This is a genomic window from Cupriavidus sp. 2SB (genome assembly GCF_005503625.1).
Classification (GTDB): Bacteria; Pseudomonadota; Gammaproteobacteria; order Burkholderiales; family Burkholderiaceae; genus Cupriavidus.
The window spans coordinates 1-57,671 of record NZ_SCMX01000032.1; the positions used below are offsets into that span (position 1 = coordinate 1).

Below are 57,671 nucleotides of genomic sequence, written 5' to 3' on the forward strand. Positions count from 1 at the left end.
GTAAACGAGATATAAAAATGGGGTTTTCCGACTTCCGCGCTGGTTTGCCTATGCCTTGGCCCTACAACCAACCCGCCCGATGCAACTTGCTCCAGAGGAATCCACACGCCGTCGCCGTGACCCCGATCACCACCGGATACGCGTAATGCCATTTCAACTCCGGCATGAACGTGAAGTTCATCCCGTATAGAGAGAACACCACGGTCGGCACGGCCAGGATGGCGCCCCACCCGGCCAGGCGCTTGACCACCTCGTTCTGGGTCACGGTCACCAGCGCCAGGTTGACCTGCACGGCGGTGGTCAGCATTTCGCGGACCACGTCGAGCGAGCGGACGATGCGGCTGCAGTGGTCCTCGATATCGCGGAAGTAGGCACGCAGTTCCTTCGGCACCAGGGCCTCGTGCAGGCGGATCAGTTGCCCGCAGATATCCTCCACCGGATACACCGCGTTGCGCAGCCGCAGTACCTGGTGCTTGACGTGATAGAGGCGCGCGATGGCGGCGCGGTCGAATTCGTCGCGGAAGATGCCCTGTTCCAGCGCCTCGAACGTGTCTTCGAGCTTGGTGACGATGGGCAGGTAGTGATCGACCACGAAGTCCATCAGCGCGTACAGCACATAGCCCGGACCGTTGGCCAGGCCGTGCGGATCCTGCTCGCAGCGCTCCCGCACCGGAGCATAGGTGGAACTGGCGCCGTGCCGCACCGAGACCACGTAGTTGGGGCCGACGAACAGGTGCGTCTCGCCCACCACCACTTCCTCGCCCGCGAGCTGCGCCGTATTGAGCACCACGAACACGGAATCTCCATAGCTCTCCAGCTTGGGCCGCTGGTGGGCGTCCAGCGCATCCTCCACGGCCAGGTCGTGCAGGCCGAACGCCTGCTGCACGCGCCGCAACAGGGTCAGGTCGGGTTCGTGCAGGCCGAGCCAAACGAAGGTCCCCGGCTCCGCGAGCACGGTTTCGATGGCATCGAACTCCACCGGGCCGACCTTCTTGCCGTTCCGATAGGCTGCGCAGTTGACGATGGCGCCCATATGCACTCCGCTGTGAGGGTGCGACATGCTAGCAATTCCACGCGCGCGGTGCAGCGCGTACCACGTCGCGCCGCCATATGGTCCGCATCGTCCACCCCTGAGCATTCACGGGTCGATACACCAAGATTTGTTACAGTTCGCCGGAATTCCGACGTTAGAATGACCCATTTCCACGGTCCACCGACTATGTCTCAGAAGAAATCGCCACGCTTCGAGCTGCGCAGTGGCAATGTCGACGCCCTCCTTCTCGCACTGCATAGCGCCGATACGGACGCGCTGCGGGACGACCTCCTCTCCCGCTTCGAATCGACCCCCGATTTCTTCTCCGATGACGTCGTGGCGCTGGATTTGCGCCGCCTGGAAGGCGATGACGCCGTGGCGCTGGACCGCGTGATCGAGACCCTTTCCACCCTCAACGCTCGCGCCATCGGCGTGGTGGCACGCGCCGCCCAGCGTGACTGGGCCGGTGGTTTCGGCCTGCCGCTGCTGGACAGCCAGAGCCGGCGCGGTGGCCGCGACGAGGCGGCGAAGGCCGACGTGGAAGCCGCATCCCACGCTGCGGATCACTCAGGGCAAACCCTTGGCAACGCGCCGGATGCTGACGCCGGCGTCTCTGCAGACACCGCAAATGGCACCCAGGCGGCCATTGCCGAGATCATGGCAGCGGCCACCGCTGCAGCCGGCCCGCGCAACATTCCCACCCTGATGATCGACAAGCCGCTGCGCTCGGGCCAGCAGGTCTATTCACAGGGCGATGTGGTGATCCTGGACCTGGTCAGCTACGGCGCCGAGGTAATCGCGGAAGGCAACATCCATATTTACGCCCCGTTGCGCGGCCGTGCGCTGGCGGGGGTCAAGGGCAATCCGGATGCGCGCATCTTCTGCACGTGCCTGGAACCCGAACTGATTTCCATCGCCGGCATTTACCGGACCGCGGAGCAGGCGCTCCCGGCCGACGTGCTCGGTAAATCGGCCCAGGTTCGCCTGGCAAACGAAAAACTGATCCTCGAACCGCTGCGGATGAAATAAGCAGCGCGTATCGGGGAACGAATTCCACTCAAACCGGACCATAGAGCCATGGCAAAAATCATCGTAGTGACCTCCGGCAAGGGGGGCGTTGGCAAGACCACCACCAGCGCAAGCTTCGCCGCCGGCCTGGCCCTGCGCGGCCACAAGACTGCCGTGATCGATTTCGATGTGGGCCTGCGCAACCTCGACCTCATCATGGGTTGCGAGCGCCGCGTGGTTTATGACCTGATCAACGTCGTGCAGGGAGAAGCCAACCTGCACCAGGCGCTGATCAAGGACAAGAAGTGCGAGAACCTGTTTATCCTGCCGGCCTCGCAGACGCGCGACAAGGAAGCGCTGTCGCGCGAGGGCGTGGAAAAGGTCATCAACGACCTGAAGGCAATGGATTTCGAATATATCGTCTGCGATTCGCCGGCCGGTATCGAGACCGGCGCGCTGATGGCCATGTATTTTGCCGACGAAGCGCTGATCGTGACGAATCCCGAGGTGTCGTCCGTGCGCGATTCGGACCGTATCCTGGGTATCCTGGCGTCCAAGACCAAGCGCGCCAGCGAAGGCGAACCGATCCGCGAACACCTGCTGATCACGCGTTACAACCCGAAGCGCGTGCACGGCGGCGAGATGCTGTCGCTGACCGATATCCAGGAAATCCTGCGTATCAAGCTGATCGGCGTGGTTCCGGAATCGGAAGCCGTGCTGCACGCATCGAACCAGGGCACGCCGGCCATCCATCTGGAAGGCACCGACGTGGCGGACGCCTACGGCGACGTGGTGGACCGCTTCCTGGGCAAGGACAAGCCGCTGCGTTTCACTGACTATCAAAAACCGGGGCTGCTCTCGCGCATCTTCGGCAACAAGTAAGGAGGACTCATCCACATGTCGATCCTGTCCTTCCTGTTAGGGGAAAAGAAGAAGTCCGCTTCGGTTGCCAAGGAGCGGCTGCAGATCATTCTCGCCCATGAACGCACCGGCCATTCCGCGCCGGCCGACTACCTGCCGGCACTCCAGCGCGAGCTGGTGGCCGTGATCTCCAAATACGTGAAGATCAGCGATCAGGACCTGCGCGTCAGTCTCGAACGCCAGGACAACCTGGAAGTGCTCGAAGTAAAGATCGAGATTCCCCAGGCCTGATTCAAGCGGTTACCCTGAACCGCTGAATCGCTGAATCGCTGAGCCCTTAAAATCCCGGCCCATTATCACGGGCCATTTAACGGGATTTAAGGGATAACCCTCCCCTCTCTCGCGGGGGATATTGCACCGCACGCAGCCGTCCCGTGAGACGGCTGCATGACTTTGTGCAATCGCTATTCCCTCGCCGCTTTCCAACCGCGCTGCACCAGCGTGGCGCGTGCTGCCGTGCACCAACTCCAGAGGTTTATGACAATTTGTAGCGGCAAACCAACGGATTTGCACCAAATGTCTCCTGTAGATCAAGCTTGAGTTCGGATTTATGTCGGAATCAGCCGTGTTTTGATAAATTTTCGCGGCGTTAAGAGCAAACGTCATTCAAATGGGCGCGCCGTGATCCGGTGTAGTCCAACCACAAGACAGAAAAGGAGCACCATGAAGAAATCGCTATTGGCCCTCGCACTGGGTTCGCTGTTTGCCGGCAGCGCCTTCGCACAATCGTCCGTCACGCTGTACGGTATTGTCGACCAGAGCGTCCGCTACACCACGAACTCGGATGCTGCCAATCACAGCCAGGTTCAACTGACCAACGGCGCCGTGACCAACAGCCGCTGGGGCCTGAAGGGCAGCGAAGCCCTCGGCAACAACCTGAAGGCCATCTTCCAACTGGAAAACGGCTTCGATCCGGATACCGGCCGCGCCAACCAGAGCAACCGTCTGTTCGGCCGTCAGGCTTACGTCGGTCTGTCGGGCGACTTTGGCGCCATCAAGCTGGGCCGCCAGTACACGGAAGGGTTTAACTTCTTCGGTGACTACGATCCGCTGACGATCGGCAACTACACCGCCAACGCATGGCCGTTCTTCCTGACCAAGTTCCGTAACGACAACGTCATCAGCTACTCGGGCTCCTTCCAGGGTCTGAGCGTTGGCGCCAGCTACGGCTTTGGCGAAGCACCGGGCAGCTTCACGAAGGGCACGGCCACGACCAATTCGTACTGGGGCGCGCGCGCTTCCTACGAAACCGGTCCGTTCGGCTTCGGTGGCGTGTACCAGGAAGTGCGTGACCAGGCTGGCAACAAGCAGCAAATGTGGGGCGCAGCAGGTAAGGTCGGCTTCGGCGCGGCCAAGCTGTTCGCTGGCTACATTGGCGGCAAGGACCGCACCGGCTCGCTGGACACGACCGACTGGCTGAACGCACGTGCGTACACCGGCGGCGGCACGCAGAACGCCCAGGCCAACCCGCGCAAGGACACCATCGGCTACATCGGCCTGACGTACCAGGCCACCCCGGCCCTGGCACTGACCGGCGTGTTCTACGGCGACCACATCAAGAACAAGAACGGCGTGGCCGACAATGGCGGCAACCGTTACACCGGCGTCCTGCTGGCCGAGTACTCGCTGTCGAAGCGTACCCAGGTCTATGGCACGGTGGACTTCAACAAGGTCACCGGCGGCGTGCAGACCGAACTGCCGGGCAAGAACAACCAGACCGGCGTTGCCGCTGGCATCCGCCACATTTTCTGATCGGCATTTCAGATCAGCTGATTTTGGGAAAGGCACCTTCGGGTGCCTTTTTTTATTCCTGCGCCTCCCCTATCCCGTCTTGCGCCGCGCTCTTCCGTCCGATGCCATCGGCTGGCCATGTGCGTCGACGCGCTCCAGCCGGTAGCCGTACGTATAAATGGGTTGTACCCGCACGCCGTGGCATTCCCATAATTCCAGCTTGTTGCGTACGCGCGAGATATGCGTGTCGATCGTGCGCGACATCGGCGGGATATCGCGGCCCCAGATCGCCAGCACCATGTGTTCGCGCGGCACGACGCGGTCCAGGTTACGGAACATCAGTAGCGCCAGTTCGAACTCCTTGGGCGTCAGTGTCACCAGCGCACCATGGCGCGAGACCTGGCGAGCCATGACATCGAAGGTATAGGCCCCGCATGTGAGCGGCGCCTCCTCGTTCACGCGGGCATCGGGATACGCGCGACGCAACAGCGCGGCCATGCGCGCAACAAGCTCCGTGCGCCGGATCGGCTTGACCATGTAGTCGTCGGCGCCAGCCGCCAGCGCCGCCGCCATGTCGTCTTCCTCGCCATGCCTGGCCAGGAACAGGATGGGCAGGCGCGGATCGAGATGCCGCCTGGCCCAGCGCAGTACCTCCATGCCGTCGAGGTCCGCCACCTCCCACTCCAGCAGCAGCAGGTCGAACTCGACCTTGCGCAAGGCCAGCAGCATGCGACGCCCTTCGGCGAACGTGGTGCATTCGTATCCCGCGCTGGCGCAGACATCGCGAATGCGCGCGGCATCCGCGCGATCGCCTTCGAAGGAAGCAATCCTGAAACCGAAACCTGAGGTTGTCATGCGTGGTCGTGCCCCGCCTCCGGGCACCATGAGTGGGCATGACGTCCATTAGATGCAATCCCGCCCCTAAACCATATAAGACGATGCTCATTTTTGCGTCGGGCACAAATGTTTACTTTCTTCCGCAAGGTGGCCGGCCCTACCATGGCCCGCATTACCTAGCCTCTCCGGCAGGACCAACCCAAGCGAGGAAACCGATCTTGAAGATTGCAGCGCTCGAAGATAATCCGGCGCGGGCCATGGTGCTGGAGCGCGCCCTGCATCCGGGCGGGCACAGCGTGGCGCGCTTTCGCTGCGGACAGAGCATGGTCGAGGCGATGCATCGCGAGCCCTACGACATGCTGCTGCTGGACCGCGACGTGGTGGGCACCGACGCCGACAAGCTGCTGGACTGGATTCGCCGCACGCTGGGCCACGGCGTGCCGGTGATGATGCTGGGCGAGAGCGATGCGGAGCATGTGGTGGCGCGCTGCCTCATAGCCGGCGCCGATGCCTATGTGCCGCAGCCCGCGCGGCATGCCGAGCTGCTCGCTCGCATCGAGGCGCTGGGTCGGCGCGCCGCGGTGGCCGGCCTGGGCGCGGCGCCGGTGTTCCGCGATGCCTTTACCGACGTTCCCGATCCGCTGGTCTGCGGCAAGTTCCGGTTTCGGGTAGGTCAGCGCGAGGTCTGGGTGAGGGATGTGCGCGTCACCGTATCGCCCAAGGAATATGCGCTGGCATTACTGCTGTTCCGCCACCTCGGCGCGATTGTCTCGCGGCAGATGATGGCCGAAGCGGTCTGGCACAACCCCGGCATGGACGAGCAGGCGCGCACCATCGACAGCCACTTGTCCCGCGTGCGGACCAAGCTCGGCCTGTGGCCGTTCAACGGCGTGATGCTGCGCAACGTCTACCGGATGGGCAGCCGGCTGGACTACGTCTGAGGGCTGAGTTCGCGCCGGAAAGATCCGGTCTCAGTCGGCCTTGATGCCCGCTTCCTTGACGATGCGCGCGTTCTCGGCGGATTCGGTGCGGATGGCCGCGGAGAATTGCGCCGCCGTGCCGCCCGTGGGCACTTCGCCGCCGCGCAGCAGACGCTCGCGCACCTCGGGCTCGGCCAGTGCCTTGTTCAGTTCGGCATTGAGCCGGTTGACGATGGCGGCCGGCGTCTTTCCCGGTGCGAAGATGCCGAAGGTCGAGGTGAGGTTGGCCTTCGGATAGCCCAGTTCGTCGAAGGTCGGCACGTTCGGCAGTGCTTCCAGCCGCTTGGGCGCGCCCACGGCGACGGCACGCAGGCGGCCGGCCTGCATATGCTGCGTCAGCATCGGGCTGGCGTTCGTGCTCATGACCTCGAACTGTCCGCCGAGCGCGTCGTTCATCTGCTGGCCGGCACCCTTGTAAGGAATCAGCGTGATGTCGGCTTTCGACTTCGCCTTGATCTGCTCCAGCATCACGTGACCCACGGTGCCGAGGCCCGAAGTCGCCCAGCGCACCGAACCCGGCTTGGCCTTGGATTGGGCAATGACATCCTGGAACGTCTTGCCCGTGAAGCTCGGCGTGGCAACGACCAGCACCGGCGAGTACATCACGCTCATCACGGGGGCCACATCGTGCTGCGGATCGTAGTTGACGCGGCCCACGTGCGGATTGAGCGTCAGCGGGCTGGTCGAGGCAAAGCCCAGCGTGTAGCCGTCAGGCGCGGCCTTGGCGACGGCATCGATGCCGATCGAGCCGCCAGCGCCAGCCTTGTTTTCCACCACCACCGACGTGCCCATCTGCAGCGAGAGTTTCTCGCCCAGCGCACGCGCCACGGCGTCGCTGATGCCGCCAGTCGGATAGGCCACGATCATGCGGATCGGCTTGCTCGGGTAGTTGTCGGCGGCCACGGCGGGCGCGCAGACGGTGAAGGTGGCGGAAATTGCAGTGGCAACCAGCGGCAGGAATCGGAGCGCGGCCATGGGCGGTGGGGCGTGGAGAGGTATAGGACGGGCGCCATTCTAGCCGATCGGCTATTGCACCCGAGGCCGGACTATCGCACCAGCGGATGCTCGGGCACCCACGACACGAACAATTCGTTGGCGCGATCGTAGAGACGCCAGGAGGTGCCGCACTCGCGGCAGATGAACGACATCATGCTGAAGGGCACGCCAGCGGCGCTCTGGCTCACCAGCGGGGCGGTATTGCGCAGGGCCAGGCAGGGATGCGGCTCGCGCCGGCGCGAGTCATCGGCCAGGGCAAGGCAGTGGGTGCATGCGGGACGGGAGGACATGGCGGGCGTGGGGAGCGGGGGCACGGCGGACTTCATGCCCGCCATGATGCCGCAAAACCGGGACGGAGGTCGACGCCCTGACAGGCGTGCTCCCCATCCCGTCCCGGCCGGGGCCCGTCAGGCCGCGCGGGCGCGCTCGCGCAGATCCGGCAGGAAGACGGCCAGCAGTCCCAGCAGCGGCAGGTAGGCGCACAGCGCGTAGACGGTCTGGATGCCATGCGCATCGGCCAGGCCGCCCAGCACTGCGGCGCCGATGCCGCCCATGCCGAACGCAAACCCGAAGAACAGGCCCGACACCATGCCGACCTTGCCAGGGATCAGTTCCTGCGCGAACACCAGGATGGCCGAGAACGCAGACGCCAGGATGAAGCCGATGATCACCGTCAGCACCGCCGTCCAGAACAGGTTGGCGTGCGGCAGCATCAGCGTGAACGGCGCCACGCCCAGGATCGACGCCCAGATCACGCGCTTGCGGCCAATGCGGTCACCGATCGGGCCACCCAGGATAGTGCCCAGCGCCACGGCGAACAGGAACAGGAACAGGTAGATCTGCGAGGTCTGGCGCGGCAGCCCGAACTTCTCCATGAGATAGAACGTGTAGTACGTGTTCAGGCTCGCCATGTAGAAGTACTTCGAGAAAATCAGCATCAGCAGCACGGCGATGGCGCGCACCACGGTGGATGTCGGCAGCTTGGCCACCGGCGCCGCCGCCTTCTTCTTTGCGGCACGCTCGGCCAGATGGCGTCCGTACCAGCCGCCAATCTGCCACAGCACGGCGATAGCCAGGATCGCGGCCAGCGAGAACCACGCCACGCTGCCCTGCGTATGCACGATCCACGCAGCCAGCAGCGGCCCCATGGCGCTGCCGCCATTGCCGCCCACCTGGAAAATCGACTGCGCCAGCCCATGCTGGCCGCCCGACGCCATGCGCGCCACGCGCGACGACTCCGGATGGAAGATCGACGATCCCGTACCCACCAGCGCTGCCGCCACCAAGAGCACGCCGTAGGTCGGCGCCACGGACAGCAGCAGCAGACCGCCCAGCGTGAAGCCCATGCCAATCGCCAGCGAATGCGGTTTCGGATGCTTGTCCGTGTACAGGCCGACGATGGGTTGCAGCAGCGACGCGGTGATCTGGTAAGTCAGTGTCAGCAGGCCGATCTGCGTGAAGCTCAGGTTGAAGCCGCCCTTGAGCATCGGATAGATGGCAAGGATCAGCGACTGAATCATGTCGTTGAGGAAGTGCGCGAAACTGATCGCGTACAGCACGCGAAAACGCGTGCCTTCCTCGCGCTGGGCAGCGGCGGCGCTAGGCGCCTGGGGGGCCTGGTTGACGGTTGTGCTCATGGTGCAGGGGGCGCATTGGCCAGTTGTCTCTTCTGGAAAGTGTGATGCTAATTGGCAAACAAGCGCCTGTCCTGCGAGAATGGGGCCGCAACTTTCGCAAAACGGACAGTCAGGAACCGCACGCAACATGCCACGTGATCGTCGCGCATCGCCGCGCGTCCAGCCCCCGGTGCCATGGATCGACCACGGCACACCGGGCAGCCTGCCGCTTCCTGCCGATGCCCCGCGCGATCCCCTTGCCGAAGATCGCGCCGACACCTATTCGGCCAAACCCGCCTACCTCAAGTACGACCGCAGCGAGATGCCGGTCACGGCCATGGCCGCCGACTATGTGCCAGGCCACATCACCCGTCCGCACCAGCATCCGCACGCGCAACTGATCCACGCGATGCACGGCGTGATGGTGGTGTCCACGGCAGAAGGTCAGTGGATCGTGCCGCCCACACGCGGCATGTGGATGCCCGGCGGCACGGTGCACTGGATCCGCATGGTGGGCCGCGTGCAGATGCGTACGGCCTATATCCGCCCCGATGCCGCGCCTGACCTGCCGGCGCGCTGCACGGTGCTTGGTATCTCCCCGCTATTGCGTGAGCTGATTCTCGCGGCCATCGACGTCCCCCCGGAATACGAATCCGATTCGCGCGACGGCCGGCTGATGCGGCTGCTGCTCGATGAGGTCAAGCTCGTGCCCACCCTGCCGCTGCATCTGCCCCGCCCCGGCGACGGCAGCCTGCGCGAAATCTGCGACGAGATTCTGGCCAACCCCGACACGGACCTGACACTGGCGGACTGGGGCACGCGGATCGGCGTGGACCCGAAAACCATCCAGCGGCGCTTTGCCCGCGAGACCGGCATGACGTTCGGCCAGTGGCGGCAGCAAGCCCGTCTGCTGGCCGCGCTGCAGCGGCTGGCCGCAGGAGACAAGGTGGTGGATGTGGCGCTCGACATGGGCTACGAAAGCCCCAGCGCCTTTGCGACGATGTTCCGGCGGCAATTCGGCGTGCCGCCCAGCGCGTTCTTCAAGTAGACAACTACCTGCCCGATCCCGATTACTCCGACAGGTAGCGCTCCACGAGCCGCGTCCAGTAGGCCGCGCCTACTGTCAGGTTCTCGTCGTTGAAGTCGTAGCCCGCGTTGTGCAGCAGCGGCTGGTTTGCGCCATTGCCCATCCGCACGAAGCAGCCGGGACGCTGCTGCAGGAAGTACGCAAAGTCTTCGCTACCCGCGATGCGATGGAAATTGCCGATGACGCGCTCAGGGCCCACCAGTTCTTCGGCCACCTGCTGCGCGAATGCGGTCTCGGCTTCGCTGTTGACCAGCACCGGATAACCGCGCACGTAGTCGATATCGGCCGTGGCGCCGTACCCCTCGGCATGCGCGGTCACCAATTGGCGAATCCGCGACTCCATCGACGCGCGCACCTCGGCGCTGAACGATCGCACGCTGATTTCCATGCGCGCGCTATCGGGGATGACGTTCGGGGCATGGCCCGCATGCAGCGTGCCGATGGTCACCACGGCGGTTTCATTCGGATCGACATTACGCGCGACGATGGATTGCAGCGCCATCACCAGGCTGCCTGCCACCAGGATCGGATCGATCGATTGATGCGGACGCGCCGCGTGGCCGCCCTTCCCGCGAATCGTGACATTGACCGTGTCGCACGCCGCCATGAATGGCCCCGCGCGGAACATGAAGGTACCGGCTTCGACACCTGGATGGTTATGCAGCCCGAAGATGGCGTCACACGGAAAACGCTCGAACAGGCCATCGGCCAGCATGCGCTCCGCGCCGCCACCCGCGCCAATTTCCTCGGCGGGCTGGAAGATCAGGTGGACCGTGCCGTTGAAGTGGCGAGTACGCGCCAACTGTCGCGCCGCGCCAAGCAGGATGGTCGTGTGGCCATCATGGCCGCACGCGTGCATCTTGCCTTCGTGCACGCTGGCGTACGGCAGCCCGGAGCGCTCGTGGATGGGCAGCGCATCCATATCGGCGCGAATGCCGACGCTGCGCCTGCCGCTGCCCGAGCGCAGCGTGGCGACCACACCGGTGCCCCCCACGCCGCGCGTCACGTCGTAGCCCCACCCTTCGAGCTTGCTGGCCACAAGCTCTGCAGTGCGGACTTCGTTGAACGCGAGTTCGGGATGCTGGTGAATGCTGCGACGGATGTCCTGCAACTCATCGCGCGAATCGAGCGTGTCGTGCAGGGAGCAGAACGAACGCGTGGGTGCGTCCTTGGCGATGCGGATCGAGACGGTCTTTAATATCGACTCGATTTCGGGGGCGTGTTCAGACATGGCTTGCTCTTTTTGGCTGACATGTAGAAACAGTATTTCACGCGACCCCGAAGGGTAAAACCCCGATTGCCGATTTCGTGCGAAAGCGCCCCAAATGGCCCCAAAACTGTTGCCCTTAACGGACGCTTTGTTTGCAAACGCGACGCTTTGAAAGACGATGTTTCAGCGGGGAACCCTCAGCACGCCGATTTTCCCCGTTATTTTTCATATGACGATATCTCGCGCAGTCCGCGCAATGGATCACTCGTCAATCAGCGCTGCGCGTAAGCCACCACTGCCTGCCGCTGCTCGCCGAGTCCTTCGATGCCGAGCGTCATCACATCGCCGGCCTTCAGATAACGCGGCGGCTTGAAGCCCATGCCCACCCCAGGCGGCGTGCCGGTGGCGATCAGGTCGCCGGGCTCCAGCGTCATGAAACGGCTCACATAGCTGACCACCGTCGCCACGTCGAAGACCATGGTCGCGGTGCTGCCTTTCTGCATGCGCTCGCCGTTGACGTCCAGCCACATGCCCAGCTTCTGCGGATCGGGCACTTCATCGCGCGTGACCAGCCACGGGCCAGTCGGGCAGAACGTGTCGCAGCCCTTGCCCTTGTCCCAGGTGCCGCCGCGCTCCAACTGGAACTCGCGTTCCGAGACATCGTTGACCACGCAGTAGCCGGCCACATGCTCCAGCGCCTGCGCCTTCGAGACATTGCGCGCCGTGGTGCCGATGACCACGCCAAGCTCCACTTCCCAATCCGTCTTCACCGATTCAAACGGCAGCATCACCGCATCGTCCGGCGCGTTCAGCGAGGTCGTGGCCTTCAGGAACACGATGGGCTCGGCAGGCAACGGCATGCCGGCCTCGGCGGCGTGGTCGGCATAGTTCAGGCCGATGGCGATGATCTTGCCGACGCCGGTCCAGGGCACGCCGTGGCGCTGGCCTTCCAGCACGGGCAGCGTGGCCGGATCGAGCGCCGCCAGCCTGGCCAGCGCGGCCGGCGCCAGCTGATCCGGACCGATACCCTCCACCATGCCCGACAGGTCGCGCACGCGGCCGTCTCGGTCGATCAGGCCAGGGCGCTCGGCACCGGGATTTCCTACGCGGACCAGTTTCATCGTTCTGCTCTCTCGTTTATTGCGGGGGAAATAGGGAGATCAACCGAATCAGCGTGCGCCGAGCAGTTCCTCGATCTTGGCCACGAACTGCTTGTCGTCGGGCTTGACCATGCTGTTGAAGCTGCCCACCACGTTGCCCTTGCGATCGATCAGGTACTTGTAGAAATTCCACTTCGGCGCCGTGCCAGACTCCTTGGCCAGCAGCGCGTACATCGGATTGGCTTCGTTGCCGCGTACGTGGGACTTGCCCAGCATCGGGAACTTGACGCCGTAGGTGTTGTAGCAGAAGTCCGAGATTTCCTTCGAGGAGCCCGGCTCCTGCGAGAAATCGTTCGACGGAAAGCCCAGCACCACCAGGCCACGGTCGCGGTACTTGGCGTACAACTGCTCCAGGCCCTCGTACTGCGGCGTGAATCCGCAGTAGCTCGCCGTGTTCACCACCAATACGACCTTGCCGGCGTACTGGCAAAGGTTCTGCGGCGATTCGTCCTGCAGGCGCGGAAACCGGAAATCCAGCGTAGCCGGACAGCTGCCGCCCTGCGTGGCCGAGACGGTGATCTTTTCCACGCCCTTGCCGGCGGCGCGAGCCGGGCTGGGCAGCAGGCTGGCGATGGCGGCCGCCCCCAACGCGCCCATCAGCGCCAGGCGCTGGAGCCGCTTGATGTTTACGGCTTGGGCCGAGGTTCGCGGACGGGACAGGTGGCGAGGCATCGTTTTCAGGCTCCATCGAAGGGGAATGGAGGCAAGTCTACGCGCTCGGCAAAAAGGCGTCATGGCGCGGAGCGGCAAAGACGCCACATGGACCGTCGTCGGCTCAGGTTGGCATCGGCGGCACCTGATAGTGGCCGGGTTGGAGCAGGTCCAGCCCGCACTGCAACTGGTCTACCCAGTCAATGAAGCGATTGACCATCTCGCGGCCTCGGAACGATGGGCCGTGCTGGGGCACGATCCATTCGATATCCATGGTCCGCGCCATCGCGGCCCACAGCCGGCAGGCGCGGTTGCCGCTCATGTAGCGGCGGTGGAACCCCAGCATCTTCGGGGCATGAGCGTCGAAATCGGTCACCACCATGGCGGCTTCTTCCCCGGATGTCATGGAAGCCCCGAGGTCGCCCGAGAACAGGATCTTGCTGCGCGGATCGTAGAACTGGAAATTGCCTTCGGAATGCAGGAAGTGCGCGGGTACGCAGACCAGATGGCTGTCGCCGATCGGCAGCACCATGCCGGCGTCCGGAATCGCCTGGATACGGCCCGCCGTCTTGCCCTGCTGGCAGAAATGCGGAAGAAAGCGCGCCCAGATCTGCGAGATCAGCACGCGGCTGTCGGACGCCGTCAGCCAGCGCCCCACCGACGCCACGATGTCCGGGTCCGCATGCGATGCCAGCACGTAGTCGAGCCGCTTGGGCGGGAAGTACCGGGCGATGGTCAGGAAGAGCTCGTTATAGGTCATCTGCCCGCCCGGGTCGATCAACGCGGCATGACCGTTATTGACCACCAGGAACTGATTGCTCTGGACGGCCTCGCCCTCACCCTCGTCCACCAGATCCGTGAATGCCAGGCACACGTGGCCGTCCGCTTCGTACAACACATTGCTCATGATCCCACTCCCGCCGTTATCGGTTTGCCGTGATAGGCCAATGGGCGAAAGTAATGAGGCGTGAGCGTTTCCCTCTTGACGGCGATCAAACGAGGCGCGAAGCGGCAATTACTCCATCTGAATCTTTGCGGCGTGTTCGGTCACGCTGCTGCGCAGTTCCAGATCCGGCATGCGCCGTACAATCAGCAGCGCGATGATGGCCGCCACCGCGCCCGCCGCAAAAATCAGGTGGAAACCGGACTCCACGCCGCCCGCGAGCACCTGCCGCACGGCGGGCGACAACTGCGCCATCGCCTCGCTGCCATGGCGCAGCGCGCCCAAATCCAGCGCCTGCGTGACGCCCGCCGTGGCAAGGGCGCCACGGAACTCCATGGCCAGCAGCGTGCCGGCCAGCGCGCCGCCCACGGCGCTGCCCAAGGAGCGCAGCACCAGCAGGGCGCCTGTGCCAGCGCCCATGTCGCGGCGCTCCAGCGCGTTCTGCACGCTGATCAGCGTACCGACCATCGCCATGCCCAGGCCGATCCCTGCCACCGTCATCGCCACCAGCACCAGCGCCGTGGGCACGGCTGCCGTCACCGTCGCCAGCGAGACCAGCCCCACGGCCGCCGCCACGTAGCCCCCGGTCAGGATGCCGCGCATGCGCCCCAGCCGGGGCGCCAGCCACGCCACCACGAAGTTGCCGGCCACGGTGGACAGCAGGAACGGCACCACCAGCAGGCCCGACATCGACGCGTCGGCATCGCGCACCAACTGGAAATGCAGTGGCAGGGCGAAGATGCACAGGAAGATATTGAGCGCGGCCAGTGCCGAGGCGCCCACGCCCATCACATAGGCCCGGTTGCGGAACAGCCGGGGCGGCAGCATGGCATCGGGCGCGCGGCGCTCCTGCCAGGCCAGCAATGCCACGGCAGCCAGCGTGAGCAGCAGCAGGCCAGCCATCTCCATTGAGATCCAGTCGAAGGCCTCGCCTGCCCAGCTCATTGCCAGCAGGAAGGCGACGATGGCCACGGCCAGCAGGAAGGCGCCGAGCCAGTCCACTCGCGGCTTGCCGCCGCGTGGGCGCAGTTGCGACAACCCGCGATAGCACAGGCCCATGGCCAGCAGCCCCAGCGGCACGTTGATCCAGAACAGCCAGCGCCAGGACATGTGGTCCGACACCCAGCCGCCCACCAGCGGCCCGGCAATCGACGACACCGCCCAGACCGTGGCCAGGTAGCCCTGGTAGCGGCCGCGCTGGCGCGGTGCCACCACATCGGCAATAGCGGCCTGCGCCAGTGACATCAGGCCACCGCCACCCACGCCCTGCAACGCCCGAAACAAGATCAGCTGCGTCAGCGACTGCGCCATGGCACAGGCCACGGACGCCGCGATGAACAGCGTGATGGCGACCATCAACAGGCGCCGCCGCCCAAAGCTGTCGGAGAGCTTGCCGTACAGCGGCGTGGTCACCGTGGAGACGATCAGGTAGGCCGTGACGATCCAGGACAGGTGGCCGAAGCCGTTCAGGTCAGTGGCGATGGCCGGCACGGCCGGGATCACCACGGTCTGGTCCAGCGCGGCCAGCAGGATGCAAAGCACGATGCCGCCGATCACGCGCATGATCGCGGCGTGGTCGTGGATGGCTGGTGGGGCGTCAGGGGCGGCTTGGGAGGCTGGGGCGGCTTGGGAGGCTGGGGCGGTTTGCGTGGAGGCGGACGGCGACATGCAGATGGGCGGCGGCAGGGCAGCGGGAGCTAAGGCAAAGGACAAGCCGCACGTCAAACCCTGCGGCCTTATTCAGTAACCGCATAATTATATGCATGCTTAGCATTTGGCGCAGCCTCGCTGACCAGACATGCGCCAGCACCGTTCCACACGCGCCTGCCCCAGGCGCGTGCTTCGTCACAAGGTGGGAGGTGGCCTAGCGGGTGCCCCCGGTAATGTACTGTTCGAGTTGCTCGATCACAAAGCGCTGCTCGCTGATGATGTTGTTCACCAGGTCGCCAATGGACAACATGCCGAGCAGTTCCTCGCCCTCCATGACCGGCAGGTGACGCATCCGGTGCCGCGTCATCAACGCCATGCAGTCGTCGGTGGTCTGATCCCCCCGCACGTAGATCACTGCCGAGGTCATGATTTCGCGCACCAGCGTTTCACGCGATGTCCGTTGCATCAGGATCACCTTGCGCGCGTAATCCCGCTCGCTCAGGATGCCGACGATTTTTTGATGTTCCATCACCAGCAGTGCGCCGATTCCCTTGTCGGCCATGAGCTGTAGCGCGGAATAGACCGTGGCCGTGGGTGGGATGCTGTAGATGGCCCGAGATGCCTTGTGTTCCAGAACCTGCCGTGCGGTTTTCATTGTCACCGACTCCTTGTTGCCGTCTTGGAAACAGTCTTTGCCGTGGCCCAATGGTCTCGCTGCGCCGCGCAACGCTGCTGCGCCCCCGGGTGTCAGGCCACGTTTGTTCAGATTAGCAAAGGAACGGCGATGCTTACAGGGTGACTTTCACGAATCTTTGTAAGCATTCCCGACGCGGGCTAGGCCGGCTGACTGATCAAGTGCGGACGCCGCATCCAAAGCCGGCCCAGGCGAGCGAGGTCGGGCGGCAGGTCGGCATCGGCAGACCCATGCATCAACAGTGTCTGACGCAGCCGGGGGCAGCGGCTGGCAACGAAGGCGATATCGTCGACATAGCCCAGCTCCAGCAGCGTGTCCGCCTTGTCGAACACCACGGTATTGATGGCGCGCAGGTCGAGCGTCGCGGCGTCGACGTGGTCGAGCAGGCGTCCTGGCGTTCCCACAACGATATGCGCGCCGTGGATCAGGCTGTCGATCTGCATCCGCATCGGCGCGCCATGGCAGAGCATCGCCACCTTGATATGCCCCAGGGACTGGGCAAGACCGCGCATGCATCGCGCCACGCGATCTGCGGCATCTGGCGTAGGACAGAGCCATAGTGCCTGGACATCGAAACGCCGGGCATCGAGCCGGTGGAGCACGGCAAGGGCCAGTGCGAGTTCGCTATCGGCGTCGCTGTCATTCGTCTGGCGATCCCGCCGGACCTGCACGATCACGTCGCGCCCGGACAGCGCCGCAGGCAGCATCGAAGCCTGCAGCGGCGTCATGGCGTCGTGGCCCAGACGGGCAAGCGCGTCGAGCCAGTCCGGCGCCAGGGGCAGCGTGGCGTAGGGCGCGCCCGCCTGTGCCGGGGAAATACTGCGGCGCGAGGCCTGGTGAATCGACGCTACCGGCATCGCGGTGCACCTCGCCTACGTGGCAGCGCGGCCAGTGGCCTTCGCAGCAGGTTTCTTTTTCGCAGGCACCTTGGCTGGCGTCCTGGCCGCAGTCTTGGTGGATGGCTTGGCCGACTTCGCAGGCGCCTTCGCCGCAGCACTCACTGGCGCGGCCTTCGACACGGCGGCCTTCACCGGCATCTTCACCGCCACCTTCACCGCCACCTTCACCGCCACCTTCACCGGCACAGTCTCCGTCGGCGTCCAGCCGAGCCGCTCCAGCAACCCGCCTGCCGCCGCGGGCGCGTGGACCTTGGCGCCGTTGATGAAGAACAGGTACACGGGCTGCGCCTTGCGCGCCTTGGCCGCCGATGTCTCTACGCGCGGCAGGTCATCCGGTGCCTTGCCGCTCGCCCACGCCGCGGCGCGCGCCGCCCATCGATCGAGATCCTTGGCCGCGTAGCCGGTGGCGATGTCTTCCTGCGCGTTCATCAGCCGCGCGTAGACGAAATCGGCGGTCTGGTCGGCAAAGGACGGGAATTTTGGTGAATCGGTGAAAACGGTGCCGGCCTTGTACTTGCGCGCGAGCTTTAGGTAGTCATCGCACATGAAGCTGTCGTGGCGCACCTCCAGCACGTGGCGGAGCGTCACGCCCTCGACCGAATCCGGCAACAGTGTCAGGAAAGCCTCGAAATCGTCAGCAACAAACTGCTTGGTCGGCGCGAACTGCCACACCACCGGACCCAGTTTGTCTCCGAGTTCAGCAATGCCGCTGTCAATGAAACGATGGATCGAGTCAGCCCCTTCGGCCAGAATACGGCGATTGGTAGCAAAGCGCGACGCCTTGACCGAGAACACGAAGCCGTCCGGCGTGGCATCGCGCCAGTTGGCGAACGACGACCGCTTCTGCGTGCCGTGATACGTGCTGTTGATCTCGATGGCGGTCAGGTGACGGCTCGCATATTCGAGCTCGCGCGCCTGCGCCAGTCCCGCCGGATAGAAGCTGTCGCGCCACGGCGCAAAATTCCAGCCACCGATACCAATGTGAATCTGTGTCGCCGCCTTTGCTCCGCCCTTGCTAACCGCCATGGCCGATTCTCCACGAGAGGCAATCCGGGGAAGTCTAGCTGCAATTGCGTGATGCGGCTGCCCGCATTCGGACATGTGACTGGCAGATGATTTGCGCAAGACGCAAGTCCAAGCCAGCGGCGCCTACGGCTGCTCGGCACCCGGCGCCGGGTATTTCCGCGCGTTCATCTCCATCTTTGCCCGCACCGCCGCATCGAGGTCCACGCCGAGCGCCGTCACCAGTTGCGTCAGGTAGATCGTGATGTCGGCCAATTCCTGCTCCACATGCCCGCGCTCGTCGGTGGCCATGATGCCGCGCGACTCCTCCTCGGTCTGCCACTGGAAGATCTCCACCAGCTCGGCCACTTCCACACTCAGCGCCATGGCCAGGTTCTTGGGGCTGTGATACTTGCCCCAGTTGCGTGCCTCGCCAAAGGCGAGAGCGGCTTGCTGGAGGTTTTTTATGTCGATGAGGGGCATGATGGAAACGCGAGGCATGGTGCGACGTGGCATTGTAAAGGCGCTCACGGAAAGGTCCGCACAGCATCCCAGGTCAGTTCGAAGCGCATCAGGTACTTGCGCAGCCGATCGGCGTCGTTGACCACGGAGCGCTGCGTACGGGATCGGTCAAAGAGCCGGCGGCCAGCCTCGGACAACGTCTGCGATGCCCGGCAAACCCCGATGACGGCTTCGAGTTGCAATCGGTCGAATAGATCGAGTCCGTCGAGGACACCTGGCGGCACGACGACATCGAGGTCGACCTCGCTCGCATCTCGCTCGCTGGCTGGCTGCCACAGCCATTTCAAGCGCTGGATCTCGGCATCGACAAGACCCTCGGAAATCCTTCCGCCATCGGCCAGCGTCGCCATTCGCGTGACACTGGCCGACAGGTCACGAAAGTTGCCCTTCCACAGTGCCTCTACCGAATTGGCGAACCGCAGATACCGGGCCTTGGCCTCGACGTTGAAGCGCACGGTTCGCCCGGTCTCCGTCGCAGCACGTGTCAGCAGATGATCAATGTTGGGCTCGATATCCTCGGGGCGCTGGGCGAGTCCCGGCAGCGTATAGGCCCAGAGGTTGATCCGCGCGAACAGATCCTCGCGGAACCGCCCCTGCGCCACATCGACGCGCAAATCGCGGTTGGTGCCGGCAATCAGTTGGAAATCGCTGCTGACCTCCTTGTCGCTGCCCATGGGCAGAAAGCGCTTTTCCTCCACGGCCTTGAGCAGCATCGCCTGTTCGTCCAGGCCGAGTTCACCGATCTCGTCGAGAAACAACACACCCTTGTGCGCCGTGCGCAGCAGCCCCGGCCGATCGGCCATCGCACCGGTGAACGCGCCCTTCCTGTGACCGAACAACGTGGAGGCCGCGCCGTCGCCGCGCAGCGTCGCACAATTGACCTCGACAAACTCGCCCTGCACCTGGTGCCGCGACTTTTTCAGTTCGAACATGCGCCGCGCCAAATGGGACTTGCCTGCGCCCGTCGGGCCGGTCAGCAGGATCGGCGCCTGCGAGCCGACCGCCACGCGCTCGATCTCCTCGATCAAACCATTGAAACGCTTGTTGCGCGTGGCGATGCCGTTCTTGAGGAACTCCAGCGCTTCGGCCTGCGCCTCGTCGAAGCGCCGGGCCAGGACGTCGTAGCGCGACAGGTCGAGGTCTATCAGCGTGTAGGTGCCGGGCTTGCCGGGACCTTGCCGCCGCGGCGGCGCGGTCTGGAGCAATACGCCCGGCACCATGCGCGATTCGACCATCAGGAACATGCATATCTGCGCGACGTGGGTGCCGGTCGTGATGTGCGCCCAATATTGCTCGTCAGCCGGATCGAACGGGTACGCGCGTGCCCAGTCGTAGAGCGCCGCATATACCTCGCCGAAGTCCCAGGGGTCCACCACGCTCATCGGCACAAGGTTCACCAGGGTGTCGGGCGAGACATTCGCCATGTCCTGCTGCAGCGTTTGCGCCAGCGCCGTATGCGACGCGGGGTAGAACAACTCCATGCGGTCGATCAGCGTGTCTTCGTGCTGGACCAGCGAAACCGTCGGACGCCACTTCTCCCAACGCCCCGGACCTTGTCCGGAATCCAGTTGGGTTCCCATGAAACCGATCACCACGTTCTTTTTTGACATAGCTTGGTAGCTAACAGACTAGATCTAATTCTAGTCTTTTCGTGGAATGCATTGGTACTCGCCCATACCCGGAGCACTTGGAAAATTAAAATCCAACGATAGATCAACGACTTACAAACTGAGCCACACTCCATCAAGGCGACTGGCACACCACTTGCACAATCCTGGCCGTTGAGAATGCACATAGATGGGAGAGGAACAACGATGTCAAACCAGAAATACAACATCGCGGACGTCGCTGGCGGGGTGCCGGTGAAGATGTGGACCAAGGGCGTGCCTGTCGAAGACGAAGCCATGAAGCAACTGGCCAATGCCGCGCGCCTGCCCATCGTTTTCAAGCACATCGCGGCCATGCCAGACGTCCACCTGGGTATCGGAGCCACGGTCGGCTCGGTGATTCCGACGGTCAAGGCGATCATCCCGGCGGCGGTCGGCGTCGACATCGGTTGCGGCATGATGGCCGCAAAAACGACGCTGCGTGCGGAAGACCTGCCGGACAACCTCGGTCCGCTGCGCTCGGCCATCGAGGCTGCGGTGCCGCACGGCTTTACGCCGCGCCGGGGCGGACGCGACCCGGGAAGTTGGGAGAACCCTCCGGAATCGGTCGACCATATCTGGGGCACCCTTGTCGACGAATTCGAAGCCTTGTGCGAACTGCACCCACGCCTGCGGAACACGAATAACCGCAAGCACCTGGGTACGCTGGGAACTGGCAACCACTTCATCGAGGTCTGCCTCGACGAAACAGGCTTCGTCTGGTTCATGCTGCACTCGGGCTCGCGAGGTGTGGGGAACGCTATCGGCACGCACTTCATCGAACTGGCCAAGAAGGATGCGGAGCGCCATGACCGCCACCTGCCTGACAAGGACTTGGCCTACTTCGAGGAGGGCGCCCAGTACTTTGGCGACTATGTGCGCGCGGTCTCGTGGGCGCAGAAGTTCGCGATGAAGAATCGCGAAGTCATGATGGCCAACCTCATCGCCACGGTGCGCAAGGTCATCGCCAAGCCGTTCGACTCACATGTCGAGGCGGTGAACTGCCACCACAACTACGTCCAGCAGGAGCAGCACTTCGGCGAAGACGTGTTCGTGACCCGCAAGGGGGCAGTCAGCGCGAAGCGCGGCCAGATGGGCATCATTCCGGGCAGCATGGGTGCACGCAGTTATATCGTGCGTGGGCTCGGCAATCCGGAGAGCTTCGAGAGCTGCAGCCACGGCGCGGGACGCGTGATGAGCCGTACGAAGGCCAAGAAGCTGTTCACTGTCGAAGACCAGATCAAGGCGACCGCTGGCGTGGAATGCCGCAAGGACGCCAACGTCATCGACGAAATCCCGATGGCGTACAAAGACATCGATGCCGTCATGGCGGCCCAGGAAGACCTCGTGGAGGTCGTACACACGCTGAAGCAGGTCGTGTGCGTGAAGGGGTGAACACGTAGGGGTGAACGCTGGATAAGGTGGGGGTACACGCCCTCACCCGTTGTGCAACAGAAGAACAAGACGATGATCGAAATCGATGGTTCCACCGGCGAAGGCGGGGGTCAGATCCTGCGCACGTCACTGGCCCTGTCCATGTGTACTGGCCAGCCCTTTAGGTTGAGCGGCATCCGCGCCAACCGCCCGCGCCCGGGTCTCATGCGTCAGCATCTGACGTGCGTGAAGGCCGCAACTGTGATCTGCGATGCCGACGTGCAGGGCGATGAACTCAATTCCCAGTCGCTGATGTTCACGCCGCGCAAGCCGCGGGCGGGAGACTACGCCTTCAACGTCGGCACGGCGGGCAGTTGCACGCTGGTGTTGCAGACAGTCTGGCCAGCACTGCTGTTGGCGGACGCGCCGAGCCGCTTGCTAATAAGCGGCGGCACGCACAACCCGATGGCGCCACCTTTCCATTTTCTCGAACGCAGCTATGCGCCGCTGGTGCGCAGGCTTGGCGCCGACGCCAGCCTGACACTGCGCCGCCTGGGCTTCTTTCCCGCAGGCGGCGGCGAGATCGAAGTCGAGATCTCGCCGGCCGCAGATCGGCTGCAACCGTACGACCTGACCGAACGCGGCCAGAAGATCGACAGCTACGCCGAATGTTTCGCCCCTGCGCTGCCGCGCGCCGTCGCGTCCCGCGAACTGGAATTTCTCGGCACCGCACTGGGCTGGAACGCGGACCGCCTCCGCGTCGCCCCCGTCCGACAAAACGAAGGTCCGGGGAACGCACTGCTTGCCACCCTGGCCTACGAACACATGACCGAGGTCTTCACGCAGTTCGGAGAGAAGGGCATCACTGCAGAAAAAGTCGCCAACGCCCTCGTCCACGAAGTCCGCGATTATCAACTGAGCGACGCCGCATTGGGACCCCATTTGGCCGACCAGTGGGCGCTACCCCTCGCAATCGCCGCCTGGAAGCGCCAGCGCAGCGCGGTCTATACCTGCACTACATTGACCGCCCATGCAAAGACGAACTTCGAGGTGATCGAGCGTTTCCTGCCCGTGGGATTTTCGACGAAGCAGACCGGAAAAGGATGGCGAGTGGAACTACGGCCGATGAAGTGAGTTAAAGGAGGGAAACGTCCAAAGAAAAATGGCGCTCGAGCGCCATTTTTCTTTGGACAGGAGCAGACGTGAGAACCCGGAATTCGCGAGACTGCGAGTTCCGAAAAATCAAGGACATACCAACTAATTCCGTCGTCACTTCCTCGGCTTAAAACCGGAAATAGTGAGACTAGTCTGAATCGAAGCGCGAATTAGCTGGACTGCTCCGAAAGCGCCTGATGATGCACATTTTCGGTCGTTTCCCCCGATCCGCTCTGTACTTTCCTGGCTGCCGCGCGCTAGGTTGCCTGAAACGACCCGCCCAAAAGATCTGGGAGAATCCCAAAGTAGCTTGCTGCTAGCTCTTAAGTATCCAGCTAGCTAAATCGGCGTGCCGCGGTGGGCGCTTGCGATGCCTTCATCACTTTCCAGTTCACTGCGGACGGGGAGTGCCGCATGAAGATCATCAGGGAATGCCTGGCGTGTGGGCTGCCCTTCGAGGTCCGCCCTCAGACGCCAACGCAGCGCTACTGCTCATCCCCAGATTGCCAAAGACGCCGGCGGCGCGACTGGCATCGGAAACGCATGGCGACCGATGCCGACTATCGGGAAAACCAAGCACGGGCTCAGCGAGCTTGGGCGGCCTGCCACGCAGACTATTGGCGCATGTACCGCAGTCACCACCCCGACTATAGCGCTCGCAATCGCGAACAACAGAAGCGAAGGAATGCAACAAACAGGATTGCAAAGATGGACGTGTGCCGAAGGCTAACGTCAGTCCCGTCCGGCATCTACGCTCTGTCGCCAGCGCCACACAAGCTGATTGCAAAGATGGACGCCTGGATCGTCCGGATTACAGTCCTGGCGCGGCCGGGTGCAGAGACGATCATGATTGCAAAGAGATGACGTGTCACTGTCAGTGGCGGGAGCTGCTAGAAATGATGGTGTGCATGCTTCGAGTGATTGCCGGCGATGACGGCTAGGCGAGACACCGGCACGGCACGACGATTTGGACGCTGTGAGTCGAAATCATGCTGACGGTCGCTCAACAAGCTGGCGTGGAGCCAAGGGAGTCCCTGGTAAGGGCGGCCGAGTATGTCCGCATGTCCACGGAACATCAGCAGTGCTCGACGGAGAACCAACACAGCAAGATCCAGGATTATGCGCAGCGCCGCGGCCTAAGCATCGTCCGAACATACGCAGACGAGGGTAAGAGTGGCCTGCGCATCGACGGCCGACAGGCATTGCAAGACCTAATTCGAGACGTGCAGTCGGGGGCCGCCGACTATCAAGTCATCTTCGTCTATGACATCAGTCGCTGGGGACGTTTCCAAGACGCCGACGAAAGCGCTTACTACGAGTACATCTGCCGTCGAGCCGGCCTGCAGGTGGCCTATTGCGCTGAGCAGTTTGAAAACGATGGATCTCCCGTCTCGACAATCGTCAAGGGTGTTAAGCGTGCAATGGCCGGCGAATATAGCCGGGAGTTGTCGACCAAAGTGTTTGCCGGACAGTGCCGGCTAATCGAGCTGGGATTCCGGCAAGGAGGACCTGCAGGTTACGGCCTTCGCCGGGTACTTGTAGATCAACATGGAGTCATGAAGGGCCCACTGGATCGAGGTGAGCACAAGAGCCTTCAGACCGACCGAGTCATCCTGATGCCGGGCCCTGAAAGCGAGGTACGCACACTCAATCTCGTCTACTCCTGGTTCGTTGAGGAGGCGCTGAACGAGCATGAAATAGCTGCACGCCTAAACGGCATGCGCATCGTGACAGATATGGGACGCCCATGGAGTCGAGCGACAGTTCGGGAGGTACTCACCAACGAAAAGTACATCGGCAACAACGTATATAACCGCGTCTCTTTCAAACTGAAGAAGATGCGGGTCATCAATACACCCGACATGTGGATTCGTAAGGAGCACGCGTTCGAAGCGATTGTGCCAAGCGATGTCTTCTACACCGCCCAAGGCATCATGCGCGCGCGAGCACGCCGCTATTCGGACAACGAGCTCATCGATCGTTTGCGCGCCTTGTACGAAAGCCGTGGGTTCCTGTCGGGTCTTATCATCGACGAGACAGAGGGCATGCCTTCGACCTCCGTCTATGTATATCGATTCGGCAGCTTGATTCGCGCCTACCAGGCGGTCGGGTTTACGCCGGGCCGTGACTACCGGTATGTAGAAACCAATCGATTCTTAAGGAGGCTACATCCGGACATAGTTAGCGAAACAGAACAACGGATATCCAATCTCGGCGGCAGCGTACTCCGCGATTCGGCCACCGACATGCTCACATTGAACGGTGAGTTCAGTGCCTCAATCGTCCTTGCTCGCTGCCAAGCGCCCGCCAGCGGCCACTACCGCTGGAAGGTTCGCTTCGACACGAGCCTTGCGCCCGATATAACGGTCGCTGTACGGCTTGACCACGCCAACCAAGGACCGCTGGACTACTACTTGCTACCGCGTCTGGATTTCTGTCAGTCCCGCATTAGTCTTGCGGAACGAAACCACGCTGAGCTGGAGAGCTATCGGTTCGACACGCTAGATTACCTGTACGGCATGGCAGCCCGTTCAAAGCTTCGGAGGGCAGCATGAATGAGCCGCGGCAGCCTGGCGAAGTGCGCATGATCCCGATCGACAGGGTCGAAGTCCTTAACCCACGGGAGCGCAACGGGCGAGTGTTCGATGAGATCGTCGAAAACATCAAGACCATAGGCCTGAAGAAGCCCATTACCGTTACACCGCGCGCAGCGCCGGACGGTGGGGAGCGGTACATGCTGGTCTGCGGCGAGGGGCGTCTAAAAGCCTTCCGCTCTCTGGGTGAGACAACGATCCCTGCGCTCGTTGTGCATGTGAGTGACGACGACGCCTTCCTAATGAGCCTTGCCGAAAACATCGCGCGCCGCCAATGTCGGTCACTAGAGCTTCTAGCCGGCATCAGGCAGCTCCACGAGCAAGGTTATACACCCAAGGTCATCGCCGATAAGACCGGCCTTACACAACAGTATGTGCAAGGCATACTGACTCTGCTACAGCAAGGTGAGGAACGCCTACTCGTGGCGGTCGAGAAAGGCAGCATACCGTTGAATGCGGCCCTCACCATTGTAGGGGCCGGCGATGACGACAAGGCAATACAAGCGGCCCTTCAAGAAGCATATGAATCAGGAAAGCTACGCGGCAAACAGTTGATGGACGCACGGCGCGTTATTGAGCGTCGCGCGGCACTGGGTCGAACGACCGCGCACCGCATGCCACGCAACACCAGCGACGTTTCAACGTCTAGCCTCATTCACACCTATCAAAATGAAGTTGAACGGCAAAAGGCGATGGTACGTAAGGCTGAATTTGCGCAGCAGCGTCTGCTGTTTGTCGTGGGAGCACTGCGTCAGCTATTCGCCGACGAGAATTTTGTCAATCTGCTGCGAGCAGAAGACCTGGCAACATTGCCGAAGTACCTCTCCGAACGTGTATGGGCTGGAGGTCTGCAGAAATGAGCGGCATCACACTCGGCTTCATTCCCGAACCCCTGAACGTGCCGGTCATCTGCATACTGACATCCCGACGCACGCCAGAGGGAATAAGTACCTCGCGCAAGTTCAAGCAGATCAAGTCGTCGATTGAGGAGATCGGGCTAATTGAGCCGCTCACAGTTACCCCCGCCAACCAGCAGTCGGGACAACACGTGCTACTAGACGGACATATCCGTTTGATTGCCCTGCGAGACTTGGGATTCGTTGAAGCTTCCTGCCTAGTTGCAACGGATGACGAGGCCTTCACCTACAACAATCGCATCAATCGGCTTTCGACTATCCAAGAGCACTTGATGCTGCGCAGAGCCATCGAACGAGGTGTGCCACCCGACCGGCTGGCGAGAGCATTTAGCGTCGACATCTCGCACATTCAGAAGAAGATCAATCTCCTAAATGGAATCTGCCCGGAAGCCACGGAACTGTTGAAGGATCGACAGTTTTCCCCGGAGCTTGTGCGCGCCATACGCAAAATGAAGCCGACCAGGCAGGTTGAATGTATCGAGCTCATGGCATCGGCGAACAATCTTACCGTCGCGTACGCCGAAGCCTTACTTGTGGCCACGCCCGCGGCACTGCTTGTCGATGGGAAGAAGCCAACCAAGCTGACTGGCGTCACCCAAGAGCAGATGGCAAAGATGGAGCGGGAGATGACAAACCTTCAGGGTCAATACAGGCTCGTTGAGCAGACATACGGCCAAGATGTCTTGAACCTGGTCTTGGCGAAGGGCTATTTGGCGAAGCTTCTTGAGAATGAGTCTGTTGCCACGTTCCTGCGTCAGAGGCAGCCAGACCTGCTCGCAGAGTTCGAGCTTATTGTGCAAACCGTTTCGCTAGATCAGTAGAGCCTGAGGCTTGGGCGCCCCGGCCTCGATCACCGGACGCCACAACGCGGTGCAGGAGGGTCACCAAGACATGGGCCGACGGAAACAGCACCTCATATAATCATGGTTACAAGAAAAAATGGTAATGAGATGTCTTTCAAGATAACAGAGATAAAAAGAAAAAATCTAGGCCGTCACGCGGTGAGCGGTCGTGTGCGAGACAGGGACAATCGCATTACCTTGCTCGTGGGACCGAACGGGTCGGGAAAAACGCAGGTCTTGGTGGAGATGCTGGATAAATATGTTCATGGACGCCGCAGTCGATCGTCGCTCGCCTCGGGCATCGAGATCGAGGGAGTTGGCGAGCCATCGCGCGTGGTGGCACAGACATTTAGTCCGTTCTCGCGTTTCCCCAGGGAGAATACAAAGCCGCTGACCCTTCAAGAGTACCTGGAACCATCACCGGGCCCATATGCGGCAATTGGCTTGACGCGGGGCAACGGTATTGGGCGTCCCATTGCTCGGGAGGTGACCGGACGCATCCTAAAGCGTCTGTACGCGAATCCCTTGGAAGCGCCTTCGTTCGCCGTCGCGCTCACGAGCATGGGATTTCTTCCGCGCTTGACCCTCGTATATGCCACCACCCCGCTGGCGCGGAAAATCGAATTCGAGTCGGACGGATGGGAACTGCATGACTCGGTTAACCGATATCTTATGGGCGTCCAAGGCGATGCCGAGTTCTTGCCCCAGGAGTTGCCGCTTCGACGGGAAGTTGCCCCCGCAGATAAATCGATCTCCCCAGCGGAGGCCCGCGAACGTCTCGTTGAACTTTTGGTGGATTCCATCTCACAGGTGAAAGAGACGAGTTTTAATCATCTCAACCGGCGCGATCAGTCCTACACACTTGCCGTGGATCTGCGGAGGGATGATGCCTCTGCCAGGCAGTTGCACGCATTTCTTGTCTTGAGTCGAACAGGATTTCTGCGGATACGCAACTGTTATCTGGAGCCCGTCTCAGCCGAAGAGCGCACCTGGCAGATCGCGCTCGGAACCGAGAAGGAGTTCGATATCACAGATGCAAGCTCCGGGCAGCAACAGACGCTCAGTTCGCTCTTCGGAATTGCCGCAGAGGTCGAGGACGATTCACTGCTTCTAATCGATGAACCGGAATTGAGCCTTCATCCAGCCTGGCAGAGTAGTTATCTCGACAATCTCCGCGGAGTATTGTCCTCGCGAAAGGGTTGCGACGTTTTTATTGCCACTCATTCTCCGTTGATTGCACAGAGAGCGCGCGAACTCGGACTGGAAATGATCAATCTTGCCAAAGATGAGGCATCGCCTGATGTATCGCACGCCGAGGTATCACGCACCGAGGCTTCAGTTGACCAAATATTGCTCGATGATTTCAGAGTCGCAGTGCGCGATAGCACCTATGTTGCACACCACCTGCTGTCGCTGGTCATGAAGGCGGAGCGTGAGGCGGAAAAGGGAAGGCATGCCGATGATGTCATGGGGCGGTTGCTATTTCTCCAGGGGCTATATAACACGTCTTCCACACCGGACAGTAAGATCGATAAGCTAATTGCCGATGCGATTAGCATCGTCTCGACCGCCAATAATCGTGACCGGGGCTGAGGAAATGCAAAATCCCAAGCTGCCGCGAAAGATCCTGAAGTTTGAACTTGAGCAAATTCCGTGGTCCGAAACCGAATTCAATACCCTACTCTCCATCGCAGCGAAGCATAAGGATCGCGCGTGGGATCATGCTGGAAAGGACTCTCCGCTTGATGAAGCCGAGAAGGAACTTGTCAAGAATTTCAAGACCGCTCTCAAGAATCATCTCTACAGCGTCGCCCAAGGCAGGTTTTGCTGCTTCTGTGGCACGAAGCTTCAGAGTCATGATGCAACGAAAGACCTGGAGCATCTCATTGCAAAGGAGGGCAAGGAGCATGTTGTATTCGCCTTGAAAAACATTGCACTTTCCTGCAAGGATTGCAATGTCTCGAAGGGGAGAAAAAAAGTAACAGTTCTCGCGCTAAATGAGGGCTCAGATGATCCCGATAATGTTCTCGCACTTTCTAAGGAATATCTCATCATTCATCCACATCATGATGAATGGCAGGAGTATCTTTACGTCGACACGTTTGGACGTGTGACTGCTCGCGACGCCTCGGTTGACGGGAAGGGCAGCACGACACTGAGGATCTGTGGCATTCATCGAAAGAACGCCATGGAGCTTGCCGATCATTTCGTATGGCTTCGCTCAGACGGGAAGCGGCATAGCGATTGGGTCGACTTTTACTCGCTGGTCAACAGCAAGGAGACGGATGAAAAGCGCCTCGAAAAACTAATGGATTTTGCGTTTGGGTTAGCCGACGCCTTACGGAGTCCAGAAACCCCCTCGGAAGACACAATTGACTTCGCGCTGATGGATATCATCGAACGTGCAGGGCTCAGTGGAGCAGCCGCGGATTAGCAATGACCCGGCGCAGGCGGAGCTTGTTCGGCCGGAGGCGGCAACGGATCGTACGCAAACCGCAAGCGGTCACTCGATTCAGTACTTTCTGGGCTGTAGGCGGATGTCGCTGCGCGGTGTAGCAAAGGCGGAAAAATCCAACGGCAGATCCAGATTGGCGGCGCGAGCGCAATTCCAGAGCGCCTCCCCTTGGAGTCACGTCAGCGGATGGTGCCACCACAGAAGCAAGCCTCAGTCGTGGTCCAGATTCGCCCCCCACTTTGCAGCATAACCTTGGTGGCGATCCCCGGCGTCGGGTCATCGCTGGGCGACGGGTAGACGGAGTAGAGCATCAAGCCTAGAATAGGCGCCGGGTGCCCACCTTACTTGCACACGAGTAGAAACAGGCATTATTTCCGTCATTGCAAAACCTCTCTTTGAGCCTCGCCGTCGGGGACTTAAACGTGTGCGCCTGACCCGAATTCGGCGTGGCGTTTAGGAAAGGTTCACTATGACGATCAAGGAACTTGCGTACATTGCGCAGCATCATCTCCAGGCCCATACCGGTACGCAATTCAAACGCGCCCACATCTACGAGTTGCTGGCCGCAGCCTTTGGTTTCAAGTCCTACGCGGCGCTCTCTGCAGAAGCCGTTTTTACCAAACAGTCGCTATCCAGTCGACGTGCGGCAGATTATGGCGAGCACGTCGGGAACCGTTGCCTAGAGATCGGTTACCAGTTCGATGCGGCGACAAGGGCCGCCAGCGTGCTCCCGGCATTTATGACCGAACGCAAATTCGGGCTTGTCAGGATTCCGGATCTGATCGCCTATCTGCGAGGCGAGTCACGGCACGGCTCGTGGCCTAATGAAGATGAGCAGGGGGATCAGAACGAGGTTAAGTGGTGGTCTTCTTCTGACGAACTGGCCTCACCGCTTATGCTGGATGGGCTCAGCGCAGCAGCGAGCCGGGGTCATGCCGCCGCTCACTATGCATTGGCATTGATCCACGCCCCAATGATTGACGACTTCGATGACCCAGGAGTCGGTGCTGATTACTGGTACATGCAGGCCAAAAACGGACGTGCTCTGATAGGCGTGGAACAGGAGTGGGCCGATGCTCACGCGACTCGTCTGGTGCAGAATCAAAAATACTCTCTACATCTTCGAGAGGCTGCGAAGCTCGGACATAAAGAGGCACTATTGGAACTTGCCGATCGTTTTGATGACCCGACATTCTTTGAGCAGGTGAGCGATTCGGTGAACGCCAGTCCTTCCTGGGTTGCCGGCATCGCCGAGCGCATAGGGCGACCAGAGGATGCGAAGAAGTGGTTGACGGAAGCGGCAACGCAGGGAGATACGGATGCCATTCGCCGATTGATTGAGGACTACGACCGTGAAGACCGACAACAATGCTGGACATGGGTGTACCTCGCAGAGTTGAATGGTGTCGATTTGAACAAGGATGAGTACGTCGCCATCCACGAGGACGGATCACGCTACGACGACGACGTTGGCGGCCCAATGTTTGTGGATGGCCGAGATGGCGTGAAACTCGAGCCAATGAGTGAAGCACAACATTCCTATGCCCGACGCGCCGCACGGGAGATCTTCGAGGGAGTTCGGCGGTTGAAGAAGTAACTCGAATTGCATCGCTGCAATGCGCAACCGACGGCTGCAATTTCCGTCGTCGGTCGCCATCACTACAGAAGTCTCCGACGAAAATCGATTGCCCTCAATTCCGGCTGGGCCCGAGTCGCACGACAGGAGAAGCGGGTCCGGGTCCACGGATATTGGTCATTGCCTTCGGTTGGCGTAGGGGAGCGTATCGCCGTGCTCTCGCTGAAAGCGTTTAATCAGGTCAGCTTTTGCCGCATCGACAGATTCACCCGGACACTCCACCCAGCGTACCAGTAGATCCTCCCAATCCGAGAGGTGCCAAAGCAAGCGCCCGCCTCGATGCCCAACATTCGCGCCGTAGGCAAAGCTCACCAATTGCTGCACTCGCTGTCGAAGGCCGTTACGACCTGCCCCTTTCCCGATGTACACAACAGTGGCATTAGGCACCCATGCCGCCTTGACGATTTCCTCGGGATAACTTGGGGCCAGCCCTTTGAACTGTCCAGCCCCGCTATCGCGCAGAAACGTCGGCGCACCTGCTGCCTCCCGGACGACAACGTAGACGCCGGAAACTGTTGGAACATCGCCAAAGGGATCATCACCCCAGCGGGGCGTTCCGAGCATCTTAATAGATATGCCAGTTGCGAACGAGTTCAAGTCGATGCCGTCGACGATTCTCATTACGCCCCCTTCGTATCTAGGGTCCCCACTCCCCGTCGAAACGAGAATACACTGCTGCGGACCCATTGTTCTGTTGGCCGCTGTAACGCTAGTCATTGGCCGACCGGGAGCACCTCGATGAACATCGACTATTCGTCAGGCTCGTCCGCCGGCTTCGAATTGAAGTCGGCATTGACAATCAAGGCGGAGCGGTAACGAGGTTTTGTGAACACCAAATAGCAGGATCGAAGCATTCCAGCAGACGCCATCGTTAGCAGAGACTGAAATTCACTTGCGGATAGGTCGATAACGGCCTGCACAACTGGCTTGACAGCAATAATCGCGCCAATCGATGGCACCTCCACCTGACCTACGGCTGGATCTGCATTGACGTAGACCATGATGGAAAATTGCGAAGTTCCTGCTACTGGCTCCGTGAGTTCACCCTCGATGTGTATGGTGAGCATGGTCACCCGTTCTGGGGGCAATGATCGGGGTCTGTCGGCACGAACACTCAGGCTGGCACGAAGCCGATTAATATCGCCCGAGCGCTGTATAAGCTCGCCGCCACCCCTTCTTCTCTTGCTTGGATGGGACATATGCGGTCTCCAATGACGAGGCCGCGAGCCGACCGGCGATGCCGCGATGCCCTGCGTGAAGCAAAGCCGACGGACTTTTTACCCATTCTCAACTAGCTCTTTCACGGCCGTGGTTCGCGTGCGCGAAATCGTGGCAGCCAGCCTTGATGGAAATCCGTTCGCGCGACTCCCGCGATACTGCCGAAAACCTCCGGTTCCAGCAATCATCTGCCAGAATTGTGATTCATTCGTTGACCGACATTCTGGACCTCCCTCTAGCGGCATAGCACGTGACAGTGTTGCCTCCCCGGCAAAAACACGCACTTCGCCCCTCCCCGAGGCGAAGTGGCCGGACAAGCAGAGGCTTGGATCGTTCGCCGGACTGCATCTGACGCGGGCGCTTGTGCCAGCAAATGCACACAGGCTTGAACCGCCTGGAAGCGACGCAACAGGAGCAGCGAGAGGGGCTGGGGCTGCGGCTGGCTGGGAGTGCTCAGTACGCGGTGAACACCGAATGGCGACATCACACCGCAAATACAATAACGTTGTGGTTCCATTTGCTACGCGATGTGCTCACGTTACGGTGACGCTATGAGAACGACGATTCGCAGGATAGGCAATTCCCAAGGGGTGCTGATCCCCAAGCTGATTCTTGCCCAGCTCGGTTTGGAGGCTGAAGTGGATATGGCCGTAGAGGGCGACGCACTAGTGATTCGCAAACCAAAGAAAAAAGCTCGCGAGGGCTGGGCCGAAGCCAGCCAGGCGGTGGCGAGTGCGGGCGATGACGCGCTGGTGATGACCGATTTTCCCAACACCGACGACGCAGAGTTGGTGTGGTAGCGCGTTGTGAGATTAGCTGGTCACGTTCTACTCGAAGAAGAGCAGTGAAATTCAGAGAACGCGGACGCGCGTAGTTGTCGCGCCACCAGAGATGCACGACCGTCCGGACACGTTGTTGGGGGCGACGATAACAGCTGAGCTGACGGCTGTGGCGGCACTATCTGACCGCAGGTTTTGAAGGTCCGCTCTTCGGTGGGGTATGCGGAGAGATCGGTCATGCCGATAGGATCGTGAAGCACCCTCGAATGGAGCTGATAGGCGCCAGCAGCGAGCCAAGGCCGCCATCATAGCCTCTCCGATCGCTTTTGGTTTCACTGACCGATGACAGCAATTGCACTACTGAACCCCGAATCGTCGCCTCACGTAGTGGCGGACTCCCTTCTTTCAGCTGCAGGGCGAGATCCTCGTCAGAAAAAAACTGTTTGGCTGCCGGCCATGGGCAGCATCCGCTCCGAATGGGGAAGCGAGGCTGAACCGTGGCACATCACACGCCTAGGCCGCAAATCTTTCTTTCTGCCAAACTTCTCGGGCGTGCTGGTCTTCGCAGGGGACTGTCGCGCTGCATTCAACTTCTGGGCGGATCTGTCTGATGCCATAGCAAATGCCGCGCTATACGACAATTCAGTACGTGTTCGTCGGTCTTTGGTAGATCGAGTTCTAACGCACACAGCTGGCGCGGCCGATATCTCGTTGCTGGGAATTCTTATCGATGAAAATGGCCAGCGTGAGGGTTACGTGCACAACGCGACGAGGCTTGACACTGCCAATTTTGGATCCTGCTATGTCGCTGGCACAGGAGCGTCACTAGTGGCTCAGCTCATTCGTTCAACGGACGCTCGGATCTCTAACGATGGGGGATGGGCGGCAACCATTCGAATTTCCGCGACAGAGAATCTCGCTGAGCAGATTTCCTCGGATATGCTATATCGCGAAAGCGACGCACGAAATGGTTTGTCCGCGACCACTCCAATAGGCGCTCAGTGCGGCGGCTTCTATGAGTGGTACGGCATCGAAACGTTCGGCATACAGCCAATGCGGCCGCGTATAGATCTACACGTGAAGATCGAAGATCACCGGGTCTTCGCCACCCGCGTCCATCTTTCCGAGATGTTTCAGCTGATTAACCCACCGAATTCAACTCTTCGCTCCCAGCGATATTCCATCAGCGTGCTGAACTTGGGGCTTATCCCCTACGACCTATCGTCGGAGGTTGACGAATACGGTGGGTGGACAATCATCCCAGAGGATGTTCATGGTGTCATTATCGAACCCACATTCAAACTCTACGAGCAGCCCGGAGATGCCTCTGTCACCTCGCGGCTATCAGGCCCACTAACTCCCGAGGACTTGACGGGCCTATTCTCAGAGCCGATGAACATTCATCGTGTTCGGCTGACTGTGCAGAAGGAAGGTTCGGCCAAGGGCAAAGGGATGTACACGGATGCCGGGGAAATCCCGAATGTCCGTATTTGCTGCGAGGACGGTCAACTGTCCTTGCAGTTGAGCAGCAAACTGAAGCAAACAGTACTCGCCATCGGGAGAAGCCTTTGATGCCAACGAGGGGGCCAGTTCTGTTCATTCGTATTAACGCTCCCTTAGAACGATGTCACATGGAGGGACCGTGCATGGCACAGATGTGCAACATGACCCCTTGTTCCCTTCTTCGTAGACTGCTGAGTCGCCCGGGTCGGGAAGCCACTGATCAGGTACACTTTCGAGCACACTGATACTGCCAATGACGGGTACCTATGGGCATTAGAAACCTGGCTGATCCTGCTGCCGTCAGACTGGCACTTGAAGAATTCGATGAGCTCGGCAGAACTGCCTTTTTGGAAAAGTATGGTTACGGGCGTTCACGCGAGTACATGCTGCGTGATTCCGCGACGGGCCAACTCTACGACTCTAAGGCAATTGTCGGAGCAGCATACGGCTACGCATTCCCCGAACACGGCCCGCTAGGCTTCGACAGCTTCTCTGGCGGGGAAGCGACGGTGCAAAAGCTGCTGTCAGACCTCGGCTTCGACGTGGTTCGCGTTGGCCAAGATTGGAGTCGCGAGGAAGTTGAGGCGACTGTGCGGGACTACTTCCAGATGTTGGCACTGGAATCCAAGCAGGCCCCTTACAACAAAAGCGACCACAACGCCAAGCTGCGCGCCACACTGAAGATAAGAAGCAAGGGCGCGGTGGAACTGAAGCATCAGAACATATCTGCAGTCCTCGATCAAATCGGTCTACCTTACATTAAGGGATACAAGCCAAGGCAGAATTTGCAGGATTTGCTTCGCCAGGTCGTTCTTGAGTATGTACAAACTCATGGGACCCAAGTTGAGTCTGTCCTAGATAACTTGGAAGCTCAGACTCTCCCAGCCGATCAACTATTCAAGGGGGTACTGGTCGAGCCACCCATCGTCGAAGCACTACAATCATCGGCCACAAAGAGCCGCTTGCCCAGAAAATTTGATTATGCGGCTCGCGACGAACGAAATCGTCGACTTGGTCACAGCGGAGAAGGCTGGGTTATAGGCTTCGAGCAGCGCAGATTGGTTGAGGAGCAACGGCCTGATCTCGCACCCAGGGTTGACTGGCTCTCGGATAGGCTTGGTGATGGCACTGGCTACGACATTCTTTCATTTGAAGCGTCAGAACTTGCACGCTTCATCGAAGTGAAGACGACGAATGGAGGACCACTAACTCCATTCATGATTACGCGAAATGAGAAGGAGTTCTCCGACGAAGCCGGCGATACTTTTTGTCTTTATCGCGTCTTCGAGTTTGCGACTGCCCCCAAGCTCTTCATCCTACGCGGGAGCATCACCAACAATCTTCAGTTGGAGCCCATCGACTACAGGGCGCGGCTAAAGACGATCCGCTCATAGTAGGCACCCAGCCAACGGCACTCACGTCCTGTGGCCCACCTTCCATTCCTGGAGGGCGCTACGCGGAAGTCGCGCATGCCGTCATATCTTGATTGACATCGGCGTTTCTGTCGGCTGGCGTCTCAGCGGGCCTCTTCAAATCATTGCACAGTTCAATCGCCCGCCTTGCTCGCTGCTTCCCTCTCATATCAACAACTTCGAGAACGGTCATCATAAACAGAAGCGCTGCTACGGCCAGGTACACCACACAGCCACGTAGAGATCCAGTCGCCCCCTGATAGAAAGACCACGCTAGGCTGATTGCGAAGCACAGAATCGTTATCCACGCGGCCTTGCTGATGTGGTCTGGAGAAGGAGGTACGAAGCCCTCATCCGCAACGTAGCCATCAGCCCCCAGGAACTCCAGGTACGTCGAGCCGCCTGCGACCGCTCTTGCCAGCAACAATGCCTCGGGATGCCGAGCAATATACCGCAGTTCTTCAAGCGAATAATCTACGCCGTAGGCGGAGAACATACGACCGGCATCCGCCAAAGTCGGGGCTTCTGGATTTAAGGATTCCCACGCCTTAGCGACAGCGTCCGGATTTCGCATGCAGTGTTCACGTGCAATCCACGAGAGGAAGTTGCCCAACGTGGAAAGAATGCCTCCCGATACCTGGCTTAGCATAGATTCTGAAATTTTCGATGACGGGAATGGTTCAGATTCTAGCCGCATCCACCGGAAGAATCGCTTTACCTGAAGACCCTCCCACATCACTCCTTAGAGGGATGGTAAAGCACGATTCTTCAGAGGGCCCTTGGCGCGCATGCATACCGGTTTTTCGCTAGTGTCAAACGGCTCGCTCCACCACCAACCGGCCGCTTACTAGATCTAACCGCATCAGCTCACGCCTGCCGTTTGGGTGCACTCGTACCGCTCGGCCAGGATAACGCCGATCCGATATGTAAATGGCACGCCCCTCCCTCAGGTGCCTCGATGCCTCACTGCCATCGTCGTTGGCGAGCATGTCTTCGAACTCTGCGAAGAAACGCTCCTCTTCGCTGGGGGAGGCGTTGTCCAAGAACCTCGGATCTATCATTACCGCTCCAGTATTCAATGTGCTGCGATGACTTATTGCCGTAGCCAAAACTGCTCGTCCCACGGAGCGACTGTTCGCTCAACACCATCCTCTGTCGTTCAAAGAGCCCCGGTACGGCACGTACCGGGAACTGTCAAACTTTACAGCCGTTCATTCTCGTTCTGCCAGGCATTCCCATCTCCGCTACGCCTCGCCAATCTTATGGCTTCCTCCAGCGCGGCCTCCTCGAATTGCCAAACCGGATGTCCGTCGACTAGTGGTCCTGTAATTGCACGAAGTAGGCCATCCGCTATCAACTTGTACAATCGCTTCCTGGAAAGCCCATGCGCTCGCCTCGCTTCTGCCAGCGTAAATAATTTTGCTCGTCGCTCCGCCGCCGCAGTGACGCTGTCCTTCAGAATCGAGCCCATTCGACGCCCGCTCGACGTCGCAAAAAATCTGCCGACAAGCTCTCCCTTCTCCACAAGCTCTCTCACTTTGGCGGTCCGCATATGTAAGATCTTCGCGGCCTCCTTTGCCGAGATCCATTCGTGCGACTCACGTGACTCCGACGAGAACCTTCGGTTTCTTTTTGCCAACTGACCAGTCCAGTTACTGCCGATGTAGCTCTCAAATCCGTCGCGCAGGAACGCGAATGATGCCTCCGGAAAGCTCTTATATAGGGTCGGATAGAACCGCCCAAAATGGGCGGACAGCTTGTTGCCATTCGCTTCTAAGCTTCCCCGTGCACCGATCTGATCGACTAGGCGATGAAAGCCACCTGGCCAATCGAAGAGTACCTCACATGTGGCCTGCACCATGGCAATAGCGTTTTCGAGCTGCATGACACCGGAAATCTTCTGCGCCTTCGCTGTTTGCCGAACAGCATAGGCACCGAGAAACCAGGTAAGGCGAAGCAGCTCCTCGACGTTAAGAACTAAGGCGTGCGACGGAAGGACTTGTCCTACTGAGGCGCCGGGATGCAGCACGGATGCCAACAAGCCTGCATAGCACTGCGCATACTCGGTGCACGTTACCGCAGTAGCGGTCTCAAGCAGGGTGCCACAGGAGCACTTGCCGAGCGGCGCGTTGGTCCACCGGATAGCGCGCCTGCATCTGTGACAATCATCACGTAGCCAAACGGCGTGCTTGTCACAGGCAACACCGAACGTCACCCCCCAAACTGCACGATGATATCGTTGCTCGGCCAGGCATCTCGGGCAATAGCGTTGGAAGCGGGTATTCCAATATCGCGATGCCACATTGCCACGATCATGGGTATTCAGGGCTCCGAGGCCATATATTGGCCCGCGAAGAATCGCCAACGTTTCCTCATCGTGCCCCGTAAGCTCACTTAGAGATGCACGCGCTCCTCCAGAAACATTTGCTGCGCGCGCAAGGGATGCGCACCACCGCGGGCGATCGAATCCGTTCAATGAGCTCAAACGCAGGACGTACCCTTGCTTCGACTCATGTGCGAGTGGCAATGGCCGAACTAATAGCAACATATCTTCGCTCCAGCGAATCCGATCTAAGGCGATGCGCAGTAGATCTGGCACGTGCACTGGAACGCCGACGGATATCTGTTGTCACCCCACTTTGGCCCAAAGAGAGGCTTGTCAAAATCTTGCCACATATGACATGGTTAGGACTGTCACCATATCGAGGCGATGGTTCTCGGTGGAAGGCGGCATCTCCACCTCCTCACCGTCCCATCGTCTAACGTATCGCTCAGCGCTTTGAAAAAGCGAGACGAAGTCGGCAACTAACCAGTCCTCCACGAAGCGCTGAAACCCTCTAGAGCGCGCTTCGGCAAATGGAAGGTCGTTTCTAAGCCAGTCTTCGAGTGCTTTGGTGAAAACCAACACGCTCACAGGCGCTTCCACCTGACTGTCGACTCTATTCGTAAGATCGTTCCCGCACACACATTGAATTAATTGTTCGCGGCGCCAATCTAAGGTGCAACCGCACTTCGGACACGTGTCGATCAACCAATGCCGGTGCCGTACACACGCACAGATCATACGAAGGTCTCGTATGGCCGGTGTCGCCTTTCGTTCTCGAAGGCACTCGACGCAGATCGCCGAACGCGTCCGGCGAAAGAGCTTTTTTGGTATTTCGGCATTCATGAACTGCACCACATGTTGCAGTTCAGTCGGTTTGGGTCGACATGTCATATTGGATAGGACTTCAGGGTCAATTCCAACCGACTCCGCGAGCAGCAACTGAGGGCGATGGCTCTGGACCCCGAACGACACCAGCTTGCTTAGCACCGAAGGCGCCCAGTTCAGAGAGGTAAGACCGTTCAACTCCCCTACTCTGTGGACATAACTGAACAGACTTTCACCCTCATATGGCCGGGGCCGCACAAGGAGTCTGGCAGGAAGCAGCTTATTAGCTATAGCCACTGAACGGCTCACCGGTTTTGTTAAGCAGCCTTGGTATGAACGCACTATCAAAGGGATTGCGCTCACGATCCGTCGCGCTCCATATCTCGCTCTCAAATGCCATCCTCAACACATCGAGGTCTATCCGATCACGCCCCTCTTCCAAAGCAATCCGTATCGCACCACCGGTAAGCTTCATGAGATAGTCGATGAGCCCATGGGTCGCATAGAACATGAGAGGAATCACTGCCGGCTCAATGAACGCCGATGCCTTTTTGAACGGCGCTTGGGAACTAAGTGTATTCAGGAAATCTGCGAACTTTATCGCCTCCATCTTTGTTTTTATGGAAAATGGCGGCAACGTAGCTTGGGGAAGGAACCGACGACGCAATTGCTCATTGACCTCGAGAATCCGTTTGCAGTGAGGCAGTCCAAGTAGCACAAACGGAACCCGCGTGGCGTTAATCAATTGCTTGAGCCAATCTGCAACCTTGTATTCTATCTTTCCACCTGAGTTGTCAATGAACTGCTGGAATTCGTCCAATATCGCAATTTCAACGCGACACTCTCTAAACAAAGTAACTATGCGTGCCGTCTTGCTTTCGGCAGATCCTCTGTCCCCATAGGGATCACCTAGCTTCGTCAATATTCTTTCGGCGACATTCTTGATCGTGGGTCCCGATGGAAGTTCTATTTCCACTACTCGTATTACGGTGCGATCCTCGAGCTCTTCCCGCGGATATTTCGCCTCGTACGATTTGCGCAGTGTTGACTTGCCCGCCCCCGAGACACCGGTGATAAGAAGGCAATCCGGCTCTTCGACAAGGTGGCGGCCATATAGGTGGCACCTCTCAATAGCCTGCATTGCTTTCATGAACGTCGGATATCGAATAAGTTTACTGCGGAACTCGATCGCCGCCGCGTCGGCCGGCGGAAGGGATTGCATGCCACTAGTGAACATTTCAGCCTGCGACTGCCCTACCGACATGACGCGGTTGCGGCTGGGCTTTCGTTTGTCGTTCTCAGCGCTGTCAGCCACGGCTCACTCCTCTGAATTGGTTATTTGCACAGTGCGGCATTCAACGTCGAATTCCGACAGCTCCCTATCGGTGAGCCACGACACGATATCGTCGGCGGTTTCCTTTTCCGTCGGAGGGCCGTCCTCAGCTCTGTCCTTTCTATTGGGCGTTTCTTCAGCGTGTTGCCGTAGCGCCTCCCTGACTGTCGCGGGCTGTCGCTTTTTGCGCGAAGCGGGAGCTATACGGGATTCCAGAAGGCGCTGGGTGAACTCTCGCACTTCCAATTTGGCCGCAAGCATGGCGTCGTGGAAAGGCAACGCTTTATAGTCGTCTTTCGCCTTCCTAGTGATGAGGACGTGTTGCTCTAACGTTAGGCCGTTCGCGTAGCCAGGCGATGTGCAACTCGCAAGAGCGTATTCTTTGCGTTCAGTATCCAGGACATGTACGGCGCCGAGATCGTCCGGGTCGAATCTGACCGTAACCTCTAACGACCTCCGTCCCGCAAGAATGCGTTGCAACGCCGACGACGTGTATCGAAGGTTGTGCAGCTGCACGCCGTTGCGATCTAGCTGCCGCCTAACGACTTGGCCAAGGTACACCTTGAGCCGCTGCGGGTCGGGCGCGAGTTCAGGAGCGTCGATCGCCACACCCTCATTCCATCGCTGTAGCGGGGCCGCGTTGATACCTCGGTGAAATGTGGCCCCATATACGTCCACGATCCACTTGTGAAGGGCTAGCTGAAGTTCGCCAAGGGTAAGCACTGCTTTGGCAACCGAGTCGTAGTCGAGCCGTTTTGCATAGGTCGAATATGTGGTGCCTGGAACCAGATGGAGAAAGCTGTAATTCAGTGTTTTTAGAAATCGTTCAATGACACCCTTCAAATGCGGTGTACGCGGCTGACAATAAAGCAGATGGGTGCCAAGGTCTGCGCATGCCGCCTCTAGATCTTTCGCATGAAACTCCAGGCCGTTGTCACAGACGATCAGCTCGATCAGCCCGAAGCACGGCCAGACGCCTTTGACCTCGGAATACATCTCGCGCATGTACGTCTTAGGAAGCATCGCGTGACGCAAGCACCGGAGTACCGACTGCACGCTGGGCTTTCGGAAGCTCAAATGGTAGCCGACCACCATTCGCGAATACCGGTCGATCATGACGGTCACCCATGGGCGGCCGAGAACGAGTGATGTGGCCTCGTCGATCACAAGCACGTCCAACGGCGTATTATCAACTTCGACGCGCTGCAGTGGCCGCGTGCATTCCGGCCCCTTACCAAACATAGTGAGTTGCTGTGTCGCGATCCGCTGACCATATCGACGCTTCAGCACGTCATATTTTTCGTACTGATCGAGAAATCTGTTGATTAGCCGCATGGAGTCATCGGGGAGTGTCTCTTCTGGAAACCTGGCCAGGTTTGCTTTCCTGACCCGCGCGTTTATCCAATCGCGGAGCGCCACCTTGGACTCTCGCTGCTCAGTTAGATAGACCCTCTCAATACCTTCGACGATCAGGTCCCTCAGAACCTCTGGGTAGTCGGAACGGGGCCGCCTACCTCGAAGCTCCCATTTGTCTATCAGAGCCCGAATGTCCATGTTGCCGAACACCCATCTCCGTCGCCAAGCGTAGAAGCGTGCGATCGCCGGCGGCCGACCTCCAGGCTCAATCTGTTCTGCACACGTGCGAAGCAATTCGGATAAAACTTGTCGGCCGAGTCGGAGCCGCCCGTCTGGACAAATCGCTGTAAGGTACTTCCACTTACGGATAGCCTTGTTACGTATCGCCTCGGAAAAGTCCGCCAGACTTCGTTCGATAGGGGCCTGACGGGAACGCTCGCCATCGTCCGCCGGAAATTCACTGAAGGTCGTGATCTTGAGACGGGCCTGCTCGTACAAGCTTAGGAGTTGCAGGTTCGAGTATTCATACAGTGCCCCGTCGCTGGCTGAGCGTAGTTGCAAACGGTCACCGACAATCTCGACGATACGATGGTGAACAGCATCGATCGTCAGGATTGATCCTCGCTTAAACAAACAGCGCGTCATCGTCGGCCTCCGCGAAAGGTCGGACCAAGGTCTCAGCAGCCAATGGCTGATGGAGGTCACAGACAAGATTGCGGACGGCCAATGCCTCTAGCACGTTTCTATAGCTCCCGAGTATTTCGATAGCCTCCGCAAAGTTGACCGAATGAGCGCCTCGCCAATCCAAGTCCGCGCAGACGTTCGGCACGGATTCGTATGGACGCATATGCAGCAGGTACGAAACCAACTGTGAGCGATTGGAATGACAGATATGCTCCTCTGTGAGTGCGACAAAGCGAGCGCCTGTACTTTCGAAGTAACTGGCAATTGCTGCGAAGCGCTCATTGTTCTCCGGCGTGGCGAGCCTTTCTGCAGGCTTGACCTCAACGAACCATTCTTGTCCATTCTCCCAGAGGAATCTGAAGTCTGGCGTATAGCGCCGCCGGCGCCCGCTAGTCACGTAGGAAATTGATAGGGGCTGTTCGTCAAAGGCCGCAATCGTGCGAGCAAACTCCGCCAGGTGAAGGCAGGTCATCTCGAGTAGGCTCTCGCATCGCACCATTCGCTGCATTTTGCGGGACGCGAATTTTCCCCTAAACCCGCGCCCTGAGGGTCGCACCGGGTTACGAGTGTTGTGATACGGAAGTTGGGAGGGGAAAAGATGCCGCGCTGAGACATGCTGGGTAGGCGCGCTATGGTCAGCCATGATGGGTCCCTAATCGCTTTTTGGAGGCGACCACCGGGCAGCGGTACCCCAAGCTAGGGCGTCGCCAACAAGACTCCGGTTTTTGGGCGTAATAACTCCCACCCTTAGGTTGTTATCCCCAAAGCAAAACCGCAGCTAACCGATGATCGATGAATAGACGGCCTTGACCAGCCAACCGCGAGGAGGGATACTTCGAGCGCCAACCAGAAGTATTGGCCTCCAAGTGAGGTCAGCGACGGGGCAAGCCGCCAAGGTTTGTCCCGTTTTTACATTTCGGCGTCCTCCTTTGACTTACGTCGGCGCAGCCGTGGCGGGCCATATGTAGGCTCGTCCGCAAGAAGCTCATCGATCCGCACCAATTCACGTAAAGCCCGAATTTGAGCCGGATACAACCGGTCAATTTTTTCCCAGAGCTCGTGGCACAGCAGGTACGTCTCGGTTGGGACATCTGCCGGCAGCACAAATCGCCGCCGCGACCTTTCTGCAGCAAGCCGCATTTCAAGGTTGTCTCGGTCATTGAGAGATAGCTCTCTGTCGAGCTTTCCCAGAAATTCGTCACTCGGCGGTTTGGTGCCCAGTTCGATAGCGGAGACGTAGGCCTGTTCGTAGCCCAGCAGCTTGGCTAGCTCATGCTGTCGCATGCCGCTACGCAAACGTACGGCGCGGAGAAAAGTGGCGAATGGGCTGCTCATACGGCCGCATCTGGAGATGGTACTTAGTACAACATACTGAACGGGCTCAGCGGCTATTGAAGTACATTTCAGTCTACTTGCCAAGAAGAGTTTTTCTTGCAAGCTGTTGATATATAAGGTTTTATACCGTTAAACAGTACCAAAAGCGTAAGCCGATGGCCGCCGCCCGTTCCGCCGTCACGTTGGAAGTCGGGCGTGGCTGGGCTACGAGCGCACCTGCTGGGCAGCAGGTCCCGAAGGTTTGCCGACTGGTGATGCCATTCGCCGCCCTATCGCCATGTGAGGCTCGAGCTGAGCAAGACGTCATAGCCATCTTGTGGCTGCAGCAAGGACTGCGTCCACGACCTCAGCGACGCCAGCGGCGGCATGTCCTTCAAGTACGACGCCCATCTCCATCGAGTTTTCGAGTGAGGCCGCGGTTACGTTCGACGAACCCAGGTAGGCGGTGCTGCGGTCGCAGAGCACCGCCTTTGCGTGAAACGTTTCCCGCCCACCGTCCATGCGTGGAATCGAATAGTTAAAAACATGCACGCCGTGCGCCTTGAGCCACGATGAGATGGCATCGAAGCCGACCGGGTAGTCCTTCCGCGCGGTGTCTTCCAGGCTGCGAAGAATCAGGGTACTCTCGACCCCGGGGGGTGCGTGTGCCAGCATCTCCTGTAGCCAAGCAGCGCCCCTACTGTCGAGGAACGGCGTCATGATGACCACGCGCCGCTGCGCCGCCCGAACCATACCGTGAAAGGCGTGCTCGGTAGATTCCAGGTCTGTCGTTCGCCAGCCCAGCGCCGATAGCTTTTGTTCCAGAACGCTAGGCCGCGGCGGTTTGGTGAGCACGACCTGGGCTACAGTCGCATCCCGGTGGACGAACGACCGATAATGCTCGACGCTATTCAGGGCGAAGGCCAGACGCCGAAAACGCAGATGCGCGCCGCCGCGAGGCCTGAACCCCGCCGGCGTTGCCTCGACAAGACCGAGCCCAACCGAACGCTCGAGTAGGTCCCGCGTCGCCCCCTCTTCGGTGACGCCCAACTGCGCCGCGTCGACCAACGAACGGGCCGACTGCACCGAATCGGCGGGCAGGTCTGCCCATGCCTCCAGCAGCGCCGCCGCGAGGCCCGCTTTGTCGGCCAGGCCCGCCAGCGCCGCTTGCTCGAAAGCCGTCAGCTTTTGCGCAGACATGGCCGGGGCTACGGAGTGACAATGTCGAGGTAGCCGCGAATCGGTGCTCCGCGCTTATCAAGGCGAGGACTGCCTCCGATGGACCTCAACACCGAGCGCGACAGCAGCTTGTTACCGGCAACGCAAGACGTCTCCGGCATCATCACGCAGTCAGGGCAAGCGCCGCCGCGCTCCGTGCAAAGCGAACCCGTACCGCACTGGGTCGCTTTCGAACCCAGCATCGAGGTCAGCATCGCCGTGCCGGCGTTGCGCCAGAGCGCAGACAGGTTGCCCAGATCCATCGTGGTTCCGTTGCGGTAGACCACGAAGGCCAGGTCCGCGGGGAAGATGTATTCGCCCAGCGAGCCCAGGTCCAAGCCCGAGTACTCCGACACGTGCTTCATCAGCAAATGTGAGTAGCTGTGGAGCAACGTGTACAGGTAGAAGTAGATCGGCGGCGTAGTGCTCTCGGGAAGGTTATCCAGGAACGGGCTCATGTCTTGCGCTGCGCCCAGCAGGCCGGCTCCAATCTTTTCGCCCGCATTCAGCGTGAACATATCCGGGCACTTCAGGCTGCGCAGCCAGTCAATAACGAGTTCTTCCCTGAGCCGCACGTAGATGGCCTCATTGCCCTGCTGGACGACATACACGGGATACCGCATGCTGTCGTTTTGTCTCACCGGCGGGAACAGGTTTAGACGGACAGGCATGTCCATACCTCGCTTGTCCCGGAGGATGGGCACAGACTCCATGCGCGAGTAGCCGAAGCTAAAGCGGCAGAGGTCGAACTCCCGGATGAGACCCATGTCCTCCAGGCCCAGTTTGTCGAGTAGTGCACGCGTCGCAGTCTGGACCTGGTCTGTCTTGTCCTTGTCTTCGGGCGCCAGGTCTTCGTCCAGTCTGGTGAACGAGACGTATGGCTTCTTGCCGTTCGTCCTTGTTTCCACATCTAGACGTGTGCTCTTGAGCGCGGCGTGTTCAATGGCCAGGCGGAAAGGGTCGAACTTCGATGCGAACTTGGACCTGTCCCGGATGTTCGAGACGACTGACATCGGCAAGTCCACTTTTGGTAGAAGAATTTGCCTCTGGCGCAGGTCATCGAGAACGCGCTCCTTGTGACTGTGCGCCAGGTCGATAGCCCCTTTGAGTTTCGTACGCATGGGCTCCGGGAATTCTTCCAATGTGCGAATCTGTTCCACCGCGGCCAAGTAGTCTGCCAGGTCCTTGGTGCACTCGGATTTTCCATCACACGCCTTGCGTACGTCCTCATCCGTGACGGTCTGAGCAGCGAAACCGTATTGCTTGGCGACGAAGTCCTTGAGCTCTGCCTCATGCCCAGGCCTCAGGCGAGTCAGCAGTTGCTGGCTGCCATCCTTGAAGTCGATGAAGAGGTCAGACTTGACGTAGTAGGCGCTCGACGCGCGATAGGGCGTAGCCTGCATGCGCACGTCGGTGAGTCGGTCGGGCCCCATCGCCGGTCCGAGAATGCGCAGGGTATCGCGGTCGTTCTGCAGCCACTTCGGAGACAACGGCTTGTCGCAGGCGGCGCATTCAAAAAACCAGTCGCCAATGCCGGCCGAGCGCCGGTTCAGCCTGAACTGTGAGCTGCCGCAAACGCAGCTGTCATAGCGCTTGACCACTTTCGCGTCGCGGTCGCTCCAGTGCCACTGGCCTGGGAAAGCAGCCTCCCAGCGGCCGGACCAATGCACGAAGATGACGTCCAGCTGCTCCCAATCGCACAGGCCCTTCTTCTTCGGGTTGGGGCAATGGTTGGGTGTCAGGTTCTCCAGGTTCTTGTCCAGCTCCGCGAGTGTTTCATAATCCTGGAACATCCCGCAGGTCCGACAGACGAAGGTCAGCGGGGCCGGCGTGTACTCCATGTGGGACGGTCGGCAGAGATAGAAGCGGTCCTGGCCCGGCAGCTGGAATTCCATCCTGGCCGGGTCCAGCATGGCCTGGTCGACGCACTGGGCTGGCAGGACACGTGGCTTGGTTGGGTCGCCGTCGCGCGCAGACGAGGCGGTGTTGAACCAGGCACGCCCGAGTTCGTTCATTCGCCCGAACACCAAGTCCATTGTCGACGCGGATAGCGGGATGGGCTCGCCGGCCGCCGAGCGCGAGATGCACGCCCCCATCCCCCCCTCGAATGTAAAGAAGCTCTCTGGGGCGTAGGCCGTCGCAAGCTGGTTGCGAGAGCGGTTCATCGTCTTGGCTTTTGCCATCTCGTTCGCTCCCTTAGCTCCGCGCTTCCGTAGTGTTGTCTGTCGAGTCGATGTCCGCTCCGGAGCCTCGCCGGATGAAGAGCATAGCCCGAGCTGTCATACCGTCCCTCACAAGCTTGAAGGAGGCATCCACGCCTGATTCGTGAATTAATCCCGGTTGGTCCACGTCGCGCAGTGACGTCATTGGCCGAAGCAGGCCGTTGCGGGCAGCGAAGAACTTGACCAGTTGGGTCGCATTGACCAGTCGGTCGACGCCAAGGTCCTGCTGGTAGTGGGTGAGCTGCCCTTTGAGCAGGGCGCGGTAGTAGTTCTTGCCTTCCGGGGAAGGTGAGAAGGACAGGCCGAGCGCCTTCTCCATGAACGCCTCCGTGGCCTTCATGTTAGCCGGCACGGCCAAGAAGTCCCGCACATCGGGCGCCATCGAAAATGGGGGGCAGCTGCGCTTCTTGTCGTCGTCAGCTGCGCATAGGCGCTCAATGGCGTTCATGCCGCAGACGTACTCCTGGAAGAAGCTCGGCATCACCCGCACGAGCGCCTTTTCGGCCCATCGATCCACCGCAGCCGGCAGAATCATCCGCTCTAGGAACCGGTGGAAGATGTCGTGAATCTCCAGCACGAACCGGTCTCGATATCGCTGGGGGACTGGCACCAGAAGTGAGAAGCCTACGTGAGTGCGGCCAACACGCGATGATGCCTGGATGTACTCGGCGATGTCTGATGGGATGCCCGCAAAGAACATCGCGTTGAACTCCTCCACGTCCACACCGTGCGAGATAGCGGAAGTAGCGATGACCGAACGGAGGGTGTCGTTTAGCTCTGGGAACGGCGAGCCGACGCCAACCCGGGCCTCGGCTCGCCGGACGATGTCCTGAATGTCCGCGGCGGAGACGGCACCCGAGATGAGCTCCGAGTTCAACTCGTGGTCCGTATACCCATCGGCCCGGTGGAGCTTCTCGAACTGCACCTTTTCGGTGTCTATAACCTGGTCGCCACCTTTCTTGTTGGTGACGTAGGTCAGGGCGATGCGGTGCAAGTCGACGAGTGTCAGAAGAGTCGCAACATCGGCGTCAGTCATAAGCCGAACGAACTGGGCCTGTAGAGGACCAGCCGACACCCACCTAATTAGCTCGGCGCGGGCGGCATTTTCCTTGACCGGGTCCTCGCTACGCAGGCGCTCGTACAAGCCGGTAAGCATCAAGTGGTAGTGCCCAAGCACCGAGGCCATCGCCACGGTGTGGCGGTGCCCGTTAGTCAGGATGGAAGCGTAGACACGTGCCCAGTGGCTACGCAGCTCCACATCGCCGACAGAAATCGCTGCGCGTTCGGTGTCATCCAGCGTGGCGTCCGGTTGGAGGGGCGTCGCATAGAACGAGTTGTAGAGAGTCGGCCCGGGATGCGGGAATTGAACGGTGTTGTCACGCTGGTAGAGATTGCGCATCTGGCGCTGCGGCTCGCTGACGGTGGCAGATGCAGCGATGACCTTAATCTTCCGGCGCACCGTGGAATCGGGCTCGTACGACAAGTGGCCATTCAGCAGCGGCGCAAGCTGGTCGAATCCGGCCTCAAGCGCAGACTCGAATAGGCCGGAGAACGTCCCCAGAGACTCGTCCAGAAGGTGCGCTTCGTCCTGGATTAGCAGAGCGGGAAATGGGTCGAAGAAGCGCTTTTCCCCTGACGCAAAGGACGGAAACAGCGCGCGCGTACTGGCGCCAGGGTGGCCATCCCAGTCCTTGGGCTTCATTGGTACATACAAACGCTCGCTGTCGGTCTCGACAAGGGGCGCGAGACCGAACATCCCGAAAAACTTACGGATGGTCCCCTGCGACTGTCCGATGGCGGCGAGCTTGTCGACCGTGCCCAGAAGAACGGAGGGTGCGAGATCGTAAATGTCCTCGTCCACAATATAGAACGGCAGCGGGGTCGGCTTGGCGAAACGGGCGTTCCAGGAGCACTTCTCTTTCGGTGCCGCGCAGTAGTGGCCCAACGCGTTGGCACCGGTGCCGGAGTGACGGCGCAGCGCTAGCAGGCTGCCGTCCTTGTTTCCACAGAATGGACACGACGACAGCTTCAACCAGCGCTCACGGGCGCTCTTGTAAGGCTGGATATCTTTGTGCTTGGACTCAGAGTTGGGTGCGACCTCGCTATCGCTCGGAACTTCGTCGTATCCCTCTTCAGAGTGCCAGTTGGGAGTGTTGCTGCCGCCCACCCAAAATCCCAGCGAGAACGGCTCGCCTGGATGCCCGCGCGAATGCCGAACCTCTTCGGCTGCACCCATGGTGGCGAAGGTCCGGCGCGCCTGCTGCAGCGTGAGCAAGCGTAGCGGGTAGCGCATCAACGCTGACACCCCTCTGTGTTTTCCCCGTAGGCGGTCGAGAAACAGCACAAACGCGAGCAGGCCGAGGAAGGCCTCAGACTTGCCACCGCCAGTCGAGAAGTACAGCAGCGTTACGGCGTTGGCGTGCTTGGCGACGTCGGGTGTGTAGAAGTTATGGAATTCGGGAATGCGGGTCGCGAACGCTGGGATGGACGCCAGGATGAAGGCGAGTTGGAACAAGCGCCACTCGTCATAGCCTTTCGATTTTGCCACCTTGGCCATGGCTGTATTCATCGACAACCACGCCTCGAACGGAATACCCAATGGTGACTTCTGCACGCCGGGCCCGCTCCAATGTTTGCAGGATTTTTCGAGGATTTCCAAGCCGCATCGGATGGCGCTCAACTCCCGGCGCCACGCTGTGAGGTCCAGATGTAGTTTCTCGCGCTCGGCGGCCAGTTGTTCTGAGGCGTCCGGCCCCACGAGGCCATGGTCCACAGGATGCTTCTCTACCTGGGCCAGCCACGTCTCGTAGGCCGTAACGAGGGGCTGCAGGCCGCTCAGACAATCGGGTTGGGACAGCTTCCCAATGTTGCGCTGAACGGCGCCATCGGTTGGAATGATTCGGGGCAGCACGTAACGTGGTGCCCACGTCGTCGTGAGCCGGTGCAACAGACCGTTGGTGGTGAGGTTGACCCCACTATTGAGCCCCAACGCTGGGTATTTTAGGTACTGGTTGTAGCGATAGGATGGCTTGACTCGGTCCAAGTGCAGGAACTGGTGGTCGGTCGCCGGCACTGTCACAGCCACCGAGACCTGGAAAAGCGACGGCTCCAGCTCCTTGAAGTTGGTCTTCGTGAGCGGAGTCGTCCAATTCTCCAAGGCCACATGGACGGTCATGCGGCTAACGTCGACTGGATCAGGCACCGCCTGAACGATCCAGCGCAACTCAATTTTGGGTACGATGACAGCAAGGCTCGAGGCACGAACTGCCTCCAGGTAGCGTTTCCAGTCGCGCACGTTGGACGGGCGGACTCTGGCTCGACGGTAGCCCCATAGCTTCCCGCCTGTGTCAGGGTCGGTGCTAGTCGCCCAGTCCGCAAGCTGCTTGGCGATGGCCTCGTTCAGCGCATCGGTTGCCTTCTTGGCATCGGCCTCTGCCGTCGCCGCCGTGAATTCAAACGATGGCAGGGTGAGCTCGAGCCGGAGCCATTTCGGAGGAGGAGGGATATCGTCTGCCAAGCCATCGGGCGTGGCTAGGCCAACAGTAATCTCCTGAGCCGGACGTGCTTCGCCTTCCTCGTCGCTTTCGCCGCCCCCATCTTTGGCACCCTCGGCTTCGGTTTCTTCGCCCGCCGGCGCACGGTCCAACCGGTTATCGAAGGGCAATCCCATCGATTCGTACACAAATTTGCGCGCCTCGTAGCTTTTTGCGGCCCATTCCGAATTCGTCTTGCCGCCAGGTAGCGCGGCGGTGAGCTTAGTTAGCGCGTCCCTGATCTTGCCGCGGATTTCGGTGCGAGCCTCTCTGGTCAGCGGGAACGTAGCCTCCAGCCGGCCCCCTGGCTTCACATCGTCCTCGGTTGGCAGGATGCGGACGTACACAGCACCGGTCAGTGATACGCCGAGAGCCGTACCCACCGCGGTCGTGCGAATCTGGAAATCCATGCCGTGCGCACTGATGCGGATAGGGTCAGCCTCCTCGTCACCGCCGCGCTCCTCGATAGGCATCGGTACGATGAATTCCGACATCAGTGCTGCACTGGGCTTAGTGTCATAAATGACTCTGTAGAAGTCCCCCCGCCCGGCGAGCCGCGCCGAAAGGCCATTGAGCAAGCTGTCAACCACGGCCTCTTTGTAGGCCGGATGGATGTTGCGTGGGTTCTCACTGAGGATGGGCACTTGTCTCTCCCTTCTTGCTTTTGGTAAGCCGCGCCAGCGGTGGCACAACGCGTTCGACTCGATAGACGCAGCGCAGCGCCTCTTGCTGCAGTTGCCGAATGGCGTCTTCGGGAACCTTGCGGTAGGCGGCCGCGCTTTCGGGCTGAAACAGGATCTCTGCGTACCGGGCGACCAGCTCTCTTCCGAGGTACTGGTTCAAGCGCCGGGCATTCAGTACGAAACCCCAGTGCTGTTTCGCGGCCTCCTCGCTCATGCCCAAGGCCTTGCAAAAGATGATGAAATACTTGGTCTCTTTGGCGGCGTGGGGCCGCGAATCGTTCTCGTGCAGGGACAACCAGTAGTAGACACGCCCCAATCTGCATTCCTCGGCCTTGGAATCGAGTTCAACCATCCTGGCATGAATTTCTCGTGCCAGAGCTGACCGTTTCGTGGCTTTAAACATTAGCGCGCAGCGCCTCTGAACATCGTCGTGGTATAGCTTGAGCAATGTACGCACGGGGTCGACAACCGATCTCACCCCTTCGCCATTCAGCTGGAGCGATGATTCCAACTTGGCGCGAAGTTCATCGCTCATGTCGAAGATGAAGTCGCCTTGTTGGATGGCGCTCGCGGCAGCACGCCGGAACGGGGGGTCTTCATCGGGCACGTGGCGGTAGACCCAGCCATACGCGTACGCCCGGCCGCCACCCTCCAGCTCGAACTTGAAGTAGGCCTGCTCGTCGCTCTCACCGCTGCGGCCATTTTCGTCGAACTTGAACGTCAGAGACATCTCGCGAAGTTTGCCAATGACGAGCGGGTTCGGAACTTCTGCCAGGCGTCGCTCAACCTCTTGGGCCAGCAAGCCGATGCGTCCCCGGTAGGCCTTGAACGCCTCCGGCTCCTTCATGCAGGTCAGCGTCGTAAGGGTGGACTCGGCTTGCCGATAAGCGAGTAGGACTGCGGTGCCGTGCGGCACATCTGGATGCGTCACCAAGATGCGAACTACATCGGGGTTGATACCTACGAAGGTGATATGTTTCCCTTTCCTGTCGCCGGTTAGCGTCTTGGCAACGGTGGATAGCGTGTGCCATTCGATGCGTGTTTCGGCAGAGGGCCAGTCAGCACCAAGCTTTCGTTGGAGGAAGCGATGCGCCAGCAGGACGTACTGGTTGTTCGGCAGCACCAGCGAGATGCCCTGCCGGCTCGCAACCGCATGCTTTCGGACTTCGGCAAGCATGCGGGATGCCATCGGCGTGGCATCGTTCCAGTCGTCGATGAGCTTCTCTGCCTGCGCGATGGATTGTTCGACCGAGTCACGTACGTGGTTCAACGCACCGGAGGTAAGTGCCGCCACGAGTGCCAACTTGACGGGAATCCAGGCATTCTGCTGGCTTCCGTAATCGCCTCCTCCCGATTCTGCAGACGCCGCAGTGAGGTCCGTGTACCCGGCAGGCATGTTCGACAGCCGCAGGATATACATGCACGCTTGGAGCAGCGCCTGATAGGCGGGGCGCTCCTCTTTGCCGGCAGACAAAGTCAGGCGTTGGAATTTCAGTGCGAGCTGTGACGCGTCTCGGTCGACGATGCTGACGCTGAAGTTCGAGTTGCTGCGCTGGGCGGGATGCCAATCTTCAGCGACTGGATGCGCGGAGAGCAGCACGTCCTCAGCTTCTGCGGCCCACACTCTAGTCGAGAACGGAATCTTGGAATCCCGAAGCTGCCCCCGTATGATGAAGAAGGTTTTGGGGTCATCCGTTACGATGACGGCCCCTGCATCGGAGAAGCCGTTTTCCCGAGCGAACAATAGAAAATCAGGAATGCCATTGACCGCAGCGTAGTTCGTTCGCGACGCGGTGTCCGTCGCGTCCAGCAGTAAAACCTCCGGCCGGCCTTGGCCCTTTAGCGCTGGGTCGGCCAATGCCGTACGCCACGAGTCCTTCTTCGCCGTGTGGTGCATCACCATGAGGGCGCTCGGCGCTTTGCCAGGGGTGCCCCACTCGAGGTTGACCTTCTCTCGCAAGTCACGCCGATGCGCGAGGCGTCCCACTTTGGCGAGGGTGCGCTCCAGCGGGTTCGAGACCGTCGTCGCCCAAGTGCGATTGGCGGGGTCGAAGACGAACGTCGGAACGAGCTCTGCGAGCGAGGGATTGGGCGATTCAGGGTTGTGCTGGGTGAGGTCATTGAGGGCCGACAACGCGGCCAGGAGTGCAGGCGACGACGTGTAGGCCTCTACCTCGAATGAGCCGTTTGCCTGTTGCACCCACAACGTCCGATAAAAGGCGCTCAGCAACTCGCGATTGGCGAGCACGCTGTGGAGCGGAGCGCGGCAAGCATGCGTGCCGGGGTAGAGTACGGTTCGCATCCCACGCAGGTCCTTGGCGAAGATGCGCTCAACGTTTGCGAGTGCGTGCAACAAAGGCGGCGCGGTCAACTTGGCAGGCCAGACCAGGCAAAGTGCCACGTCTCCACTGTCGGCAGCGCCGAGCAGCGTGCTCACAAGCCCCTTCGCCCAGGGTTGCGGAGCGATGGTCTCGTTTGCCGTCCGCGACAGGTAGCTCAAGGGAGCGCTTCCGGCACGGACCTGTGCCCACTGCCGTTGTGGGCGCATCGGGGTAGGCGGCTTGGCTAGGGCTGGGGGCGCCGCTTCGACATGGACAGGGAGCTGCTTACCTCCGACCGGCTTCGCTACAAATTTGCGGGCGAGTTCGGCAAGCTTTTCTCGCGCTTTTGTTTGGTCCGCCTGGCGCTTCGCCAGTGATTTGAGTTGAGGCATTACAAAGTCCGCACCATGTGTTGCCCTGCCTGATCAATTCTCTGAAATAAGCCCAAATGCTAGGTTCACCGCTTCGTCCATCGACCTGCCATTGGTAGCGGCTTCCTTAAGCGCTTGTGGATTGGGGAGTACGAGCTGGTTGAGCTCAAACGCTGAAACATTGGTGGCACCGGAGATGCACCGAAAGTAGCGGTCGACTGCGTGCGCGCTTAGCAGCTTTGCCAGCTTTGTCGGCGGTAGCTCTGGCTTGTCGCTCACAGCTTCGAGGATAACGACGTGGTTCTCGCCGATGAATCCCCCATATGAGTCAAAGACACCAGGGGAGACTGCTGCCGCCACCAAGCGCCGAGGTTGGTCGTTCGACGTCACACGTTGCAAGACTACGCTGGGCGACGTGATTACCGACGTATGTTTCCTGTCACCGAGATCCACAAAGCGATGCTCTCCATCGAAGGCTGACGTGTCCTCTAGTCGGACGATTCCTCCTGAGACGATGTCTCGGGACCACATCAGGGGCATGGCGGTGTCCGCTTTGACACGTCGAGCATCTTGAAGGGATTCAAACTTAGGGCGCTTGTCCCGGTTCCACACATACGCCCCGATGCGTATGCGATAGCCGTAGTCCGATAAGCGAGACTGAGAGAGCGCTGCTCTCTTGAGGAGGGTCACGTCCTCGAGAGAACGGGGAATGGGCCACACGGCACCGGCGTTGGGCAGTCTGCATTCGCCAACATTCGTGTACTGGCCAGTAGCTGATACCACCGATACGTTGGCTCTCATTTTCGTGCGGTCCTCTTCAGCGCGGCGACGCAGCACGGTCAATGCGGTCTCTTGTTCGACGTCAATGAAAACGCCCTGTCTGTCACTGACCATGCCTATGTGCTTTACATCAGTGTTGCGGAGAAGGAATTTGCGCAACCGCCCGAAGTACTGCCCGGAGAGGTAGCTGGTCGGTGTGACCAGCGCGGCGTGACCACCAATACGCAGCAAGCGCACGCAGAGAGTTATGAAAAGCGCGTAGAGGTTCGGTTGCGCCTCGATAACGTCGGTGTAAATAGGACGCAACGGTTCCAGCTCTTCGGAAGTCATCTTGCGGTATGGCGGATTGCAGACGACCACGTCGGCAGTCCCGACGACGGGGGCCAAGTGGGTCAGGGAATTTGCCGCATAGACCGAAAACGACGGAACGTAGCCAGTCTCCAGGATTTCCTCGTGTAACGCCATGCAGAGAAAATGCTTGGAAAGCGCACACAATGTCTTGTCCAGGTCGACGCCATAGAGGCGCTTCTCTATGTGCTTAAGCAGCTTTAGGGCCGTGTACCCCTTTGTCTTCAGCGCTGTTCGCATGCGCAGCGCAATTGGGGCTAGAAAGGCCGCGCCCCCGCACGCCGGGTCTATGAAGGACTGGCTTCCGAAATCGACGCCTTGAGCGGCCAGATCATCTAGAAGCCCTTCGGCGAGCGATGTTGGCGTGAAGAACATCGCAAGCCTTTTTCTATGGTCTGCGTCAGCCAATATCGCGTAAGAGGAGCTGAGCCAATATGTGGCATCGAGAAAGCTCATTTGAGCCAGGAGGGCAACGAAAGCGCTGAGCTCTGGCTCCGAAGCAAGGGCCTTAGAAAAAGGCAGAGATGGTTTGGGTAGCTTCGGATACGCTGATTTGCACCACATGCGCAGTAAAGTTCCGACAAGCGTCGGTACGTCACCCCCGCAGCGCTCAGCTGCAGAGCCGAGTGCTCTAATGCGGCGCTTGATTGCCTGCTTCGACAAAGGAACCATCAATCCATCCCTAGACGCGCGTTGCCCTTACCCGCTTCGTCATCTGCCGGCTTATCGGTCATTTGCCCACTCCTAGGCGTCTATCTATTACTGGAAGGATTCTACCGGTCGGTAGATGCTGCTGAAATAATAAGATCGAGGGGTTCAGGCGCTGCGCGGCTGACCGGTCCCTTCAATCCGGGGCTAGCGGACAAGTGAGTCTAAAAAACGACAGTCCGGAAACGACCGTCTACATGACCGCCGAGCCCGAGCAGATTCCCGCCAGCCCGCCCACTACGCAGGCGGTCGCATCGGTTTCATTTCAGAACAGAACGTCCGTCCAACTGATGACGTCCAAATCGCTGGTGAAATTTGTCACAATAGGTGGACATCGCCTTCTTTTTTCCCCGAGTAGTAAGTTCATAGCCGAACAGATCGAAGGGATCGTTGAGATTCTTCAGCGTGGAAATCTTGATGCGAGCGTAACGCCCTGCAAAGCGCGGCTCACGGAGGCTAATTCGTGGACGCGCAATGGGTAGGATGGGCTTTTTCACGCTCGCCCGGCATAGAAGAAGAGCCCTGCCAGGGCAGGCAACAGATATTAGAGGCTACGGGTGCAGAATACCCCTAAGATGGGGGGCCATTAAACTCTAGACTGCAGATCATCAGGGCGGGCGTCGCTTCCGGACGGTGGGCTCGCTATAATCGTTACTTCCTCAGATCTCAAGATTGCTAGATGGGTTGTCGTTGCAGAGAGTGGCGCTTCCAATGAAAGAAAAGATCAGAAAAATTCTGGAAGCGAGACAGCCGATCAAGGCGCGTGAAATCGCACGTGTGCTTGGTGTGACCAATCGTGACGTCAATCGAATTTTGCATGATTGCAAAGAAGATTTTTTGCAGGATGACGCGAGCTATTGGCGACTGAGAGCGCCTGTTGAACTGCGAGTGCAATTTCCTCCCGCTCAGTGGCTTTCTACCCGGCAATTCGAAAGTGCGCTGAGCCAGGTTGAGTCGCCACTGGATTCTGCCTGTTCCAAGGTCATATTCGAATTCGCGCCATCTACGTCTGTCCTGCTGGAAGCGATTGCACGCTTGCTTGCCCTCTGCAATCAACTGATTTACACAGGCAAGTCTGTCATCATTGATTTTAGTGGGTGCAAGGAAACGTCAAAATATCTTAATCGCGTGGGTTTTTATGACCTGCTCGATAAAAAAGTGGAGGTGCTGCCGAGCAG

Annotated in this window: 48 protein-coding genes and 1 pseudogene (1 of these 49 running past the window's edge); 18 read left to right on the top strand and 31 right to left on the bottom strand. The window is 59.9% G+C overall.

Features of this window, described 5'->3' with window-relative positions; all coding sequences use genetic code 11:
* Positions 1-61 precede the first annotated feature (61 nt).
* Positions 62-1,033, bottom strand: a complete 972-nt coding sequence (locus FFS21_RS16260; protein ID WP_137925867.1) for a magnesium and cobalt transport protein CorA — start codon at positions 1,031-1,033, stop codon at positions 62-64.
* A gap of 186 nt (positions 1,034-1,219) precedes the next feature.
* Between FFS21_RS16260 and minC the strand changes: the two genes are divergently transcribed.
* The 4 genes from minC to FFS21_RS16280 all read left to right on the top strand — a co-directional run bounded on the left by minC (position 1,220) and on the right by FFS21_RS16280 (position 4,714).
* The gene (minC, locus tag FFS21_RS16265; RefSeq protein WP_137925819.1) at positions 1,220-2,062 is read left to right on the top strand and encodes a septum site-determining protein MinC; all 843 of its coding nucleotides are present in this window, start codon (positions 1,220-1,222) and stop codon (positions 2,060-2,062) included.
* Positions 2,063-2,110: 48 nt separating this feature from the next.
* On the top strand, positions 2,111-2,923 hold the full coding sequence (minD, locus tag FFS21_RS16270; RefSeq protein ID WP_137925820.1) for a septum site-determining protein MinD: 813 nt from the start codon (positions 2,111-2,113) through the stop codon (positions 2,921-2,923).
* A 15-nt stretch (positions 2,924-2,938) separates the two neighbouring features.
* Positions 2,939-3,193 (top strand): cell division topological specificity factor MinE, encoded by a 255-nt coding sequence (minE, locus tag FFS21_RS16275; RefSeq protein WP_061959726.1) that lies wholly within the window; start codon positions 2,939-2,941, stop codon positions 3,191-3,193.
* A 432-nt stretch (positions 3,194-3,625) separates the two neighbouring features.
* Positions 3,626-4,714, top strand: coding sequence for a porin (locus tag FFS21_RS16280; protein WP_137925821.1), 1,089 nt, complete (start codon positions 3,626-3,628; stop codon positions 4,712-4,714).
* Between the two features lie 69 nt (positions 4,715-4,783).
* Here the strand turns inward: FFS21_RS16280 and FFS21_RS16285 are convergent, their stop codons facing one another.
* Positions 4,784-5,548, bottom strand: a complete 765-nt coding sequence (locus FFS21_RS16285; RefSeq protein WP_137925822.1) for a response regulator transcription factor — start codon at positions 5,546-5,548, stop codon at positions 4,784-4,786.
* Positions 5,549-5,748: 200 nt separating this feature from the next.
* On the opposite strand from FFS21_RS16285, the gene FFS21_RS16290 reads away from it, so the two are divergent.
* A complete protein-coding gene (locus FFS21_RS16290; protein WP_137925823.1) occupies positions 5,749-6,471 on the top strand; it encodes a response regulator transcription factor in 723 nt (240 codons plus the stop codon).
* A 30-nt stretch (positions 6,472-6,501) separates the two neighbouring features.
* On the opposite strand, the gene FFS21_RS16295 is transcribed toward FFS21_RS16290, so the two are convergent.
* The 3 genes from FFS21_RS16295 to FFS21_RS16305 form a co-directional block, all read right to left on the bottom strand.
* Positions 6,502-7,485, bottom strand: a complete 984-nt coding sequence (locus FFS21_RS16295; RefSeq protein ID WP_137925824.1) for a Bug family tripartite tricarboxylate transporter substrate binding protein — start codon at positions 7,483-7,485, stop codon at positions 6,502-6,504.
* Between the two features lie 71 nt (positions 7,486-7,556).
* Complete coding sequence (locus FFS21_RS16300) at positions 7,557-7,841, bottom strand: hypothetical protein (RefSeq protein WP_137925825.1); 285 nt, start codon at positions 7,839-7,841, stop codon at positions 7,557-7,559.
* 72 nt (positions 7,842-7,913) lie between these two features.
* Entirely contained in the window at positions 7,914-9,143 is a 1,230-nt protein-coding gene (locus tag FFS21_RS16305) for an MFS transporter (protein WP_137925826.1), read from the bottom strand.
* 127 nt (positions 9,144-9,270) lie between these two features.
* Between FFS21_RS16305 and FFS21_RS16310 the strand changes: the two genes are divergently transcribed.
* Positions 9,271-10,170: an AraC family transcriptional regulator gene (locus FFS21_RS16310; RefSeq protein ID WP_137925827.1), complete on the top strand. Its 900-nt coding sequence runs from the start codon at positions 9,271-9,273 to the stop codon at positions 10,168-10,170.
* Between the two features lie 22 nt (positions 10,171-10,192).
* Here FFS21_RS16310 and FFS21_RS16315 read toward each other — a convergent pair whose 3' ends face one another.
* The 10 genes from FFS21_RS16315 to rtcR all read right to left on the bottom strand — a co-directional run bounded on the left by FFS21_RS16315 (position 10,193) and on the right by rtcR (position 20,550).
* A complete protein-coding gene (locus tag FFS21_RS16315) occupies positions 10,193-11,440 on the bottom strand; it encodes a M20 aminoacylase family protein (protein ID WP_137925828.1) in 1,248 nt (415 codons plus the stop codon).
* Positions 11,441-11,691: 251 nt separating this feature from the next.
* Positions 11,692-12,540: a fumarylacetoacetate hydrolase family protein gene (locus FFS21_RS16320; protein ID WP_137925829.1), complete on the bottom strand. Its 849-nt coding sequence runs from the start codon at positions 12,538-12,540 to the stop codon at positions 11,692-11,694.
* A gap of 48 nt (positions 12,541-12,588) precedes the next feature.
* Positions 12,589-13,251: a glutathione peroxidase gene (locus FFS21_RS16325; protein WP_502705180.1), complete on the bottom strand. Its 663-nt coding sequence runs from the start codon at positions 13,249-13,251 to the stop codon at positions 12,589-12,591.
* A 103-nt stretch (positions 13,252-13,354) separates the two neighbouring features.
* Entirely contained in the window at positions 13,355-14,137 is a 783-nt protein-coding gene (locus FFS21_RS16330) for an oxygen-binding di-iron domain-containing protein (protein WP_137925830.1), read from the bottom strand.
* A gap of 108 nt (positions 14,138-14,245) precedes the next feature.
* The gene (locus tag FFS21_RS16335) at positions 14,246-15,736 is read right to left on the bottom strand and encodes an MDR family MFS transporter (protein WP_137925869.1); all 1,491 of its coding nucleotides are present in this window, start codon (positions 15,734-15,736) and stop codon (positions 14,246-14,248) included.
* Between the two features lie 301 nt (positions 15,737-16,037).
* A complete protein-coding gene (locus FFS21_RS16340; protein WP_137925831.1) occupies positions 16,038-16,478 on the bottom strand; it encodes a CBS domain-containing protein in 441 nt (146 codons plus the stop codon).
* A gap of 179 nt (positions 16,479-16,657) precedes the next feature.
* Positions 16,658-17,374: a DEAD/DEAH box helicase gene (locus FFS21_RS16345; RefSeq protein WP_137925832.1), complete on the bottom strand. Its 717-nt coding sequence runs from the start codon at positions 17,372-17,374 to the stop codon at positions 16,658-16,660.
* A gap of 15 nt (positions 17,375-17,389) precedes the next feature.
* Entirely contained in the window at positions 17,390-18,442 is a 1,053-nt protein-coding gene (locus FFS21_RS16350; protein WP_137925833.1) for a DUF72 domain-containing protein, read from the bottom strand.
* A gap of 123 nt (positions 18,443-18,565) precedes the next feature.
* Positions 18,566-18,901: a nucleotide pyrophosphohydrolase gene (locus tag FFS21_RS16355; RefSeq protein ID WP_137925834.1), complete on the bottom strand. Its 336-nt coding sequence runs from the start codon at positions 18,899-18,901 to the stop codon at positions 18,566-18,568.
* Positions 18,902-18,945: 44 nt separating this feature from the next.
* A complete protein-coding gene (rtcR, locus tag FFS21_RS16360; RefSeq protein WP_137925835.1) occupies positions 18,946-20,550 on the bottom strand; it encodes an RNA repair transcriptional activator RtcR in 1,605 nt (534 codons plus the stop codon).
* A gap of 204 nt (positions 20,551-20,754) precedes the next feature.
* Here rtcR and FFS21_RS16365 point away from each other — a divergent pair, with 204 nt between their 5' ends.
* From FFS21_RS16365 to FFS21_RS16405, 8 genes are all read left to right on the top strand, one after another.
* The gene (locus FFS21_RS16365; protein WP_137925836.1) at positions 20,755-21,981 is read left to right on the top strand and encodes an RtcB family protein; all 1,227 of its coding nucleotides are present in this window, start codon (positions 20,755-20,757) and stop codon (positions 21,979-21,981) included.
* A gap of 72 nt (positions 21,982-22,053) precedes the next feature.
* Positions 22,054-23,094 (top strand): RNA 3'-terminal phosphate cyclase, encoded by a 1,041-nt coding sequence (rtcA, locus tag FFS21_RS16370; RefSeq protein WP_137925837.1) that lies wholly within the window; start codon positions 22,054-22,056, stop codon positions 23,092-23,094.
* A gap of 1,010 nt (positions 23,095-24,104) precedes the next feature.
* Positions 24,105-25,670, top strand: coding sequence for a recombinase family protein (locus FFS21_RS16380; RefSeq protein ID WP_137925839.1), 1,566 nt, complete (start codon positions 24,105-24,107; stop codon positions 25,668-25,670).
* Positions 25,667-26,569 (top strand): ParB/RepB/Spo0J family partition protein, encoded by a 903-nt coding sequence (locus FFS21_RS16385; RefSeq protein WP_137925840.1) that lies wholly within the window; start codon positions 25,667-25,669, stop codon positions 26,567-26,569. Before FFS21_RS16380 ends, FFS21_RS16385 begins: the two co-directional genes overlap by 4 nt.
* The gene (locus FFS21_RS16390) at positions 26,566-27,447 is read left to right on the top strand and encodes a plasmid partitioning protein RepB C-terminal domain-containing protein (RefSeq protein ID WP_137925841.1); all 882 of its coding nucleotides are present in this window, start codon (positions 26,566-26,568) and stop codon (positions 27,445-27,447) included. The genes FFS21_RS16385 and FFS21_RS16390 overlap by 4 nt, the downstream gene beginning before the upstream one ends.
* Before the next feature lie 129 nt (positions 27,448-27,576).
* Entirely contained in the window at positions 27,577-29,061 is a 1,485-nt protein-coding gene (locus FFS21_RS16395; RefSeq protein WP_171020428.1) for an AAA family ATPase, read from the top strand.
* A gap of 4 nt (positions 29,062-29,065) precedes the next feature.
* On the top strand, positions 29,066-29,902 hold the full coding sequence (locus tag FFS21_RS16400; RefSeq protein ID WP_137925843.1) for an HNH endonuclease: 837 nt from the start codon (positions 29,066-29,068) through the stop codon (positions 29,900-29,902).
* A gap of 490 nt (positions 29,903-30,392) precedes the next feature.
* The gene (locus FFS21_RS16405) at positions 30,393-31,520 is read left to right on the top strand and encodes a hypothetical protein (protein ID WP_137925844.1); all 1,128 of its coding nucleotides are present in this window, start codon (positions 30,393-30,395) and stop codon (positions 31,518-31,520) included.
* A 156-nt stretch (positions 31,521-31,676) separates the two neighbouring features.
* On the opposite strand, the gene FFS21_RS16410 is transcribed toward FFS21_RS16405, so the two are convergent.
* Both FFS21_RS16410 and FFS21_RS16415 read right to left on the bottom strand, forming a co-directional pair.
* Entirely contained in the window at positions 31,677-32,180 is a 504-nt protein-coding gene (locus FFS21_RS16410) for a hypothetical protein (RefSeq protein WP_137925845.1), read from the bottom strand.
* A gap of 128 nt (positions 32,181-32,308) precedes the next feature.
* The gene (locus FFS21_RS16415; protein WP_249359436.1) at positions 32,309-32,758 is read right to left on the bottom strand and encodes a hypothetical protein; all 450 of its coding nucleotides are present in this window, start codon (positions 32,756-32,758) and stop codon (positions 32,309-32,311) included.
* A 570-nt stretch (positions 32,759-33,328) separates the two neighbouring features.
* On the opposite strand from FFS21_RS16415, the gene FFS21_RS16420 reads away from it, so the two are divergent.
* The 3 genes from FFS21_RS16420 to FFS21_RS16430 all read left to right on the top strand — a co-directional run bounded on the left by FFS21_RS16420 (position 33,329) and on the right by FFS21_RS16430 (position 36,453).
* Positions 33,329-33,577 (top strand): AbrB/MazE/SpoVT family DNA-binding domain-containing protein, encoded by a 249-nt coding sequence (locus tag FFS21_RS16420; protein WP_137925846.1) that lies wholly within the window; start codon positions 33,329-33,331, stop codon positions 33,575-33,577.
* A gap of 321 nt (positions 33,578-33,898) precedes the next feature.
* Positions 33,899-35,128: a hypothetical protein gene (locus tag FFS21_RS16425; protein WP_212745246.1), complete on the top strand. Its 1,230-nt coding sequence runs from the start codon at positions 33,899-33,901 to the stop codon at positions 35,126-35,128.
* 197 nt (positions 35,129-35,325) lie between these two features.
* Entirely contained in the window at positions 35,326-36,453 is a 1,128-nt protein-coding gene (locus tag FFS21_RS16430) for a protein NO VEIN domain-containing protein (RefSeq protein ID WP_137925848.1), read from the top strand.
* 58 nt (positions 36,454-36,511) lie between these two features.
* Here the strand turns inward: FFS21_RS16430 and FFS21_RS16435 are convergent, their stop codons facing one another.
* The 14 genes and pseudogenes from FFS21_RS16435 to FFS21_RS16495 all read right to left on the bottom strand — a co-directional run bounded on the left by FFS21_RS16435 (position 36,512) and on the right by FFS21_RS16495 (position 56,990).
* A complete protein-coding gene (locus tag FFS21_RS16435; RefSeq protein WP_137925849.1) occupies positions 36,512-37,045 on the bottom strand; it encodes a hypothetical protein in 534 nt (177 codons plus the stop codon).
* A gap of 627 nt (positions 37,046-37,672) precedes the next feature.
* On the bottom strand, positions 37,673-38,509 hold the full coding sequence (locus tag FFS21_RS32505; protein WP_249359438.1) for a hypothetical protein: 837 nt from the start codon (positions 38,507-38,509) through the stop codon (positions 37,673-37,675).
* Positions 38,510-38,662: 153 nt separating this feature from the next.
* Positions 38,663-39,019 (bottom strand): annotated as a pseudogene (locus tag FFS21_RS32925) (TniQ family protein); the annotation flags it as partial.
* A 111-nt stretch (positions 39,020-39,130) separates the two neighbouring features.
* A complete protein-coding gene (locus tag FFS21_RS32930) occupies positions 39,131-39,985 on the bottom strand; it encodes a TniQ family protein (RefSeq protein ID WP_502705181.1) in 855 nt (284 codons plus the stop codon).
* Complete coding sequence (locus tag FFS21_RS16450) at positions 39,906-40,937, bottom strand: TniB family NTP-binding protein (protein ID WP_137925852.1); 1,032 nt, start codon at positions 40,935-40,937, stop codon at positions 39,906-39,908. Before FFS21_RS16450 ends, FFS21_RS32930 begins: the two co-directional genes overlap by 80 nt.
* 3 nt (positions 40,938-40,940) lie before the next feature.
* The gene (locus FFS21_RS16455; RefSeq protein ID WP_137925853.1) at positions 40,941-42,956 is read right to left on the bottom strand and encodes a TnsB C-terminal domain-containing protein; all 2,016 of its coding nucleotides are present in this window, start codon (positions 42,954-42,956) and stop codon (positions 40,941-40,943) included.
* Positions 42,937-43,467 carry a TnsA endonuclease N-terminal domain-containing protein gene (locus tag FFS21_RS16460; protein WP_171020430.1) on the bottom strand — a complete coding sequence of 177 codons (531 nt, stop codon included), beginning with the start codon at positions 43,465-43,467 and terminating at the stop codon, positions 42,937-42,939. The genes FFS21_RS16455 and FFS21_RS16460 overlap by 20 nt, the downstream gene beginning before the upstream one ends.
* 437 nt (positions 43,468-43,904) lie before the next feature.
* Positions 43,905-44,330 carry a helix-turn-helix domain-containing protein gene (locus tag FFS21_RS16465; protein ID WP_137925855.1) on the bottom strand — a complete coding sequence of 142 codons (426 nt, stop codon included), beginning with the start codon at positions 44,328-44,330 and terminating at the stop codon, positions 43,905-43,907.
* A 303-nt stretch (positions 44,331-44,633) separates the two neighbouring features.
* Complete coding sequence (locus FFS21_RS16470; RefSeq protein WP_137925856.1) at positions 44,634-45,509, bottom strand: phospholipase D-like domain-containing protein; 876 nt, start codon at positions 45,507-45,509, stop codon at positions 44,634-44,636.
* 8 nt (positions 45,510-45,517) lie between these two features.
* Positions 45,518-47,710 (bottom strand): DUF8724 domain-containing protein, encoded by a 2,193-nt coding sequence (locus FFS21_RS16475; RefSeq protein WP_137925857.1) that lies wholly within the window; start codon positions 47,708-47,710, stop codon positions 45,518-45,520.
* A gap of 13 nt (positions 47,711-47,723) precedes the next feature.
* Positions 47,724-51,926 (bottom strand): DEAD/DEAH box helicase, encoded by a 4,203-nt coding sequence (locus FFS21_RS16480; RefSeq protein WP_137925858.1) that lies wholly within the window; start codon positions 51,924-51,926, stop codon positions 47,724-47,726.
* Positions 51,910-54,678, bottom strand: a complete 2,769-nt coding sequence (locus FFS21_RS16485; RefSeq protein WP_171020431.1) for a hypothetical protein — start codon at positions 54,676-54,678, stop codon at positions 51,910-51,912. The genes FFS21_RS16480 and FFS21_RS16485 overlap by 17 nt, the downstream gene beginning before the upstream one ends.
* A gap of 33 nt (positions 54,679-54,711) precedes the next feature.
* Complete coding sequence (locus FFS21_RS16490) at positions 54,712-56,241, bottom strand: HsdM family class I SAM-dependent methyltransferase (protein ID WP_249359440.1); 1,530 nt, start codon at positions 56,239-56,241, stop codon at positions 54,712-54,714.
* Positions 56,242-56,753: 512 nt separating this feature from the next.
* Positions 56,754-56,990, bottom strand: a complete 237-nt coding sequence (locus FFS21_RS16495) for a hypothetical protein (RefSeq protein ID WP_137925859.1) — start codon at positions 56,988-56,990, stop codon at positions 56,754-56,756.
* A 214-nt stretch (positions 56,991-57,204) separates the two neighbouring features.
* Between FFS21_RS16495 and FFS21_RS16500 the strand changes: the two genes are divergently transcribed.
* Positions 57,205-57,671: the beginning of an ATP-binding protein gene (locus tag FFS21_RS16500; protein WP_137925860.1), read on the top strand. Its footprint extends 610 nt past the window's final position; 467 of the gene's 1,077 nt are visible here — the first part of the coding sequence; the start codon lies at positions 57,205-57,207; its stop codon lies off the right edge, out of view.

What these genes read in the sequence shown, in the direction of transcription:
- rtcA (WP_137925837.1), top strand. Translation starts at nt 22,054, where the DNA reads ATGATCGAAATCGATGGTTCCACCGGCGAAGGCGGGGGTCAGATCCTG.
- FFS21_RS16320 (WP_137925829.1), bottom strand. Translation starts at nt 12,540, where the DNA reads ATGAAACTGGTCCGCGTAGGAAATCCCGGTGCCGAGCGCCCTGGCCTG.
- FFS21_RS16295 (WP_137925824.1), bottom strand. Translation starts at nt 7,485, where the DNA reads ATGGCCGCGCTCCGATTCCTGCCGCTGGTTGCCACTGCAATTTCCGCC.
- FFS21_RS16400 (WP_137925843.1), top strand. Translation starts at nt 29,066, where the DNA reads ATGCAAAATCCCAAGCTGCCGCGAAAGATCCTGAAGTTTGAACTTGAG.
- FFS21_RS16345 (WP_137925832.1), bottom strand. Translation starts at nt 17,374, where the DNA reads ATGCCGGTAGCGTCGATTCACCAGGCCTCGCGCCGCAGTATTTCCCCG.
- FFS21_RS16435 (WP_137925849.1), bottom strand. Translation starts at nt 37,045, where the DNA reads ATGCGAAATCCGGACGCTGTCGCTAAGGCGTGGGAATCCTTAAATCCA.
- FFS21_RS16390 (WP_137925841.1), top strand. Translation starts at nt 26,566, where the DNA reads ATGAGCGGCATCACACTCGGCTTCATTCCCGAACCCCTGAACGTGCCG.
- FFS21_RS16340 (WP_137925831.1), bottom strand. Translation starts at nt 16,478, where the DNA reads ATGAAAACCGCACGGCAGGTTCTGGAACACAAGGCATCTCGGGCCATC.
- rtcR (WP_137925835.1), bottom strand. Translation starts at nt 20,550, where the DNA reads ATGTCAAAAAAGAACGTGGTGATCGGTTTCATGGGAACCCAACTGGAT.
- minE (WP_061959726.1), top strand. Translation starts at nt 2,939, where the DNA reads ATGTCGATCCTGTCCTTCCTGTTAGGGGAAAAGAAGAAGTCCGCTTCG.
- FFS21_RS16280 (WP_137925821.1), top strand. Translation starts at nt 3,626, where the DNA reads ATGAAGAAATCGCTATTGGCCCTCGCACTGGGTTCGCTGTTTGCCGGC.
- FFS21_RS16490 (WP_249359440.1), bottom strand. Translation starts at nt 56,241, where the DNA reads ATGAGCTTTCTCGATGCCACATATTGGCTCAGCTCCTCTTACGCGATA.
- FFS21_RS16420 (WP_137925846.1), top strand. Translation starts at nt 33,329, where the DNA reads ATGAGAACGACGATTCGCAGGATAGGCAATTCCCAAGGGGTGCTGATC.
- FFS21_RS16415 (WP_249359436.1), bottom strand. Translation starts at nt 32,758, where the DNA reads ATGTCCCATCCAAGCAAGAGAAGAAGGGGTGGCGGCGAGCTTATACAG.
- FFS21_RS16330 (WP_137925830.1), bottom strand. Translation starts at nt 14,137, where the DNA reads ATGAGCAATGTGTTGTACGAAGCGGACGGCCACGTGTGCCTGGCATTC.
- FFS21_RS16425 (WP_212745246.1), top strand. Translation starts at nt 33,899, where the DNA reads ATGACAGCAATTGCACTACTGAACCCCGAATCGTCGCCTCACGTAGTG.
- FFS21_RS16355 (WP_137925834.1), bottom strand. Translation starts at nt 18,901, where the DNA reads ATGCCCCTCATCGACATAAAAAACCTCCAGCAAGCCGCTCTCGCCTTT.
- FFS21_RS16260 (WP_137925867.1), bottom strand. Translation starts at nt 1,033, where the DNA reads ATGGGCGCCATCGTCAACTGCGCAGCCTATCGGAACGGCAAGAAGGTC.
- FFS21_RS16335 (WP_137925869.1), bottom strand. Translation starts at nt 15,736, where the DNA reads ATGCGCGTGATCGGCGGCATCGTGCTTTGCATCCTGCTGGCCGCGCTG.
- FFS21_RS16465 (WP_137925855.1), bottom strand. Translation starts at nt 44,330, where the DNA reads ATGAGCAGCCCATTCGCCACTTTTCTCCGCGCCGTACGTTTGCGTAGC.
- FFS21_RS16310 (WP_137925827.1), top strand. Translation starts at nt 9,271, where the DNA reads ATGCCACGTGATCGTCGCGCATCGCCGCGCGTCCAGCCCCCGGTGCCA.
- FFS21_RS16455 (WP_137925853.1), bottom strand. Translation starts at nt 42,956, where the DNA reads ATGACGCGCTGTTTGTTTAAGCGAGGATCAATCCTGACGATCGATGCT.
- FFS21_RS16430 (WP_137925848.1), top strand. Translation starts at nt 35,326, where the DNA reads ATGGGCATTAGAAACCTGGCTGATCCTGCTGCCGTCAGACTGGCACTT.
- FFS21_RS16300 (WP_137925825.1), bottom strand. Translation starts at nt 7,841, where the DNA reads ATGGCGGGCATGAAGTCCGCCGTGCCCCCGCTCCCCACGCCCGCCATG.
- FFS21_RS16285 (WP_137925822.1), bottom strand. Translation starts at nt 5,548, where the DNA reads ATGACAACCTCAGGTTTCGGTTTCAGGATTGCTTCCTTCGAAGGCGAT.
- FFS21_RS16305 (WP_137925826.1), bottom strand. Translation starts at nt 9,143, where the DNA reads ATGAGCACAACCGTCAACCAGGCCCCCCAGGCGCCTAGCGCCGCCGCT.
- minC (WP_137925819.1), top strand. Translation starts at nt 1,220, where the DNA reads ATGTCTCAGAAGAAATCGCCACGCTTCGAGCTGCGCAGTGGCAATGTC.
- FFS21_RS16460 (WP_171020430.1), bottom strand. Translation starts at nt 43,467, where the DNA reads ATGACCTGCCTTCACCTGGCGGAGTTTGCTCGCACGATTGCGGCCTTT.
- FFS21_RS16470 (WP_137925856.1), bottom strand. Translation starts at nt 45,509, where the DNA reads ATGTCTGCGCAAAAGCTGACGGCTTTCGAGCAAGCGGCGCTGGCGGGC.
- FFS21_RS16380 (WP_137925839.1), top strand. Translation starts at nt 24,105, where the DNA reads ATGCTGACGGTCGCTCAACAAGCTGGCGTGGAGCCAAGGGAGTCCCTG.
- FFS21_RS16385 (WP_137925840.1), top strand. Translation starts at nt 25,667, where the DNA reads ATGAATGAGCCGCGGCAGCCTGGCGAAGTGCGCATGATCCCGATCGAC.
- FFS21_RS16350 (WP_137925833.1), bottom strand. Translation starts at nt 18,442, where the DNA reads ATGGCGGTTAGCAAGGGCGGAGCAAAGGCGGCGACACAGATTCACATT.
- FFS21_RS16485 (WP_171020431.1), bottom strand. Translation starts at nt 54,678, where the DNA reads ATGCCTCAACTCAAATCACTGGCGAAGCGCCAGGCGGACCAAACAAAA.
- FFS21_RS16315 (WP_137925828.1), bottom strand. Translation starts at nt 11,440, where the DNA reads ATGTCTGAACACGCCCCCGAAATCGAGTCGATATTAAAGACCGTCTCG.
- minD (WP_137925820.1), top strand. Translation starts at nt 2,111, where the DNA reads ATGGCAAAAATCATCGTAGTGACCTCCGGCAAGGGGGGCGTTGGCAAG.
- FFS21_RS16365 (WP_137925836.1), top strand. Translation starts at nt 20,755, where the DNA reads ATGTCAAACCAGAAATACAACATCGCGGACGTCGCTGGCGGGGTGCCG.
- FFS21_RS16405 (WP_137925844.1), top strand. Translation starts at nt 30,393, where the DNA reads ATGACGATCAAGGAACTTGCGTACATTGCGCAGCATCATCTCCAGGCC.
- FFS21_RS16475 (WP_137925857.1), bottom strand. Translation starts at nt 47,710, where the DNA reads ATGGCAAAAGCCAAGACGATGAACCGCTCTCGCAACCAGCTTGCGACG.
- FFS21_RS16410 (WP_137925845.1), bottom strand. Translation starts at nt 32,180, where the DNA reads ATGAGAATCGTCGACGGCATCGACTTGAACTCGTTCGCAACTGGCATA.
- FFS21_RS16325 (WP_502705180.1), bottom strand. Translation starts at nt 13,251, where the DNA reads ATGCCTCGCCACCTGTCCCGTCCGCGAACCTCGGCCCAAGCCGTAAAC.
- FFS21_RS16395 (WP_171020428.1), top strand. Translation starts at nt 27,577, where the DNA reads ATGTCTTTCAAGATAACAGAGATAAAAAGAAAAAATCTAGGCCGTCAC.